Origin of the sequence: Pseudoalteromonas neustonica, from assembly GCF_001653135.1 — a bacterium.
GTDB classification, from domain to species: Bacteria; Pseudomonadota; Gammaproteobacteria; order Enterobacterales; family Alteromonadaceae; genus Pseudoalteromonas; species Pseudoalteromonas neustonica.
Genome location: NZ_BDDS01000023.1, coordinates 1 through 57,671 on the forward strand (window position 1 = coordinate 1; position 57,671 = coordinate 57,671).

Here is a 57,671-nt window from a genome sequence, read left to right on the forward strand (position 1 = left end):
TGTTTGGTATTTAGGCAAGGCAGAGCCTATGTCGTGTGGTTGTTCCCCATAAATAGGCGATAACGCAGTATAAATGCCAAACATGCGCTGCCCAAAGGGTTCTTCCTAGGGGCGATTGACTCTTTGTTGCCTACACGGATGTAGGTAAGGGACGTGAGCAGGACGCGGAAGCTTTGCTCGGTTTTTACTTATTCTCACATGGATGTGAGCCAGTAGAATAACGCAGGAGCAGTTATCGAGCCCGCTAGGTTAGTTACAAACCTCGCGCCGTGATTAAATCGCCCCTAGATTGAACGAATTTCAATCCACAAAGGTCAACACGCCCTAACTAAACGAGCCCGCTTAACGTTGCTAGCGCGACAATACTCGCTAAACCTAGCTGCCCTACTAAGCTAAACAATGAAAAACACCTTAATACAAACAATCCCCAAGGATGTTTAATATGTGGATATAATGCACACCGCTTTAAGCTCATCGCAAAGAAAAAACACACTAATGAAAACATCGTCAATGTTAGCGTTATTTCACTTTTACCTGACAAAGAATCATCAAAAAAGAAAAACAACTGAAATGGTAATAATAAAGTAACTATCGCATGTAGCCCGTGGACTTTCTTTATTCGCGTAAACTGACCATCTGGCGATAACTCTTTAATACCAAAATCACGTTCCAAGCATTTTACTAATTGTGTCGCTTTTATACTAACAGCAAGTCGATAACAACTTAACCCGTCAATATTTTGAGTCCTAAAATCATAACCTGATTTAAGTAATAGCACCATCAGAGGCTCATTTTTAGCAAACACAGCATAATGTAGTGCCGTATTACCTAAACTATCTTGCTGCTTTTTATCTTGTTGCTCCAAGAGCGTTTGAACCAAATTTACATACCCTTTCTCAACAGCCCACATAAAAGCCGTTTTTCCATTCTCATCAGCTAACGTCCCCGTTGCACCTTGTTCAATAAAGCGCATCGCCATTGTCTGTTTTGCAGTTTTAAAACTCAAATGAGCAAGTAAGGCCTGCTCTAATAGCATGACCGAATCAACATCCGGTGAAACTTGAGTCAGCAAAGTAAAATAGTCTTTACCACCTGCGACTTTTTTAGCCGCCAATTCACTTAGTTGCGAAACAGAATCAATTGAGTCAGGAATAAAACAGCTAAAACGCTCACGAAAATCAACTTCTTTCCATAAAGCTAACGCATCTTGCGCACTCACTTTGCTTGCTGATGATAAAGCGTGCTCAATAACCGTAAAATAGCGTTTAGAAAAAAGTTGAGAAATCAACGATATTGGCGTTTTAATTGCAGCTTGTCCGGCAACACTCGCATACTTTTCAAGACGCTGACAAAGCATAAGCACTAAGCTTTCTGGGGTATATTCATTATCATAATAATGATTTTTTGCAGCGTTAATATAATGCTGTGCTGAATCGTCATATTCACAAATATGCTGAAAATAACACTCTTCAAATGGCTCAAGTGGCGTTAACCAAGTTAAATAATAGATGGGAGGTAATACAGTGGTACAAACGCCATCGTCTTCTTCATTAGAGCGACAGGCTGGCCATGCTTCTAAAGCATCCAAAATGAATGCACCGTTTTGCTCAATAAGTCCTTTGACTAACAACGGGTATTCTTTAGGCCAAATAAGTACATTTTCCATTAAAAAAACATAACTCCAGTGTCTATCTTACTCAGGTATAAAGGTCAGTTCGCGAGTTTAACAACACCAAACTGACACTGCGCTTAATATAATAATTTATAGGCGCTTATTCTAGCACACCTTGATCGACACGCTAGCGCAAAGAGTGTGATTTTAAAAGAATAATAATGGTATTAATATAAAGCGACAAGTCACTTTCGTAACTTATCGCTTCTGGTTGGAGGCGGGATAAAAGTGCTTATTTACTACTCAGTTCGCGAGTAACTTGGTCAAGCCCTACTTCAGAAATACGTTGAATCACTTCTTTTTGTTTAGCACTCAATAAGGAAATACCTTCAGCAACGATATCATATACTTTCCAGCTACCATCTTTACCGTGGCGAAGTTTAAAGTGCAGGTCTATTGTTGGGGCTTGTGAATCTATAATTTGTGTTTTTACTGTTGTAAAATCCCCGGTGGTGACATCATTATTTTTTTCAAATTTGATCTCTTGCCCGGTATATTTCATCAGTGCACTGGCGTATGTCATTGTCAAATAGTGCTCAACCGCACTAATAAACCCTGTAGCTTGCGCCCGCTCTATGCCTTTAATATGCTTACCTAACAATTTGTATGAAACAAACTTCACATCTATATGCGGCATTAAATGCTTACTTACAATGGCTGACATCTCATGCTTTGACGCATTACCTTGGCTATTAACTTTACCTATATCACTAAATAACTGGTCCCCAATAGAGACTAATAATTGCTGTGGATCTTTTGCTGTTTGCGTCTGAGCCATCAAAGAAACGCTAAAAAGTAAAGTCAGTAAAAACACACCGCGGCTAAGTAATTTCATGTTGATTAGACCCTTAATAATTCTGATATGCTAATTTACTTGCTCACTAAGAGAATAAAAAGACACAATAGTGAACATAATTAATGCCAATCAGGCACCAATCAATTTAATTCTTTACTATCATAATGTTAGATAGAAACGACAACTACACATAAAACTAAACAAAAAGCCCTAGGGCTTAACAGCGTAAAGAGGTTTACTTTAAGCGTTTACTTTAGTTCTTCACGCAGTTCTTTAGTCGCTTTAACCATGTTATCAAGTGCTTGGCGGGTTTCTTCCCATCCACGTGTTTTTAAACCACAATCTGGATTCACCCACAAACGCTCAACAGGTATTTTACGCGCGGCTTTGTGGATTAACGCTTTGATCCATGCAGTATCTGGCACGTTTGGTGTGTGAATATCGTATACACCAGGGCCTATATCATTTGGGTAATCAAAGTTTTCAAATGCATCTAGTAGCTCCATGTTTGAGCGTGATGTTTCAATAGTGATCACATCGGCATCCATATCCGCAATAGCGGCAATAATACCGTTAAATTCCGCGTAACACATGTGCGTATGTATTTGTGTTTCGTCTTTCACACCACTGGCTGACACTCTAAATGCATACGCTGCCCACTCTAAATAGTCTTGCCATTGGGTGGCTTTGAGTGGCATACCTTCACGAAATGCAGGTTCATCAATTTGAATTATCTCAATGCCCGCATTTTGTAAATCCACCACTTCATCACGCAGCGCAAGTGCTATTTGATTTGCAATGCTTGGTTTATCTAAATCATCACGAATAAATGACCAAAACAAAATAGTGACAGGGCCTGTTAGCATGCCTTTCATTTTTTTACTGGTAAGCGACTGCGCGTATTGAGTCCACTGAACCGTCATTGCTTTTTCGCGTGAGACATCTCCCCAGATCACCGGCGGCTTCACACAGCGAGAGCCATAGCTTTGCACCCAACCAAACTGGGTAAAAGCAAAACCTTCAAGCAGTTCACCAAAATATTCAACCATGTCATTACGCTCAGCTTCACCATGTACTAATACATCTAAATCAAGCGCTTCTTGCTCTTCTACTGCGTAGCGGATTTCGGCTTCCATTTGATTTTGATAGTCAGTGGCAGATAATTCACCGGCTTTAAAATCACGACGCGCTTTACGGATAGCCTGTGTTTGTGGGAATGAACCTATCGTGGTTGTCGGTAATAATGGTAAGTTAAGTGCTCCATGTTGTTTTTCAATTCGCTGAGCAAATACATTCTCACGCTCCCCCTCTTTTACGGTTAACGCACTTACTCGTTGCTGCACTACTGCATTATTGACACGTGTTGATGTTAAACGTGCTTTTACAGGCGCTGAGTAAGTAACTAAATCACGGTTATCATTGATCTCAAGTGCTGCTTTTAACAATGACAGCTCTTGGCCTTTTTGTTTTGCGAAAGCAAGCCAGGAGCGTAACTCATCATCAAGCTTTTCTTCTTGCTCTAAATCAACTGGCGTGTGTAATAAAGAACATGACGGAGCAAGCCATAAATTATCGCCGCGCTTTGTTGCAATGTCTTTTATCGTGGAAAATACCGCATCGAGGTCTGCACGCCAAATATTACGGCCATTAACTACACCTAATGATAGAACTTGATCAGCGCTCAATAACGAATCAATCTGTGTAAAATCGACTTTAGCTGCAACACAATCAAAATGTACACCGTCAACTGGATAAGCAGCTATATCATCATAGTAAGCACTCACAGAGTCAAAATAACTAGCCAGTAACAACTTTACACCTTGACCTGCAAGTGCGTTAAAACTTGCTTTTAATGCATGGCGGTAATCATCAGACAACTCAAGAGCAAGAATAGGTTCATCTATTTGTACCCACTGAACACCTTGGCGCGCTAGCTTTACTAGGACTTGTTGATACACTGGCAACAGTTTTTCAAGTAGGCTTAATTTATCAAATTCTCTGCCCACACATTTTGCTAAATAAAGGTAAGTTACAGGGCCAACTAACACCACTTTTGCATTATGGCCTAATGCGTGTGCATGGGTTACTTGATCAAATAACTCAGTCCAACTTAATGCAAACTGCTGATCACTGCTAAGCTCTGGCACTATATAGTGATAATTCGTATTAAACCATTTCGTCATTTCACTGGCTGCACATGAACAACCGGTTGGCGCTTGACCACGGCCGATGCGAAATAATGTATCAAGATCAACGCTACCGTCTGTTTTTTGATGCCGCTTAGGTACAGCGCCGATAAGTAATGAGGTTGACAACACATGGTCATACCAAGCAAAGTCGCCAACTGGTAATAACTCAATGCCTGCATCGGCTTGTAGCGCCCAGTTTTTTGCGCGGATCGTTTTACCCTTCTCAAGTAACTCTGCTTGGCTGATTTTACCTGCCCAATATGATTCGACTGCAAATTTAAGCTCGCGTTTTGTGCCTATACGAGGAAAACCTAAGTTATGTAATTGTGCCATGTTAAAAACTCCATTCAGCTATTTAGATGGCTAAAAACTTACACCTCTCCCTTACATTACACAATTGATGCTTCCTCCTATTTAACTTGAGGTAATTTCATATAAATATTTTTATAAATCAGAATAAATATAATGACAACGCTGTCAAATTTGATGCTATAGTGAAGTTGTAAACGTTAAGTAAAACAAATGACATTCTTTAGCCATCTAGACGTTGAAGCATCTTCAATAAAGGCGTATTATGTCTGCAATCTGAGTTAACCTCACTTATACCATGAGAATTATTAAAGATGATTGATGTAAAACATTTAAAGACCATTGCGACCTTAAAAGAAACCGGCTCTTTGGTGAATACCGCCCGCGAACTATTTTTAACTCAATCAGCTTTATCTCATCAGATTAAAGATTTAGAAAACAAGCTTGATTGCCAGTTATTTGAACGTAAAACTCAGCCTGTGCGGTTTACACCCCAAGGTATGCTATTGCTTGAACTAGCGAGTGAAGTACTACCCCGCGTTGAAGCGACAAAATGCCGACTAAAGGAAAGCCTTAACCAGCCGATTTCGCAGTTAAGATTAAGTGTTGAATGCCATGCTTGTTTTCATTGGCTATTACCCACGATTAAAGAATTTAATAACTTTTGGCCTGATATTAAAGTAGATTATGAACGTGGCTTTAGCTACGACGCAATCCCTGATCTATTAAGCGACGAGTTGGATCTAGTGCTTACCTCTGATATCCGTGAACCCGATAAACTTGAATACGCACATTTATTTGACTTTAAACTTAAGCTGATTGTTGCCCCCGATCATGAGCTGGCAAAAAAAGCGTACGTTACTGCACTGGATTTGAAAAACGAAACCATTATTTCATACCCAATTCCACGCGAACGCCAAGATATATTTAAGCACTTTATTCAAAATGCACGTTTTGACGGCACCTTAAAAAACGTAGAGCAAGGCTTACTTATTTTTCAACTTGTCAGTGCGGGTATGGGCGTTGCGGCATTACCAGATTGGCTAGTAACGCCTTATGAGAGCCAAGGTTTAATCAAATCGATTCCCCTTGGCGCATTAGGGCTCACTCGCCCCATGTACCTTGCAATGAAAAAGAATATGCGGGATAACCCGGTTTATCGCCACTTTTTAAATACCTGTAAGTTAAATAACGGTCGATAAAATCAAGCGAACCCAGTAGCATACGTAAAACTCTTTTACTGATGCTACTGTGATGTTTGAACTTAAAAAAATCCTCGGCGCAATGCTCATGCCACTGCCCTTGTTCGGCCTAATATGTGCTTTGTGCTTTTTGATAGCTTTGCGTAACAACAAAGTCGCCGCATTTACTGGCTTACTCGTTACTTGCGCGCTAATGCTGATCAGCACACCGTTTATGGGCCAAAAAATAGTCGATCCTTCCACGCAACTTCAATATGTATTTAATTCTAAAAATCATTCAAAAATAGACAAGATAGTGGTACTTGGCTGCGATCTAATACCAAACCCAAACCTCAGTGCGAATAGCCAGCTGGGTAATTGTGCAAAAAGTCGTTTAGTAGAAGGCATAAGGCTTGCGTATCTTTATCCACACGCACAGCTTATTGTTTCAGGTGGGGGCTACGGCAAAGTCACCAATAGTCATTTAATGCAGCAAACAGCGATTAGCCTTGGAGTAAAAGCTAACCGTATAAAGCAAAACCCAGCAGCCATGGACACAGCCGACGAAGCTAAATTTTTAGCGCCTGCACTTGTGGATTTTAAAGTTGTGTTAGTCACATCATCGAGCCATATGCGCCGTGCAAAAGATTTATTTAACGCACAAGGGGTTGATGTAATACCCGCTGCGACTGACTTTTATGATTACTCTGCTTGGCCTGTCCATAAACAGTATGTCCCTAATGTAAATGTACTCTTAGCTGTAACACGTCAATGGCACGAAGTAATTGGCCGTGGTTGGATTGCAGTGCGCCGTTGGATTGATCCAGAGGCGCTGTAGTTTTCAATCAACAGAATTTGACTTATTTTCAAACTGGGTTATCTATATCAATAAAGGTAACGTCAAATCCATGTTGTTGTGCTAATAGCTCACCGAGCGCTTGGATCCCATAGCGTTCGGTCGCATGATGACCCGCGGCAAAAAAATCAATGTTTTGTTCTCGTGAACTGTGAATTGTTTGCTCTGATGCCTCACCCGTTAAATAAGCATCGAGTCCTTGGTTAGCAGCTAAGTCAATATAACCTTGCCCACCACCTGTACACCACCCTATGGTTTCAATTGGTTCATCACGCACTAAACTCACTAAGGGTTCTCGATTGAGTACCTCAGCTATTTTTTGCGCGAACTGTTCACCCGTCATAGGCGTTTTTAATCGCCCTTTTACTGCAACACTATTTGCTATCGGCTCTAAGCCGTCTGTCATTTCTAAATCGAGTAATTTAGCTAATTGTGCGTTATTGCCAATCTCAGGATGCACATCTAATGGCAAATGATATGCAAATAAATTAATATCATGATTCAGTAACGCACCAATACGGCGCTTTTTAATACCCGTGATAGGCTGTGCTTCGCCTTTCCAAAAATAGCCATGGTGCACTAAAATAGTATCTGCACCGAGGGCAATTGCAGCATCAATCAACGCTTGGCTGGCGGTTACACCTGTTACTATTTTTTGAATCCGTTCTCGCCCCTCAACTTGTAACCCATTTGGGCAAAAATCCTTAATTGAGTCAGGCTTTAAGATCGCATTTAATAACTGGTTAAATTCTCGACGTTGCATTTCATATTCCACATAAACGTTAGATTTTGTGCAAATTTTGGCGGTTATCTATTCAAAATGGAAGGGAAATCGCAAAAAATTGAAAAGTAGCCCAAAAATAGGTATAAATAGGTATTCTTAATCTGTGTTTACAACGTATAGGGTCTCTGATGAGCAAACTAGACAAAACAGAAGTGTTAAATGCCTTTGAAGCAGCATATGAAGCAGCCAATGGTAATAAACCTGAAATCACCACCAAACCTGGTTGGTACAGCATCGATGGCGGCAAAAATTTGCGCCTTGCAGAAGTTGCTGAATTAACTGAGCAGTTAACTTCAGGCGGTTCGTCTGAGAAAACAGTAAAAAAAGCGCCTGCTAAAAAAACCAAAACAAAAACGACTGTTCCAGCCGTTAAAAAAGCAGCATTTACTGTTACTACAGAAAATGAAGATGGCTACACAGCTGAAGAGTTTTGGATTGTGTACTTAGCGAGAAAAGAACATGACTGCCGCCTTCCACGCGGTGTTGTGTAATTTACAGCTAAGCAAACAAAAAAACCGCTCTTAAGCGGTTTTTTTGTGCTCACAATAAAGAGTCACTTTAACTATCAACCACGTACTCAAATAGCCACACACGACAATAAATACGGTGCCAATCAATACTGGCATAATTAAAAAGTCCCAACTTTGCCCGCTGCTTATAATTAAAATAGGATTGGCCCCTGCTGCTGGGTGAACTGTTTTAGTTAGCATCATCGCCGTTATTGCAAGACCCGTCGCTGTGGCAATACTAATAGGATCTGAGCCTATATAAGTGACAAACACGACCGCGATAAAAGCAGTGATCAAATGGCCTGCAATCACATTTTTAGCTTTTGCCAAAGGGCTATCTGGTATTCCAAAAACTAATACTGCCGTGGCGCCAAAAGGTGCCATAAGCCAGACCCCATAATTATTTACACTTTCTAAATACGCTAAAACCAACAATGTAAGCGCTGAAAACACCCCCGCAATGACAGCTTGATACGATCCATCATTCATAAATATAACTCCTAACCAAAAGTAGACCGACTTGTCTACACGCAAATGATAGACAAGTCGGTCTACTCATGTCAAGCTTACTTTTTTACAAGGAGCCATCATGGATAAGCGCACCCATATTATTAATACTGCACTGACAGCCTTCTATCAAAAAGGGATTCATGCGGTAGGTATTAATGAAATACTAAAAGAGTCTGGCGTTGCAAAAAAAACTCTTTATAACCACTTTGTCAGTAAAGATGAGTTGATTTGCGCCTGCCTTGAAGCCAGGGATAAACGCTTTAATCATTGGCTCAACGATCGGTTAAAAAACTGTGATACTCCTTTTGAAATCGCATCAGCGCTGTTTGGTTCACTCTCAATTTGGATAGATAATAAGGCCATAGAGCTTGGCGACTTTAATGGTTGTTTTTTTATTAATACTGCGGCTGAATTTCCACACAGCGACCACCCTATTGCAATACTTTGCAGTGCACACAAAAAAGCTGTTTTACAATTGCTGTTCGACAAGCTATCGCAAACAACACAATTTAAAAGCAAGTCAGAAAAAGCCAAGCAGTTAGCACAATTATTAATGACATTAAAAGAAGGTATGATCTGCCAAGCAAGAGTCATGCATTCTAGCAACCAACTATTGCAAGACCCATTATTACTACGACAACTTGTACAAAGCTATATACCCAAACCGCTTCAAGATGCAGACTTCAGCGTTTCATAGGGACTTAATATCAAGGCGTTACTTTGTTGTTAAAAAAATAAAGCGGCTATTTAGCCGCTTTTAATTAGTCTATAACGCTAATAATTACTTATCTTCAAAGTAAAGTTTATCGCGTTCTTTTTTACCAACTTCATTCATTGTTGCCGCATCAAATAAACGGCCGTTGATCATGGTGTAATCAACTTTATCTGTATCACGAATATTCGTCAGCGGATTACCGTCGATGATCATTAAATCGGCTAATTTACCTACTTCTAACGAACCAATATTTTGATCAAGGCCTATGTATTTGGCCGGATCAAGCGTCGCGGCGCGAATTGCTTGCAGTGGGGTCATTCCACCTTGGGCAAACATCCAAATCTCCCAATGTGCAGCCAACCCTTCACGTTGCCCATGCGCACCTAAATTAACTAGCACACCTAAATCTTGTAGCTCTTTTGCTACACGGGCATTATTAAAGTGATTGTAGTGATGATCGGGCGCTTTAACTCGACGCATTGAACGCGGTAACAATTGATTTTTAGGTACGAATTTACTTAAGCGTGGATGATTCCATACGTCCGTTTTATCGTACCAGTAGTTTTCACCCCAAATACCACCATACGCAACACCAAGAGTAGGCGTATAACCTACATCACTTTGTGACCAAAGCTGCTTAATATCGTCATAAATGTTTGCAACAGGAAGTGAGTGCTCAATACCTGTATGGCCATCAACCACCATGGTTAAGTTATGTTGTAATAACGATCCGCCTTCTGGCACAACCATCATTTCCAGCTCTCGACCAGCTTCTATCACTTGCTGGCGTTGCTCACGACGGGGTTGGTTATATGATTTAACACTAAACGCCCCCACTTTCTTTAAACGCTCTAAATGAAATTTAGCATCATCTAACGAATCAATATGCGACGTATACCCTGGCATATTGGCGCCATATAAAATAGTCCCGGTAGAGAAAATACGCGGGCCCACAATAGCCCCTGATTTTTGCATTTCACTTGCAGCAAAAATTTCAGTGGTATCATTAGAAGGATCATGAATGGTTGTTACACCTAATGATAAACCAGCTAGGTTCTTCCAGTTTTGCTCTGGAATAATTTCATTACTCGCTTGCGAGCCGTGAGCATGCGCATCAACAAGCCCTGGCATAATTGTTTTACCAGTTACATCAATGATTTTTGCACCTTTTGGAATGCTCACATCTGCTACACTGCCCAGTGCTTTAATATGCTTACCATCAGTTAGCAACACACCATTTTCGATAACTTGCTCACCTTTCATGGTGATAATACGCGCACCAGTTAAGGCTATCATGCCTTTCGGTTCAGCTATTTTGCGAGTAAAACTGATGTTATCGCCGCTTTCAACTTTAAAATCAGCGTCATCAGCTTTATTAATATCAAACAACCCAGCTAAGCTTGCGTGGTAAAGCTCAGGGCCGAGTGTCCAATATAGTTTATTGCTATTTGCACTCCAACTGATGCTTTCACCCGCACGTACTGAGAGCTGTTCAATCGGAAATTGACTATCTTTAGGGCCTATATTAATGGTTTTACCGCTTTCAACTAGCGGCGTAACAAATACTTTAAAACGCTCAGCAAACGCAAGGTATTTTCCATCAGGCGATACTCTAAATTCAGTTGCATGCTCAGATTCATACAGTTTACTGACTTTCTTAGAATCAAGTTCAACAACACTTAATGTTGGCTTTGGCCATGGACTCATAATGAATACACGGTCGTTTTGCGCACCAAATTGTGGTTGATAGCCACTTTTTGTAATTAGCTCAGCTTTGCCGCCTTTTGTGCTCACCGCGTAAATGCCTGTGTGTAACGACCAATCAGGGTTTAATATGCCGCCACCCGATGCTTTTCTATACACAACTGTTTTGCCATCTGGGCTAAATGTTGGCTCTACATATTTGCCCGGTTCAGTGGTTATGTCATCGCCACGCCCGCTGCGAGCAGATACAACACGAACAGCACCCTGCTCATTATCGTCCCATGTTACATAAACTATTTTTTTACCATCGCGAGAAAACTGCGCAAATAACTCAAAATGATCATCTTGTTTCGTTAAACGCTTTATTTTACCTGACGCTAAATCACGTTTATAAATATGCCCAAGCGCTTCAAAAATAGCGGTTTCGCCATCTGGAGATACCTGTACATTGCGCAGCATTTTTACATCAAATTCATCGGCATCAATATTTTGTGTAAAACGCACCGCTTTTTGAATTTTTTTACTTGTTTGTACTTCAAATGGTACCGTCTCAACATCGCCATCTTTCACATCAAGCTTATGGATTGTACCACCCGCCCAAAATACCAGCTCTTCATTATCTGGTGTCCAAGCAATTGTTGGATAAACGCCATGGATAGCCCATGTTTCTTGCATGTCACGCTCAAGTTTATCGTACAACTTTGTGTGCTGACCCGACGTTAAATCATATATGTAAAGGCTCGTTTGAAAATCATCTCGCTTAATATAGGCAAGTTTTTTACCATCAGGTGACGGTGTTGGACGAATCGCCCCACCCATACCACTTATAATTGTTTCGATCTCACCAGTTTGACGATCATAACGTTTAATTTTGTAGATACCCGCAACCGAGTCTTTTGAATAATGAAACGTTTTACCTGGAGTCGAATCATGCGAGAAATAAACGTAACGGCCATCAGGCGAAAACATCGGCTCACCTAAATCTTTTTGATCGTCAGCACGCTTAGTTAACTGTACACCTTTACCACCTGCTTTGTGATAAAGCCATACTTCACCCGCACCTAATGAACGACTTGCCGTAAAATGCTTACGTGCAACTAAATAGTCGCCATCAGGGCTCCAAGCAGGACTATTAAGAAGACGAAAAGTTTCGTTCGTTACTGCTGTTTGGTTTTCACCGTTTAAATCCATTAGCCAAATGTTATCGCCGCCACCTTGATCCGAGGTAAACGCAATATGTTTACCATCAGGGCTAAAGCGTGGCTGCATTTGCCATGCAATATCAGTTGTTAATTGAGTCGCCTTACCGCCCGACATCGCCATAGTATAAATATCACCGAGCAAATCAAACACAATGGTTTTACCATCTGGGCTCACATCAATATTCATCCATGTGCCTTGTGACACACTGATAGTCGCATCGACAAATTGCCCTTGTGGTGCATCAACTTGCCACTTTTTATCATCAGTACTTTCTTGTGCCTGTGTTTGACCATAAAGGGCCAATGACATTGCTACAGCCATTGTTGTATGGAGCATTGCTTTCATTGCTATCTCGCTTGTTCTTGTTGTTTATTAATATTGATTGCAACAAAAACGATAGCAACTTACCAGCGATATCTGATAAAGCGTCTTAATTTGGCGGTTAATGCCATTTAATTGGGTCAAATTGATAGTAGCCAACTAATAAGCTGTAAATTTCTGGATCGTAGTGTCGAAGTTCACTTGGCTTTTCTAAAAAGGTTTCAGTGATCACAGCAAAAAACTCCGCTTCATTTGTTGCACCATAACTATGGATAACATGAGGCATACTATAGGCAACGTGTGTTTTTAATTGATTAAAAGCACGGCTAAAAATGCGCCCCCACTCTTGATAGTCTGACTCTTTAGTGAGTAACGGAGTGCCGGTGGTTTTGCCTGTTTCTTGATCAAGCTGATGAGCAAACTCATGAAACACAAGGTTATGCCCATCGTTTGGTAATCTATTACCCTCAAGTACGTCGTGCCAACTAAGCACTAACGTGCCACCAGGCCAAGACTCTCCTTGACGAATAGTATTATGGTAGCTGACTAAGCCTGCGCTATCCCGGGATGTTTGTGGTGCATAATAAGCGCTGGGATAAAGCAAAATTTCTTTAACGTTTTGATAAAGTGGCCACGGTTTATTTAATACTAATAAACATGCATCAGCAGCAACAATTAATTTCATACCCTCATTGAGTTTTAAACCATCACAACCTATAAAACGTTTTTCATTCAAAAACCAAACAATATGGCGCTCTAGTTTCTCACGGTCAGCATCTGTCATCTTTTGATAAATAGGCATACAGCGTAACAACAGCGCTTTTTGTTTTTCATCTAAATGATAATCTTGATATTTTTTTTGCCACAAGCGATTTTGAATTACTGGCCAACGCCAATAAATAACCACAAACGCTACCAGTGCGAGTACTAACAATCCGTTTACCATTAAAGGGTCCTATTAACAGAGATAAACTATTAATATGTCCGCTTAGGGCAAAATTCAATCATTTCATAGCAGTTACATAAAAACCGCCCAAGAACTATAAGCGGTCTGTCGATTATTGCGCTAAACCCATAAACTTAACGATATAACGGTTGCCATGCACACGTGCGATAACCATAGCGCTCAAAATAGAAATTGTTGCAATTGCTATCATAATTGCTGTTACCAACATCAATACGATGACCACTTATATATTGATTATGCAATGATACTTGCTGGCCATTGTATAATAAAGTGAAGTGCACATGAGGGCCGGATGACTGTCCTCCTTCGCACAATGCCTGCCCCTTACTATTAGCATAACGGCCAAGCCATGCGCCTGGCTGAACATAATCGCCGCTGTTGTATTGCAAATTCGACATATGATAATAACTAGTTGAATAGCCACTTGAATGCGTCACACGGATATTACAAGAGGAAAAACGCGTAACGGTACCACCATGAGCCGCCTGCACATATGGTGTATTGCTACCCCAACCACCTGAGCCATTATTAAAATCAAGGGACGAGTATGGATACCCAGAACCGGTATTTGAATGTGCACCACCACTGTACCAATAACCAGATGGCCAAGGGAGGTTCATTGAAAAACTCGCTGCTGCTAACCGTGTATCATTATTTTGTACTGCGTGTATTGAAGGGGTTTGTAATTGCGCGTAACTATCTGGAAATAAACTATCAAAAGTAGTTAAAAATGCCGTGATTGCACTTTTCGAATTGCTTACTTCATCTTTATCCAACGTCAATTTTGAACGTTTTGCTAACACACTCACTAACGCTGCAGTGGCAGCAGTACTGCTACTTATGCTCGCGTTGCGAGTGATTTCAATACCTGTAGATTGCACATCTTGCCATTGTTTATACGCGTAGAAACGTTGAGCTAATTTAGTTACCACGTCTTCTATTTGTGCATCAAACCCTTGTTTATCTGATAAGTCTCTTAATGGCTTATTGATATCTGCATCTAGGTTAGAAAGTAAGCCACTTTGCTGCTCAATCAAGGCTAAAATAATTTTAGGATTAATGCTCGCATAACCAGCCCAATGCAATATGAGCTCTTTTTTTTCGTTAAGCGCTGGCGCATACAGGGTAAAGAAACTATCCCAATCTTCATTTAATAGGGTGTTATTAAATACAAATTGAGTATCGTCGACAGCTACCAAAGAGTTTAACTTTAGCGATTTAATTGATTGTTCTGAAAAGCTAAAATCTGCATGTCCGTGGCCTTTTGCTGATACTACAGACGAGATACCTAAAACACTCACTAATGCGATATTCATTATTTGATTTTTCATCTTTCATTTCCTTTTATATAGTAAAAAGATCCCAAAGAGGGAACAAAAGATATAGCACCAATGTTAATAAATGGTTAATTATATGTTTTTATGTTTGTATTAATAAAATTTATGTCCCTTATATAACCTCGTGTATAGGTTGTTTTTCACTCCAATAATTTGTACGAAAAATAAACTAAAATTAAATTATTGATAAAATGTAAAAACCAATGAGTTTTGAGCGTTAACTATTATTAACTTCGACACGGTTACGGCCGTGATTTTTTGCTTGATAAAGCGCCTGATCTGCCTGCGCAAGCAAGCGGTCATAATCATTAACAGTTAATGAATCTGCAACACCAAAACTCACTGTGACTGTTAAATCACTGGCAATATTTGAAAGGTCGTAGTTTGCAATTTTCATCCGTAGCTCTTCACAAACTAGAGCAGCTTGCTGTGCAGTTTTATTAGGGAAGAATAATGTAAACTCTTCACCTCCCCATCGAGCTATCTGGCTCGTATCAACCTCACTACATTCACTCAACAGATGAGCAACGACGCAAATTACACGATCACCAATAATATGTGACCAGCCATCATTTATGCGTTTAAAATGATCAATATCCATTATCGCAATAGCCAAAGGTAAAGATTGCTGCTTGAAATCCGAAAAATTATCTGCCAACCAAGTATCAAATGCGCGACGATTTGGTAAGTCCGTTAACTGATCATGTGTGGCCTGATGTGCAAACGCATCAGCTTGCTGCTGTAGATCTTTAGTTTGCTGTATTACTCGCAGGGTAAGTTCTTTTTCAATTTTTTTAAAGTGATATAGGCGGTATTTGTATAATGCAAAAGACAAAATAACCAGCGCTAAAAAAAGCATAACTTTAAAGCTTAACTTTTGCCAAAAATAGGACTGAATTACAAATGTAATACTCTTAGAATTATTTTGCCACTGCCCATTAGGGTAACCTGCACGGACAATAAAAGTATATTTGCCCGGTGCTAAATTGGTGTATTCGGTAATTGTTAACTGCTGGCGGTTTACCCATGTGTCATTGTAGCCGAGTAGTTTAGTCTGAAAGTTTAACCGCTGCGGCATAATAAAGCTCAAACCAGCATAATTAAACGATAACCTTGAAGCCCCTGGCGGTAGTATTATGTCCTTACCATCAAAAGCCAATGGTGTACTTTTACCATCAACATACAAGCTTTCTATGACTGTTGGTAATGATATTTGCGCTGCTTTTTTTAACCGTTCAGGCATAACAGTGCTTACACCATGTGCGGTTGCAAACCAAATACTGCCATCTTGGTGAAATGCAGCTGCCGGGTTTGATCCCCCATTAGCTTGGGCGCTGAGCATGCCATCACCTTCATCATATAGTTGATACTGAAGTCGTTTATTTTTACTTTTTTGGGGGTTATCAAGTAACTCGTTAACTTGTTGTTGTTTAACCTCAAGAATACCGCGATTACTCGATAACCAAAACGAATCCCCTTGCGCAACTAACTGGAAAAGTTTATCAACCGGTAGACCTTGTTCGCGTCCTAGAATAGCGATATCGCCAGTAACAATATTAAACCGTACTAACCCCCGATCAGTGGCCATCCACATTAAATCGTTCTGGGCATAAAACCCGAATGCATATTGAGCGTTAAATTGCTTAGGAAATGCTTGCTCTTTAAACTGACCTAATACGTTATTAAACATAGCAGCGCCCACACCCGTTCCGGCCCAAACATTCCCAAGCCCATCCAAAGCTAAAGCAATTATAAACTCACCGGGCAAACCTTGCTTAGTGGTATATTGCAGTGTTGTTCCATCGGGATCAATCCGGCTAAGCCCTGTCGCAGTCCCCACCCACAGGCGCTGTTGCTTATCAAATAATAAAGCCCTAACTTCGTTACTTGATAAGCCATTATCACGACTTTTAACCGGGTAAATCTTGCCATCAATTACCCGCATTAAGCCGCTGGTATAAGTGCCTATCCAAACATGTCCGTGTTGATCTTCAGCCAAACTTAAAATAGATAAAGGATCGCCCTTATTCGCAAGTGAAATTGATTCAACCTTATCACCCAGGATTCGGTTTAATCCTGTGCTACTGCCAATCCAAACACTGCCATCTGAGTGAGGCAGTACCGTTCTGACATAATCACCACTTAGCCCACGCTTTTTTGTCCATGCTGAAAATGGCGCTTCACGTAAACGGTGTACACCACCATTAGTCCCGATCCAAATACTGTTTTCACGATCTTGAAGTAACGATAAAATACGGTTGGCGGGCAAACCTGCGTCTGAATCAAGTCGTTCTAATCCCAGTTCACTGAGTCGGAATACACCTTTATTAATAGTCCCAAACCACAGAGCATTGTGGTTATCTTGCAATACACTTGAAATAGCAATGCCATCCAGCTGTTCATCAATACTAACAAACCGGTTACTCACATATCGCCATGCCCCCTTTTCTCCAGCGACGATTAATTGCCCTTCTTGAGACATAAATAATGTATATATTGGCCCTGTAGGTAAACCACTCTTAGGGGTAATTAATTTGGCTACTTTATTTTTTATTTGATATAAACCATCACTGGTTCCAGCCCAAATAGCGCCCTCGCCATCTTCAACCAATCGATAAGCACTTAAATTAATTAATACACTTTTATCTTCTTCATTCTCATCACGATAAGCCACCCCATCGCCCTCTAAGGCTAACCATATTTTGTTATCACTTGTTTTTAAGACATGATTAACCATTGCTGAGGCATTTTTCTGTGCAGACCAATGCCCTTTTCGTAGATGGCTAATGCCACCACGTGCGCCGCTAATGTAGAGGCTACCATCAGCTTGAGGAACTAAACTTCGAAGCCCTGAGTCTGGTAATCCTGTAATTTCTGAACGGGTGAATAGTTTAAACTCTCGGCCATTGAAGCGAGCAAGCCCTTCCCACGTTGCTATCCATATATAACCATCTTTTGTCTGTACAATACTGTTGATACTGTTGTGGGGTAATCCTGATCGTGTATTCCACGTTTCAGCAAAATAGTCATTAAGAGGCAAACGAGTTGCTTGCGCAGCTGCGCATTGGGGCGTTATCAACATCAATAAGAATAAACACACTCGTATCATTTTACTCAACGCCTTCGAATCCATGAATGACTACTTTGTTTGCAGCCGTAAAGTTATTGATAATGATTTGTAAACGCTTATGGATCATTATTTTTCTGTATAAGAATTATATTAACATACCACTTATTTTACTTTCATTAATTTAATTAATAACTTTATTTACTAATTCGTGTTTATAAACTGTGTAATCGCAACTTGCAGTTCATTAATAAACTTTGCAACGTGTAAACCATCCATTAGTGCATGGTGCACATCAATTGATAACGGCATTTTCCCCGTTAATTTATTTAACTTTCCAAATACCAATTTTGGAATACCTAAATTCGTCCCTTGCGTAAAAGCATGAGAAAAGCTCATAAAATCGAGCCATGGCAATACTGAGATATGAATTAAATCAGCTTGCCCTTCAGTCTGTGAAAAAGCATGTGAAAATAACGGCTGCAATTTTGCCGCTGTACTTACGTGTGTTGCATGGGTTTGAAAAGCAAAAAAACTATCTTGTTGTGTAAAATAACTAAATCTAAATGTGTCGTCTTGCGCCAGTTCGACTACGCTTGCACGCGCCGTGTTTAGTTGCCAAGGTGCATCATTAATAACTCGCTGCAACATAGGTTGATATCTATGACAAGCTTGTAGTGTTAAATAAATATAAGATTGAAAAAAAGAAATTTGCTGTGCTTTGCAGTAGTTATAAAGTGGCTGCATATCTAGTTGCACACAGACATTAAAATACGGTTGAGTAAAGTCTTTAAACAGTGAAAAGTGCTGTTGCCGCGGCCAAGTGGTTAAGTCGATAGGTGTCATTACAAATTACTATACAAGTCAGAGATAATTGTATCGTGAGGGATTTGTTTAATAAAGTAAAGGCGTGCAGAGCACGCCCAAAGCTCGATTTGTTATAAACCGTTTTTAATAATTTCTTGCGCTAATTCATCCGCAATTAAATGCGTTGATTTTTGCTCTTTTTCACTGCGCGCAAAAATTTCAGTCAAGGTATTAAAAATTCCCTCAACATGTTTATTTGACGCTTCTGCGCTGTAACCTTCAGGTGCTGTTTCATAATAAACATTGATAATACCACCAGCATTTATCACGTAATCTGGCGCGTATAAAATACCTTTTTTACGGATGATCTCACCATGGCGAGATTCAGCTAATTGATTATTTGCACAACCAGCAATAATTGTCGCTTTAATGCGTGCAATTGTCGCATCATTAACTGTTGCACCAAGTGCACACGGTGCGTATACATCCACATCAAGATCATATATCTCATCAATGCTCACTGCTGTTGCAGCAAAATCATTGACTACACGGTCAATGGCGACTTGGTTTATATCAGTTACAAACAATGTTGCACCGGCTTCATGTAAATATTTACATAAACTATAAGCCACAGCACCTAAACCTTGTACCGCCACTTTAATGCCCGTTAAATCTTGATGACCACGTTGATGCTGTAAAGCCGCTTTAATACCTAAAAATGTACCATACGCAGTGAACGGTGATGGGTTACCGCTTTTACCTTCTAGGCCTAATACATAGTTAGTTTCTTTATTCATAATAGCCACATCACCGCAGGTAATGTTTACATCTTCTGCAGAATAATAACTACCATTTAAGCGCTCTAATTGGCGACCAAAAGCACGAAATAATTGTTCTGATTTTATTTCTTTCGCGTTGCCAATAATTACAGACTTTCCACCACCAAACGGTAAGCGTGCTACTGCATTTTTGTAGGTCATACCTTTTGATAAGCGCAGTGCATCAACGACAGCGTCATCGTCACTTGCGTAATCCCACATTCTGCAACCACCTACAGCAGGGCCTAAATTAGTATTATGAACGGCAATAATTGCACGAAGGCCTGATTCTTTATCCGAACAAAAAACCACTTGCTCATGGTTATCAAAATCAACTTGATTAAACACAGCCACTTTATCTTACTCCGAAATTTGTAACCCGTGAGAGGGTATGCGCGCTGAAATTGTCGAGACTCTATCACTTCATATTAGTGCTTGCCACTATATGAGATGATAAACCCAATCTAGATATACCAATACAATAAAAACATTAAATACACCTCACAAATAGCATATTAAATTCAAAAATTAACAGTATATGGAATAATTAATTAACTTATTTAATGTTGAAGCATGAAACTGTTGACGTGAACGTCAACTTAAATATTATTGTAAAGTAAAAATTACAAGGTCAGATCTGGAATAATCGAGGGATTTTAAATAGTTGCGAGAAGTTCGAAAGCTTACATCCAACTGGTCAGATGTGAAGACGGTATTCAAAAGTATTTAAATACCGCCAAATATAACTCAAATATTACTGTAGTTTAGAGTTCAGCTCTTCTATTTTAGCTTTCCAAATTGCTGGACCTTGCGTATGCGCATTAGCGCCTTCACTGTCGACTGCCACTGTTACTGGCATATCTTCAACTTCAAACTCATAGATAGCTTCCATACCTAAATCTTCAAATGCCACAACACGGGCTTTTTTGATTGCTTTAGACACTAAGTAAGCAGCGCCACCTACAGCCATTAAATAAACCGATTTATTATTTTTAATAGACTCTACGGTAGCAGGGCCACGTTCCGCTTTACCAATCATGCCAATAATGCCAGTTTTCTCTAACATCATGTCAGTAAATTTATCCATGCGTGTTGCTGTTGTTGGGCCTGCTGGGCCTACCGCTTCATCGCGTACTGCATCAACAGGGCCAACGTAATAAATAAATTTATTATCAAAATCAACACCTGCAGGTAAACCTTCACCTGAATTGATCATATCCTGCAGGCGCTTATGCGCAGCATCACGGCCAGTCAAAATAGTACCTGATAGCAATACTGTTTCACCCATTTTCCACTCGCGCGTATCTTCTTTAGTCAACGTATTTAAATCAACACGGCGTGTGCCTTCACCTACTTCAAATGTTACTTCAGGCCAATCTTCAAGCTTCGGCGCTTTTAGGTTAGCTGGGCCTGAGCCATCAAGAGTAAAATGTACATGGCGAGTTGCAGCACAATTTGGGATCATAACCACAGGCTTAGAAGCTGCATGGGTTGGTGCTGTTTTAATTTTCACATCAACAACGGTTGTTAAACCACCCAAACCTTGTGCACCGATACCTAGTTTATTGGCACGTTCAAAAATATCTAAACGCATTTTCTCTTCGGTCGTTTCAGCACCACGCTCTATAAGTTCATGAATATCAACCGGATCCATTAACGATTCTTTTGCCAGTACGGCTGCTTTTTCGGCTGTACCGCCAATACCTATACCTAGCATGCCTGGTGGGCACCAACCCGCGCCCATGGTTGGTAAGGTTTTTTCAACCCATTCAGCCACATCATCAGATGGGTTTAACATCACCATTTTGGTTTTATTTTCAGAGCCGCCGCCTTTTGCTGCAACCATCACTTCAATATTACCGCCTGCCACTAGATCAATGTGCACAACTGATGGCGTATTATCTTTTGTGTTTTTACGGCTACCAGCAGGGTCTGCAACAATCGATGCGCGTAACGGGTTATCTGGATTCAAATAAGCACGACGCGTCCCTTCGTCAACCATTTGCTGTACAGTCAAATCTGTTTTATCCCATTTAACATCCATACCTACTTTTACAAAACACGTAATAATGCCGGTGTCTTGACACAGTGGACGCTTACCTTCTGCCGACATACGCGAATTAATAAGTATTTGTGCAATCGCATCTTTAGCCGCTTTACTTTGCTCTTTGTGATAAGCTTTTTCAAGCGCTTGAACAAAGTCAAGTGGATGATAAAACGAAATATATTGCAAAGCATCTTCAATGCTATCAATAAAATCTTGCTGACGAATAGTACTCATAGGGGTTCCTTAAATTACCGTTACGTGTAAACACGCAACCTTGGTCAAACCGGTGACGGTGGTTTGTATAGCGCATAGGCGACGTCACGAAACGCTGCCAAAAAATTATAACTTATGATACCCTCCCAGCCCGTTTCGAGCCAGTTTTACAGGGTAAAAAATAGATGATAAACCAACAAAAAACCTGCATTCAATTAGACATTTCGCTCAACTCCATAGAGCTTTTCACCTATTTTGCTCATTTACCCTACGCAATACTATTAGATTCGGCCAATAGCCATCATGTGAACAGTCGCTATGATATTATAGCTATCGCACCAAAAATACGCTTAGAGGTTAAAAATAACCTCACTTATATTGATGGCCAAGTAACGTCTCAAGACAGCTTTGCTATTATGCAGCAAGAGCTTAATAAATTAGATAGCAGCAAAATTCAACCCGCCTTACCTTTTAGCGGTGGTTGGCTTGGCTATTTTGGTTATGACTTTGGCCGAGTTATTGAACAAGTTCCTGAGCAAGCCATTAACGATATTCATATGCCACAGCTTAGCCTTGGACTCTACCCAGATGCGCTTATTTACGACAAACAACGCAACAGCTGGTTTTATGTCGCCCAGCCTGATACCGACAGGCTTGCTCTGTATTTAACGCCTTTAAATGATGTACCAACACAACAGCAAGCATTTAAAATAACCCGTGACTGGTTATCTAATATGAGCCGAGATCAATACGGCGCTAAATTTTCAAAAATTCAAGCTTATTTAAAAAGTGGCGATTGCTATCAAATAAATCTTGCTCAACGTTTCGAAGCGCAATACCAAGGATCACCATGGGAAGCTTACTGCCTATTAAGAGAAGCCAATAAAGCGCCGTTTTCAAGTTTTATCAATCACCCTGATGGCGCTATTTTATCTATTTCCCCAGAACGTTTTATTGCCATCACTGACGGGCACATAGAAACCAAACCAATCAAGGGCACGCTACCACGCTGCCTTGATGAAGTAACAGATGTTCAACAAGCAACGCGCTTACAAAAATCATCCAAAGACCGCGCTGAAAATGTCATGATAGTTGACTTGCTGCGCAACGATTTAGGCAAGGTCGCAAAGCCTGGCACAGTGCAGGTACCCTCTCTATTTGCTATTGAAAGTTTCCCCGCAGTGCATCACTTAGTCAGTACAGTCACTGCGCAATTAGCTGATGATAAAACAGCCGTTGATCAACTTCATGCGGCATTTCCCGGAGGTTCAATCACTGGGGCTCCCAAAATTCGAGCGATGGAAATTATTGAAGAACTAGAACCACATCGTCGCAGTATTTACTGTGGTTCAATTGGTTATTTAAGCGCCTGTGGCAATATGGATACCAGTATCACTATTCGTACTTTAGTATGTCATAAACAACATATTTATTGTTGGGCTGGCGGCGGAATTGTCGCTGATTCTCACGTTGATTTGGAATACCAAGAAACTTACGATAAAGTAAATAAAATTCTACCTTTATTGAAGTAACCTGTGTGAATAGTCAACAGCTTATGGCGCGTTTTCAGCTAAGCGCGCCTATTAATGAGCATGCGCAGCAAATTCAGAGTATACGCTCTAAACGTCCACAACGGGCTAGTGCAGTCATGTTGCCATTAATTGATATAGACAACAGCGCACATATATTATTATGCAAGCGCCCTACTTTTTTAAATCATCACCCGGGTGAAATTTGCTTACCTGGCGGTAAACATGAATTAACCGATACAAACTTACGCCATACCGCACTGCGGGAGCTAAATGAAGAGCTTAATATTGCCCCATCGAATGTGACTATCGTTGGTCAATTAGCAGATTACTCCACCCTCACAGGTTTCACGATTACGCCCTATGTAGGCCTGTTAGCACCCAATACATTTTGGCAAGCTGATAAAAATGAAGTCGCTGCAAGTTTTTTGCTGCAAGTTAGTGCACTCGCTAATGTAAATAATTGGCATCCTATAAATTTTGAGCGTTTTGGTAAGATAATCACTTTACAAGGATTTTCAACCCCTTATGGATTACTATGGGGCGCAACTGCAAGCATTATAAAAAACTTTACAAAACAGCTCGCCATACCAGTTTAAAACTCTGTTGCAAATGGTTACAAGGGTATAATTACGCGTTATTATGTGCGACCGTTCAAAGGCAGCAATCGTGCTGAGTAAAAAGTAGAGTAAAGTAATTATGATCAGTGCATTTGATATGTTTAGTATTGGCATCGGCCCGTCATCATCTCACACCGTCGGCCCAATGCGCGCATCGCGTTTATTTGTTAACGAACTACAAGAACAAAACTTATTAACCGATGTCACCAGCGTTAAAGTCGAGCTGTATGGCTCATTAGGACAAACAGGTATTGGTCATGGTTCAGGTAAAGCCGTTATTCTAGGTCTTGCGGGTTATGACCCAGAAACGATCGATGCCGATTTAGTCGATGATATTCTCACTAAAATCGAAAATGAACAAGTCATCCACTTAAATCAAGTACATCAAGCCAAATTCCCGAAACAAGGTGCAATCGTATTTCATCGTCGTAAAACCTTACCAAAGCATTCAAATGCAATGGAAATTATTGCATTTAAAGGAAGCGATAAACTCCACAGTAAAGTTTATTATTCAATCGGCGGTGGCTTTATTGTCACCGATGAAGAGTTTGATAACGAAAAACAAGCTGCACTTGATATTCGCGAAGAAAATCCTGCACCTTTTCCATTTGGCAGCGCTAAAGAATTACTCGAAATGTGTAAAGACTCCGGGTATAGCGTATCAAGCTTAATGATGAAAAATGAAAAAACACTTCGCACTGAAGATGCCATAAAAGATGAATTATTCAATATTTGGCAAGTAATGAAAGCGTGTATTGAACGCGGCATGCGTACTGAAGGTATATTACCGGGTGGTTTAAAAGTAAAGCGCCGCGCACCTAGTCTGTATTTAAAACTCAATATTGAAGTCAGTAATGATCCACTTCGCGCGATGGATTGGGTTGATTTATTTGCCTTAGCCGTCAATGAAGAAAACGCCGCAGGTGGTCGTGTAGTAACCGCTCCTACTAACGGGGCAGCGGGTATATTACCTGCGGTATTAATGTACTACCATACATTTATTAAAGAGGTGGATCGCGATATCGCGACTCGCTACTTGTTGACTGCTGCTGCTATTGGCATACTTTATAAAAAGAATGCATCAATTTCAGGTGCTGAAGTTGGCTGTCAGGGCGAAGTAGGCGTTGCCTGTTCAATGGCCGCAGGTGCACTTACTGAAATTGTTGGTGGTAATGTATTACAAGTTGAAAATGCGGCTGAAATTGGCATGGAACATAACTTAGGTTTAACCTGCGATCCTGTAGGTGGGCTTGTTCAAGTGCCATGTATTGAACGTAATGCAATGGGCGCAATTAAAGCGATTAATGCCTCCCGTTTAGCAATCCGCGGCAGTGGCGAACAAAAAGTATCATTGGATAAGGTTATTAAAACGATGCTTGATACTGGTAACGACATGAAAACAAAATACAAAGAAACTGCACGTGGTGGCTTAGCTGTCAATATTATCGAGTGTTAAGTTTTACGTATTAAAAAAGCCGCTTTTGCGGCTTTTTTAATACTTCATCACTTAACAGGTAAATCTATACCTTCAAACAATTTGTCTACATCATCTTGATTTCGTAATAAGCTCGCCCGTTCAACACGCTCTTTTGTTAAGTGAGGTGCAAAGCGCTCTATAAAATCATACATATAACTGCGTAAAAAACTGCCTTTTCTGAAGCCTATTTTAGTCGTACTGGCTTCAAATAAATGACTCGCATCAATACACACCAAATCAGTATCTGAGACTTGATCTATTGCCATTGATGCAACTACACCGACCCCTAGCCCAAGGCGCACATAAGTTTTAATCACATCGGCATCCGTTGCTGTAAAAACAATATGAGGGTCAAGCCCTTGCGCATTAAATGCTTTATCAAGCTCTGAACGCCCAGTAAAACCAAATACATACGTAATTAATGGGTACTTTGCAATATCAGCTACGGTAAGTGAATCTGCTTTTTTAGCTAGCGGGTGATCTTTTGCAACTACAATACTGCGATTCCAGTGGTAACACGGTAACATCACTAAATCTGAATATAAATGCAATGCTTCAGTTGCGATTGCAAAATCCGCATCCCCTCTAGCTGCAGCGTCAGAAATCTGCTGCGGCGTTCCTTGATGCATATGCAACGATACTGCAGGGTACTTCTTCATAAAGCCTTGAATAACACTAGGCAGCGCATAACGTGCTTGCGTATGCGTTGTAGCAATATTCAGCTTACCTTGATCTGGCAATGTGTGCTCATTTGCGACCGCTTTAATTCCTTCGACTTTAGAAAGAATCTCGCGTGAAATATTAATAATTTCAGTCCCAGCACTGGTCACATGAGTTAAATGTTTGCCACTTCGTCCAAAAATTTGCACGCCGAGTTCATCCTCCAACATACGAACTTGTTTAGAGATGCCTGGTTGTGAGGTAAATAAACTTTCAGCTGTTGCTGATACATTAAGCTTATGGTTTTGAACTTCGACGATGTATCTGAGTTGTTGTAATTTCATGGCTGCATTTTTAGTGTTGTTATACTGCTTATTTATAAATGTTACACCGCTTCAAGCCAAGCTTTATTTCTTCTTAAAGAAAATAAATACAGCCACAGGTACATTTATAAGACTAATGCATCAAGGCTAGCATAATCCTACGCCTTGAGGTAGCCATCATTTGACTGGTATTCAAATTGGAAAATATTATGAACGTGCAATTAATAGTAATAAATAACCACAATGCTAATTTTATTTTGTATAAGCTGCGCAAAACTACCCAGTTAGCATATATTTAATGTAAGATAAAAATTATTAGTTTGAGAAACCAGAGACCAAAACCATGATCGTTTCTATTATTATTATGTTAATTGTTGCGCTGATCGTCATTGCCCTTTGGGTTAGTGCTGTACAACAACATAAAGAGAAACAAGAGACTGAGCGTCGTAAAGACCTTACAAAACAAAAAAAGATCATCGAAGAGTCTGAAGATGTGCTTCTTAATAGCGCCAATATCCCCATGTCAGATCACATTTTATATGTTATTCAGCGTCGTATTTATGACGCGCTATCTTCAATGGTACAATTATCCCCCACTTCAAAAGAACTAAAAAACCGCCTAAAAGAATCAAAAGAACGTCTAGCAAACAAGCCTGAAGGGACAAACGGTGAGAACTTAGCGTTACCGGATAACGACAAGCAACTCATTGCATTGATCCAAGGTATAAAAAAATTAAGAGTGATACTACGTTCTGAACATGGAAAAGGGAAAGTAGATAGCCAAGTATTCGTTGCCGAAGACAAACGCCTAGAAAAACTCCAACTAAAAATAAATATAGAAAGTCAAATAAAGCGAGGTTTATCAGCACGTTCAGCTAATATGGTCGGCTCAGCTAGGCAATACTTTGAAAAAGCTTATGCGACTATTTCTGCAATTTCCTACACCGATGAGTATGTAACAACCAAACGGGCTGAGCTGGAAGGTTACCTGGAAACAATTAGTACTGAACTTAAAGCTTCAAATGCAACGGCATTAAAAAAGAAAAACGAAGAAGAACAAGACGACTTAGATATTTTATTTGCACCGAAGAAAAAGTGGTGATCACTTTTTCTTCGTTTTATCTTATTAGGACAAAAATGCAAATTTAATAACAAACATCGCTGTAAGTATCCATACACTGATACTAACTTCATCACGTTTACCACATAATACTTTAACAGCCGTATAAGAAATAAAACCAAGTGCAATCCCATGCGCGATTGAAAACGTTAAAGGTGTCATTAACAGCACTACACTGACCGGAATGGCATCTGTCATATCATCCCAATTTACAAACTTTAAATTTTGCAGCATTAAAACTGCAACATATAAAATTGCACCAGCGGTAGCATAAGCAGGGACCATTTTCGCAAGCGGTGCAAAAAACATCATCAATAAAAAACACAGCCCGACCACAACAGCGGTTAAACCAGTACGCCCTCCAACAGACACACCCGCCACCGATTCTATATATGACGTTGTCGTAGATGTGCCAAGTACTGAGCCTGCAATTGTTGCCGTACTATCAGCACTTAATGCTCGTCCTAAGCGAGGCATATTGCCTTTTTCATCGGCTAAACCTGCTTTTTGAGTTACAGCAACTAAAGTACCTGAGGTATCAAATAAATCAACAAACAAAAAAGCAAAAATAACACTGAGCATAGAAAGCTCAAACGCAGCAGCAAAATCCAATTGCATAAATGTAGGAGCAAGTGAAGGCGGCATAGAAATTACGCCTTGGTATTGCACTAAGCCTAAACTCAGAGAAATCAATGTCACTAATAAAATACTGATCAATACACCACTTTTGAAATCACGAAATAATAACGCCGCGATGACAAAAAAGCTTAAAATTGCAAGTAATGGACCCGCAGAAGTTATATCTCCAAGCTGAACTAACGTGGCTGGACTCGCAACAATAATTCCAGCATTCTTTAACGCAATAAGCGCTAAAAAAGCACCAATGCCTGTCGCTATAGCTTGTTTAAGAACAAGCGGAATCGCGTTAATTATCCACTCCCTCACTTTAAATAAACTTAAAAGCAAAAAAATGCAGCCCGATATAAACACGGCACCTAACGCAGCCTGCCAAGTATGGCCCATACCAAGCACCACACCATACGTAAAAAACGCATTCAATCCCATACCTGGCGCTAACGCTAATGGATAATTAGCCCAAAAGCCCATAATAAAGCAACCAATTGCAGCTGCGATACAAGTAGCAACAAAAGCCGCACCTTGATCCATACCGGCCTCAGCTAACATAGCCGGATTAACAAAAACAATATAAACCATGGTGATAAAGGTCGTTAAACCAGCAATACATTCACGGCGCACAGTCGAATTGTGCGCGCTAATTTTAAATAACGCATCAAGCATAATAATAATTCATTTTCACAGGGGAATAATTTCGTAATTTTATCACAGATTAAAAGAATAATAGGACAAATCACCCGGTCTTAGACTAAACTTACGTAGTGTATAAAAAAAATAACATGCGTGGCATTATGACTGATACATCTCCAATTGGCCTTGATCTTGAACAACAACTTGAAAACGTGTTGTCATTTATAACTCAACCAACAACAGTTGAGAATAAAGACCCCACACCTGAAACATCGGACAAAACAGTAACGAAAGCACTTTACTATTTAAAAAATGAACAAGTCCCTCTGGCCGCTAAATGGATGCGCCTAGCTGCGATGGCAGGCAATCACAAGGCACAGTTTTATCTGGGCTTATTTTTTATTAAAGGCCAAGGCGTACCCAGTAGCATTTTTCATGGTGCGGTATGGTTAACTTTAGCCAGCAGCCAAGGCTATGAACCTGCAACGATCACATTAGCAGACTTACGTAAACACATAACAACACGTCGCTTTAAAGATGCACAATGTTATGCAGCATCATTGTATGAACAAATTCATCAACAACAGTTTTCTCACCTAATCCCATCACAATCCTAGCCAAAGGAATTAAACGATTTTTTAATTTACTAAAAAATAAATATTTGAAATTTAAAAGATTTAAACTTTTCACTTCCGCATTTGATCTATTAAAAAAAATTAAAGGCAGTAATCGTATAAAAAATTGGCAAAAAACGCTTGCACACAAACACTGTATAAACTACTGTACACACATACTGTATAAACAACCAGTGAGTAGAACCTATGTTACAGCCAATTACTGTTAGAACCGTTAAAAGCTATCAACAAGATAACCTAAGCTCGTCAGTAAATTTAATTCAAATTGAGGATGAGATATCAGCTACTTTTGAACTACTAAAGGTTCTACATCATTATAATAATAAAAATGCATGGACATTATTAATAGCACCAGATCATGTACCAAGTAAAGCTCTGCTGGATTCATGCTCAATTGATACAAGTAAGCTCTTAGTAATAAGACAAAAGCATCTTGTGAATTTAGAATATGTTTTAAATTCTGCATTACATAATGGTAATTTTGCAGCGGTGATAACATGGACTGATATCGTAAAAGATAATCAAATTAGTAATCTCTCACTAAAATTAGACCAAGCTAGCGCAAAGCTATATTGCTTTACTAAGACACAAAACATGACAGAGATAGCATTAGCTCAATAAACTGCTAAAATGCCGTTTTTGAATAAACATATTTGAACTATGACTACACATACTGACAAAACTTGCTTGTGTGGGAGCCTTCAAAGCTACCAAGACTGCTGTGAAAAATTACACTTAGGAACAATACAAGCAACTAGCCCAGAACAGCTAATGCGCTCTCGCTTTGTTGCATATGCCCTAAAAAACGCAAAATATGTTTACCAAACTTATGCACAAGAAAAACAAGCCGAAAACCCTGTAATAGAAATTGCTGACTTTGCTAATAGTTGTCGCTTTATATCATTAAGCGTCATTAGTACTGACCATAACGAAGAAACAGGCTATGTTGAATTTTGCGCTAGTTATTTTTATCAAAATTTGTATTGTCAGTTACATGAAAAATCACAATTTATCAAAGAAAATAAGCTGTGGCGCTATTTAGATGGCGAAATTTTCCCTGTTACTGATATAAAAGTAAATCGTAATGATGAGTGCCCATGTGGTAGCAATAAAAAATATAAAAAGTGCCATAGCGTGTGATCTGACTCTATAAACTTAGCGCTAAATAACTAAATTGCATATAAATAAATCAACATTTAAATACAGAATGTATTCTAAACGAGGGCGTTCAAAAATCAGCTCAAGCACTGCTTGTATGTTAGCTTACCTTATTTTCATTTTAAGGAATGGGGTAACCATAAAAGCAGTTTTTCGAGTAAGTTATCTTGCATAATGGGTTTGGGCACATAATCATCCATCCCAGCTTCAATGCACTTTCTTTTATCACCTACCATGGCATTTGCTGTCATCGCGATTATTGGAACTTTTGCGTATATTTCTCCACACTTTAGTTCTCTAATTTGCCGCGTAGCCTCGTAACCATCCATTACTGGCATCTGACAATCCATAATCACTGCGGTATATTGTTCAAATCGCTGGGCGTTTTTTAGATAACTAATCACTTCTTCGCCATTTGCTGCTACATCTATTTGATGTAATCCTAGTTTGTTCAACATACTTATTGCAACAATCTGATTAACTTGATTATCTTCAGCAAGTAAAATTCGAATTGAAGGTTCCCATATTATATTTTCCACAGCGCCATTGCTGCGCAGTGTTTTTGTGAATTGTTGTGACAACTGGCTCGTTCTATCAGAGTAAGCTCCGCTGCCTACCGTGCTCACAAATACCGCAAATAAATCAGATGTTATTGCTGGCTTTTTAAAGCTACCTGAAAAACCCATTTTTTCAAAGTATGCATCATCGCCCTTATCATTTATTGTCGTCATAACAATCAATTGAATACTTTTGTGACTCTCATTAGCAAGCAACCCTTTTGCTAATTCAATACCATTCATACCCGGCATATCCATATCTAGAAAACCAATATCAAAAGTACGCTTATTTTTTTCATAGAAGGTATTTGCGACCGTGAATGCATCAGCTGAAGACATCGCCACCTTAACATTCGCCCCCCAATGTTTAAGCTGTGAGCTTAATACATTAAGGTGCGTGCAATTATCATCAACTACCAGTATATTTAATTTGCTGATATCCACATTAGGTATTATGGGCTGTGCCTTATCAGATTTTGAAAGTTGTACATAAAAACTAAAACAACTACCTTTTCCATCATCGCTTTCAACACTCACATCCCCATTCATAAGCACACATAATTTTTTAACGATCGCTAAGCCGAGCCCTGTACCACCAAATTTTCGCGTTGTTGATGCATCAACCTGTGAAAATGATTTGAATAACTTACTTTGCTGATCCTGCGTTATGCCTATGCCAGTATCTTTAATATTGCACCTGAGTTGCCAGTTTTCTATATCCACTTCACTTAGTATGACCTCAACTAATACCTCCCCTGAAGAAGTAAATTTAACTGCATTACTGACTAAGTTAGTTAATATTTGTCGTAACCGCCCTGGATCACCTTGAACACACGAAACATTTACCTGAGTCATATCTAAAATAAATTCAAGACCTTTATCATGTGCGGGCACCGCCGCAGACTGAGCAAACTCACCTAACATATCTCGAATATCAAACTCTAATATCTCTAGTTCAAGTTTTCCTGCATCAACCTTAGAAAAGTCTAAAATATCATTTATCAAAGTCAGTAAAGAATTCGCGCTACTGGAAGCAACCTTTACTTTATAATATTGATCTTCATTCAGCTTTGAGTGTTTCAATAAGTTTAACATGCCGAGTACACCATTCATCGGTGTTCGTATTTCATGGCTCATTGCTGCTAAAAACTCACTCTTTGTCACATTAGCCAACTCAGCCTGCCCTTTAGCTTCAACAAGTTCTTTTTCAGCTTCTACTTTTTCAGTAATGTCTTGCTGTATTCCAACAAATGCACTAAGTACACCTTCATTGCTAAATACGGGAGATATTTGTAAGTCATTCCAAAATGGTTTATTTTCTTTTGTATAATTTAAAATCTCTACACGATGAATTTTTTTAGCTTGCAGCGCCTCTTTGATTTCTTTAATCGTTTCAGCACAAGTGTCGACTCCTTGGAGAAATCGACAACTTTGTCCTAAAATTTCATCACCATAGCCCGTGATCCGAGAAAACGCACTGTTAATGAATACAAGCGGTGAGCCCTCTAAAGTTGCATCGGCTATGCAAATTCCCACATTGCATGATTCGATCGCATTCGCTAATAAATCATTTTGCTCTTTTGCAGCCTTTAATGCCTCTTGCCCAGTCTTTTGTTCTGTTATGTCAGTAAGTGAACCCGCCATACGAATAGCGTTGTTTTTATCGTTCTTTAACGCAATGCCTTTAAGCCTAAAGTGTCTTATTTCACGTGTTTTTGTGTACAATTTCAACTCAATGTCACATGGTTGATTATTCTCTAAATGCAAAGTAAAAACATCTAACACCCTGCTCTTATCTAATTCATGTATTTTTTGTTTAAAACTTTTTAGTTTATTTGGAAACCCTTCGATATCATGATGTTGATAGCCTAATAGTTCTCGAAAGCGGGGGGAGTAATAAACCGTTTTATTGGCTATATCCCAATCCCAAATTCCGTCTGTAGTGCCACTGATTGATAACTTATACCGCTCTTCACTTTCGGCTAAGACTTGCTGCGATCGCTCCAAGCGTTTAAATGGATTAAGTAAAAGTTGCTTACCAAATATCAATAAAATTGCAAAGGATAATATGAGGCTAACAATCACAGCTAAAAAAATATCTCGCGTAAAGCCTGATACTTTTTCTTCTAAAACGCTTGTGCTGATTAAATATTCTAATTGAATCCCGGTGTCACCTATGTATTGCTTATTAATGCTCAAATATTCTTTATTAGCATCTAAGTTCGAGTATAAAACCAATGGTCCCTGCAAGGTTAAACCATAAGCATTACTCTCAATTGCTGAAGATAAAAGCTCCTCTAAGCTTGTGCTAAACTCGACCAATAAGACCCCTTCAGTAAAGTCACTGTATTTAACTGACACTGCAATTTTAAAGAAATTTTCGTTGTTGCGCGTTGACAATATAATCGCTTGATCTGCTTTTTCATCAAGTATTTTTTGAACCCAGCTATTTTCGTCCTCAGTTTCCGTTATATCTATCGCGGGAAAGTTTTCATAAATAGGCACTCTTAATATATTAATAAGCTTTATTGATTCTGTATTGCCCAATATTTTGTAGTCATTCAAAAAATCAGCCACGGATGCTTGAGATAGATCTGTCCCCATTACACTGTTTGATAAAATCGGATGGCGAGATAAATCCTGTAGTATTTGCTGGCGGGTATCTAAAAACTGCCGTAGATAACTAACTGCTAACTCTGACTCAACTTGATTGGCTTTGCTATACAGCTTATTGACTGAATCTTCAGCTCTGCTTCCAACTAAGTAAGTACTAACTAAAATAGACAGTAATAAACTAGTAATTAAAAAAGCATAAAATGATTTATTTGATGACATAGTCATTATTTTTTTTATAGCCACCAGCATACTTTATAGTTCACGCTGTGGGGTAATGATGTGTATTTGTCCGGTGTTATTAAATTGCGCCATACAGATATCTTCTGCACCGAGTGCTTCGTGCGCATCAGGATTGTCCTCGCTCCATATTGAATAAGGCCTCTGATAAACTTTCATTAATCCTGTAATGGGTTTATCTAACTCTTCCAGCTTCTTTCTGACTCTATCTCTTACGGTATTTACCTGTGCAACCAAATCAACATCATTCATCGCTGCTATCAATATTTTGCCTATATCGTAGCCATGTACAAAGCCTGCGGGCGCTAATAAATGCTTTTTTTGTTTAAATTCATCAGGGAATAACTTTGCAGCTATGTCTAACACCTGCTGTGTATGTAGGTCCAAATCGGGTCGATTTAAATCAAAGCAACTTTGTAAAAAATATAACGGTAACCCATTATTTAATTCACCACTGACTGAGTTAAAAAAATCACCGCCTGTGATACCCCAGTGGCTTACTATCGGCTTTTGTTTTTCTTTTGGTAGATTTGCCATTGCCTTAACGAAATACTTTCCTTCAACAGCATTGCCAACGAACAGCACACAGTCGCTTTTTGATTGCTCAATTTCTTTTAGTAAAATGCTGGCCTGAGATAATTTTACATTCCAATTAAACCAATAAACGTTATTAGGTATCGCACTGCCCAAGGCATTCGTCATGGTTTTATGATTAGATATCCCCCATGGTGTATTTTCTAAAAGTAAATCAACTGAGTTACACTTTAATATTTGCGTTGCGTACTCTACCATTTTCATGCCAGCTTTAGTGTCATCTAGTGATAATCTAAATACCCAATTTTTAACGTCTGGATAGCGAGTAATTGGCCCTCCCGCAGCCCACGGTACAAGTAGCAACAACCCATTTTCATTAATAAAATCTCTATATTTTATATATGGTGGGGAATGTAAGCCTCCAAGAATAGCAAGACCTTTAGGGTCGTTTAAAAAACGTTTCATCGTCAAAAAGCTACGGTTACTATTCCCACGATTATCTTTTTCTAAAAAATTAATTTGATAGCCGTTAACTGTATTGCCAACTTCATTAAGTGCTGTCATAAAACCCATCTGCATAGCAACTGCGGATGGGTTGTGGGTGGAATAGTCTGAATCATGATAGATATTAAACACGCCAAGTTTTTCAATATGATCTTGCGCAAAAGCACTACAATTAAAAACAAAAAACAACCAAAAAACAAGCCTCATAAGTGACCTTTAATTTCCATTTATCGAGAATAAAATTGATACTTTAGGTTAATATAACCAAACCCTGCATTAACAATATACCAAAGTATCAAAATCGCCAGTCCTTGCTACAACCTAAGCTGGAGCTAGTCAAGTGATTCAGTAATGCTAAATAAAGACTATCAATGCTAATATGTGTATTTGTATAGCCTGATAATCAGTGAACTATGAAAGACTGTAACCAATGCGGTAAATGTTGTATGAAATACGGCGGTGGGGATTTGTGTGCGACAAAAGAAGAAATCGATCTTTGGGAAATATTTAATCCTGATATTTTTGAGTTCGTCAAAGGTGACGAAATATGGTTTGATCCTAAATCAGGCGAAAAATTATCAAAATGCCCTTTCCTTGAGGTTGAACCAAAAAAAAATGCAACTGCACCTAACAAGTACACCTGCAGCATTTATTTAGATAGGCCTGAAGATTGCCGCCATTACCCTAGCCTCATTGCTGAAATGGTAAGAGATGAATGTGAAATGATTGAAATTGTCGATTTAGAAAACTATAAAAAAGCGCAAAAAAAACTAGACCTATTAATGCAAGATAGCCGCCCTGCTGGCTACTCGTAAGTGAATGATGTTAATTCATTGTACCAATAATGGCATGCCCTTGTAATAAACTATAACATCAGGAGCTGCCTGCACAGTCATTAAACCTTGGTATAAAAAATCGATTCGACCTAAAACTTAACTAAAACTCACTGAAGGTAAACTTTCAAAGCCGGGTTTTGCAAAGAAATACCCTTGCATTAATTCCACCCCAGCATTACTTAGCCATTGATACTCCTCAATCGTTTCGATCCCCTCCGCCAAAACTAAAATATTCAATTCAGTTAACATATTTAAGCAATGCCTAACAACAATTTGCCGCTTGTGGTCTTTATCTATACCCCTGATCAACCCCATGTCTAACTTAACAATATCAGTTTGAAAATCTGCTAATAAATTAATACCCGAATACCCAGCACCAAAATCATCGGTTGCTGTTTTAAACCCAAGTGATTGATAGTATTCAACCACACGTTTTACATGATTAGTATCTTCAATTTTTTCAACTTCCGTAAATTCGAACATGATGTTCTGAGTAGGGAAATTATGTTTTTTAGCGGCTTCAAGGGTCGTTCTTATACAACGCTCAGGTTTGTAAATTGCATTTGGTAAAAAATTGATGCTCAACATGCCATCAAGTTTAAGTTTAGCGGCAAGTGCGATTGCTTTCACTCTACAAAGCTGATCAAATAAATAACGGTTATCGTCATTAACTTTAGAAATAATAGAATAAGCTGACTCATTATTTAAACCACGAGCAAGCGCTTCATAACCAAAAATTCGCTTAGTTTTACAGTTAACAATAGGCTGAAAAGCCATTGTAAAATCAAAGTCTAAATCGTTAATATCACTACAATTATTGCAACATTCCCTATTGCAATCTATTGATTCACTCATCTATAAGCCCTATTATATCTGTCTTGCTTGGATACCTAGAAGATTAGCTGTCATAATGAGTCTATGCAATGAATTGTATATAAATTAACTAAATATACCCAAGTCACCTCAAGATGTGAGCTTCAGTTGGAATTAAAAGGGATCGCCATTATTGCGAAGTAACGCCTTGATATTAAGCCCCTGTAAAACGCTGAATCCTGCATCTTGAGGTCACTTGGGTATATACGTAAACGTCATGCTATTAAAGTCCACTGCATTGTTTGTTTAGTCAATAACTCTCAAAGTCCATATAAAACAACCTCATTTCATATGGTTATTACTATTAAATTATCTCATTAATATCTAATGTTAACTATACTTAAAAAAACATAACTACTGAGCGAAAACATGACTAAACAAAAAATTACTCGCCGGCACTTTCTTAACACGCTGACCGTTGGTGCAGCAACAACCGCACTTGCTTTTAAAGCCCCTTATGTTTTTGCTAAAAAGCCTATAACTCTGCGCGTAATGGGCACACATGTCACCTTGCAAGAAGAGTTACGCCTAAAAGCCATGCAGGAACTGGGGATAAATCTTGAATTTACACCAAAAGGCAGTGCTGCGGTTTTACAAAAAGCTGCCGCGGATCCATCTTCTTTCGATTTATATGAGCAGTGGTCAGACTCTATCAATATTTTATGGCAAGCTGGGGCAATACAGCCTTTAGAGATTGATAGATTAAAGTACTGGAATGAAATTAATTCTTTGACTAAAACAGGGAAATTAACCCCTGACGCAAACATAGGCGCAGGTGATGCACCTAATAAAATTCTCTTTGTCCAAAGTGATGGCAGCCTAGGCACAACGCCCACATCAAAAATCAGTTTTATGCCTTATGTGCATAATGTAGATTCTTTTGGCTATAACACTAACTTTATAGCCCAAGGAGTCCCCTATCAAACTGAATCATGGGGGTGGTTATTAGACGATAAAAATAAAGGGCGTGTTGCACTTGTTAATGCACCAACTATAGGTATTTTTGATGCCGCGCTAGCCGCACAAGCACAAGGCTTAATGACCTTCAAAAATATAGGCAATATGACAATAGCCGAAATAGATACCCTGTTTAAAATACTTATCAGCAAAAAACAGTCCGGACATTTCGCAGGGTTTTGGACCTCAGTACCACAATCTGTTGATTATATGGTAGATAAACGAGTGCACCTTCAAAGCATGTTTTCGCCCGGTGTAAGTGCTTGTAGAAGCAAAGGGCTACCAATTGTGTATGCATCTCCTAAAGAGGGGTATAGGGCATGGCACGGCGTTATGTGCCTATCAGCAAATACAACGGGGCATGTTAAAGATGCCGCTTACGATTATATGAATTGGTGGCTTTCAGGCTGGCCTGGTGCGTTTATAGCTAGGCAAGGTTATTACATCTCTAACCCTGAACGAAGTAAAGAGTTAATGAGTAAGCCTGAATGGGATTACTGGTACCAAGGAAAAGAAGCTACATCAGACTTATTAGGCACTGATGGTAAAGTCTCAGTTAAACAAGGTCAATTGCGTGATGGCGGCAGTTACGAAAAACGTTTCTCGAATATTGCAGTATGGAATACCGTTATGGATAACTATGACTATAGCCTTGATAAATGGTATGAACTACTTAATGCATAAGGGATATTCATGCTATCAAAATTGACTAACTCTATCGCGGCTAAAGTACTTTCAGTTTTAGCTTTATTTATTATAATTCAGTTAGTTGTATATATTGTTATCACAAAACGTATCGCAATTGTCGATAAGTCTGTTGACGAAATATTTAATCTTACCAACCTTTCAATCAACGTTTTTGAGATCAACAAAGACATTTTAGAAATACAACGCGATACATCCGTTTTTGGTAGTTCTGGTAACCAAGTTATCTTCGATAAAATCGAAAAAAATTACGCCATCATTAAACAACGACTTGCAAGTACACAGCTACAAGTCGAAAATGAAAAAATCACCTCTTTGCTATCATCAATGCAGGCATTAGTCGTACACTTTGGAAAAAGTTTAGATGTTGTTAATCTGCGCTACAATGAAAAAGCAACGTTGATCGATCAAGACCTACCAGCGATTTATGAATTAGCAATCAATACACTAACTCAAGTTATGGCTGAAAGTACAACAACACAAAGTAAATTACTCGTCGCTAATTTAACCAACGCATGGCATACGCTTAATAGAAATGCGTTTCTTTTTTTGAATAACAGGGAATATCAGAAACGCCAAGAAGTGGTAAAAAATCTCAAAAATATTGATCTCTTATTAGTGCAATTAAAGACAACCACATTGCAAAACCAGCAGGTATTAACGCAGATCAGCGAGCTTAAAGTACAATTTAGTAAAACCTTCACTAAAAGTATTCAAGCAAACCGTAACTATCTCACATTAGTAAATGTTGTAATTGCTGGAGACACAATGGAGTTTAGCGCTTTAGCTGCGCAATTAAGGGAAGAGTCAATAAATCTATTAAGGGAGATTAAAAATACCAGCGAATCAAGTATCACTCAAGCTGAGAGTATAATTAAAGGATCATTGTTTTTGTCTATTGTACTGTTTCTTATTTTTGCTCTATTTTTTCACTTACACATCATAAGAGCAATAAAAGGACTAACAAACGATTTTAAAAGCTTACTTCAGGGCGACTTATCGATCAATATATCAGAAACACACCGTAATGATGAAATTGGCGTATTAGCTGAAGCGGCCAACCAATTTAGGGTATTAAACGAAAACTTGCTGTTAGCAAAAAAAGAAGCCGAAGAAACATCACGCATAAAGTCTGAGTTTTTAGCAAACATGAGTCATGAAATACGCACCCCAATGAATGGCATATTGGGCATGGTACGGTTACTTGAAAACACAGAATTAATGCCTGAACAACAAAAAATGCTTAATTTAGTCAACTCCTCCAGTAAAAGTTTACTCGTTATTTTAAATGACATACTTGATCTGAGTAAAATTGATTCTGGTAATATCAAGCTAGAAAAAAGCACTTTTCAATTAAGTTCAATATTAAATGAACTAGAGCAAATGTTTAACCCGCTTGTACATTCAAAGCAAATTAAGCTGCTTATACCAAAATCTATTGATAACTCCTTCGACTTTCTTAATGGCGATGAAACGCGCTTAAAACAAGTTTTAATCAATTTACTTAGTAATGCCGTTAAATTTACTGAATCTGGATATGTTAGCTTAGCAATTGAACTAAAAAGCAAAAGCACATCAAGTGTTAACCTCATTTTTAGCATTTCTGATACCGGTATAGGTATTGCGCCTGACAATATCAGTTCATTATTTGATGCTTTTTCACAAGCTGACTCTTCCATAACCCGTCGCTTTGGTGGAACCGGGCTTGGCCTGACAATCTCAAACAAGCTCCTGAGCTTGATGGGCAGCACTTTAGAGGTCAATAGTGAAATCAATAAAGGGTCTACTTTTTATTTTAATATTACGTGTGACCTCGCATCAAAAGCAGAGCCTTTTAAGAAAAGTGACACTAATATTAAGCTAAATTTTGATCCAGATAATATTACGATTCTGATTGTTGAAGATAGTCCTATAAATCAAATTGTACTAAAGGGCTTGCTGGCTGAGTTAAACATTAAAAATATAGAAACCGCTGAGAATGGTGAAATAGCACTCAACAACTGTAAAACTAACCACTACGATATAGTCTTGATGGATATGCAAATGCCCGTAATGGATGGCATCACAGCTACACATCTTATTCGCTTACTTGCTGCATACACACACACACCTATAATAGCTATCACAGCCAATGTTATGGAAGAAGATCGTCAACGTTGCTTTGATGCAGGCATGAACGACTTCTTAAGTAAGCCTATTATATTCAAAAATTTAGTGAGTATATTAAACAAGTATCACAGGGCCTGTTGACCTTTGTGGATTGAAACTTATTCAATCTAGGGGCGGTTTAATCGCGGCACGAGGTTTGTAACCGAATGGGCTCGATAACTGCTCCTGCGTTATTCTACTGGCTCACATCCATGTGAGAATAAGTAAAAACGAGGCAAAGCTTGTGTGTCCTGATCACGCCCCTTGCCTACATTCATGTAGGTATCCTCGAGGCAGAACTAAAAGGGCAGCCCATGTTTGGCATTTATACTGCGTTATCGCCTATTTATGGGGAACAGATCACACACTAGGCGCTGCCTTGCTTAAATACCAAATAGACTGCTGTAAAATCAATCACAAAAGGTCAACACGCCCTAATAATGAATTAAAAGGTGAATTTAATATCCTTTATTTCTCTTACTTGATAGGCGCTAATAAAACTTGAGTCTGCAAGTTCTTTTGATATTGTGCCTTCTCTGTATCTATTTACGACAACATCTACCTCACAGTTTTTGTAACTGTTTTGCGCATTCGCATCTAAAATGTCTTTTTCACTTAAATTAAAGTCAAAGCTGGCAACATTTGCAATTGTGGTACTTGCAGATCCTGTAAACGTGCCGCCATTTGAATCATCACACCCGTAGTTTAAAACAAGCTCTGTTTTACTGGCCGGATCTAAACCATCTAATTGAACAGTTACACGTTGATTGTACTTAATTGATATACCATTACTCGGTGCTAGGATGATAAAATTAAGTGGTAACTCAACCTCAGACTCCGCATTTTTCTCATCTTTTCTAACCAAATCGATACTAAATTTTGTATTCCCTTGCGTTATATCAAACTTCCCTTCGTAATCAATATCTAATAAGTCGGTGTCTTCTGTAAGCGTAATGCGTTTACCTGCGGCTTCAGCATATAACTTATCACCATTTGACAAGCGGATATTAGACCCAAATGAGTTACCTGTATTTAGCTCCGCGTTTATTTTAGTGCGCTCACCATCAGAGCTAATTCGATACTCAGCCTGAATTGCCTTTGTTTTTAAAAGATCAGATTCAGTTTCGCTTGTACAACCACTTACTAACAACCCTAAAAAAATTAAACTTACATTAAATTTCATCATTATAAATATACCAACAGTTAACAATTTTGCAGAGTTTACATTTAAACTTACCTTTAACAAGAACAAAAAAGTAAAAAAGTGTAATAATTATGTTTAAGATCAATTTTCATAATTAAACCAATAAAAAAGGATTAAAGAAACCCGTGAGCTTTATCGTTTTTATTAATTTTATGAACAAAAATCACCACTTATTTAAGCGGTGACTTGCCATTTTAAATTATTAAGAATATTAAAAGTCAAACCTATAACCTATTAAAATTTTATCTTCAGCTTCATAGACCTTTTCAGCTTCATCTCCCCATATACTATATTCAATATAAAAACTCCCCGCTTTATGATTATATATCACATCAAAGATGGCTTGATTTGTATCGACTGTTAAACCACTAACAGAGTCCATTGCTACATCGGCATACGTTGCTTGAAGCTGAAAATCCCCTAATTTATAACCCGAATATACTTCTATCACTTTTTCGTTAACAATTTCACCCGTTGCTTTTAAACCAGCGTAAAAACGAACATCACTGGAGTCCTGATAGCGGGCAGCTAGGCTCAACGACCCACGGTTGTAAGCAACTTGAACTGCATCTACTTTATTATCTCCTACCATACCTGTTAGGTCATAACGCGATGCTGAAACAGTGAAATCGCCTATAATATATTTAGCTGCTAAATTGTAACCAACGATACTTTCATCTTTATCACCTGCAAGGTTTGCCTTTACGTCACCATTATTAGTAACCACCATGAGTGCTGCTTGAAAGCCATTCATATCAGGTGTCATGTACGTAACAGCACGATCAGGGCGCAAATATTCGATATAATGCCCATTTCCAGCGGCATCTACGGCCCACAAACCATAGCGATGAGTATGACAAATAACGCCTGTTGATTCGTTTGTGCATCCTGCTGATTCGTCAATATCTGCAAAAACATCAATGGCATTATCTGTAAAATTCCAATGCGGTGAATATTGCTTACCTATTAAAATAGAACCAAACTTACCTTCTAAACCCACGTTAGCAAGACGAGCCCGTGTATCATTTCCAGCAAATGAACCATCATCTGTAAACAGCCTAAATTCAAAGTTGTACGTAGCCTTTATACCATCCATAATTTCAGCGCTACCAAACGCACCTAAACGAGAATAATTGTCTTTATATTCTACATTGCCTTTATTAGTGTCTTGTATTTGTACACGAATACTACCGTACCAATTAAATAGGTCACTATTTGCCTTTGCTACTGCGGGTGTTACAAGTGTTGCTACTAATAGAAGTTGTGTTACTAATTTCATAATATTTCCCCAGTGTTAGAATTATTTTCCAAACAAGACTTAGTCAAGCTGGTTTCAACCATTCATTTTTATTATTAATTACGTTGATTATAATAAGAACAACAAGACAAATAGTGAAATCAATAAATTTAATAAATTAATAAGTAATCCTTATTAATAAAACCAGAAATATAATATATTAGATTCAATTAAATAATTTACATTTAAATAAAAATAATTAGTTTTATTTTATTTTCCCCTCTACATGGTTAATTCGAAGATCAAAGTCAATAATGGTTGAAATAGCAGCGTATGTTTGGAATTTATACTGCGTTATCGCCTATTTATGGGGAGCAACCGCACACCATAGGCGCTGCCTTGGGTAAATACTGCAAATAAGAATACTCACAGCCCCTAATGCAACACATCCGGCAAACATACGAATGTGTCCCACACGGCGAATTAAATTAGTGCTGTAAATAGCGACCACTAACAACCCAACAAAATAAAGCGACAGCACCATACCAATTGTGTCTAAATCAACACCATCAAGCCCTATTCGAACAGGCAATAGCACATTGATCAAACCATTCCCTAATAACAAGATAAAGCAGCTAGTAAACAAAGCGAGAAAGATATAAACGTGGTTCGCATGCATTATCCTTTTAAAAAATTTGCTGATTGAGCAAGTAAGACGGGGGAGTACTGTACTTTGACGTTCTGTAGGTATTAGGCCTGTAGGGGCAGGCCTAATTATGCGTTTTAAGGAACAGCTGCGTAGGCAACAATTTCACATAACATTTCTTCACGCGCTAAACCTGCCACAATCATTGCGGCGCGGTTTGGGTATGGCGCTTGGAAATACTCAGCATAAACCGCATTAAACGCTGGCAGTTGTGAACGGTCAGTAACATAAATAAGTACTTGCGTTACATCATTCATCGTCAACTCTGCGGCTTCAATTGTATGCTTAAAGTTCTCCATTGTTTGGCGGGCTTGTGCTGTAATACCGCCATCGACAACGTTGCCTTGTGAATCAATCGGGATTTGCGCCGTCGATAATGTGCCATTTGCAATAATAGCCCACTCTAACGGCGCCTTTGATGCAAATAAATTAGTTTTAACAGGTGTTTTCATTTTAATTTCTGCTCTGGTTATTTAAGTAAGTAATTAACATTACAGTTGGTTGTGGTTGGTTATTTGCCCATGCTGTTGGGACAACATAGGACTTTGTAATTATTTAATTCATAAAAGAGGCCGTTATATTTGCCTCTTTTATTTGAGTTTATAAGCCTTGTTCATCCGCCATTTTTTTAGCAATTTGTGGCGCTGTCCAAAGTGACGGTAATAGTACAAACGACACTGGCACTGCCGTGACCACAATAAAAGACTGCAATGCAGAAATACCGCCTGAGCCAATTGAAATTAATAAGGCTGCCATTACCCCCATCATAATTCCCCAAAATACGCGAATTGAGGTTTGCGGGTGATCTGTGCCTGTCATAACCATTGACACCGAATACGTCATCGAATCGCCCGTTGTGGCAACAAAGATAGTGGTGAGTATTAAAAATAATACCGAGATAACAAAGCCCATGGGTAGCTGCTCTGTGATTGCTAATAAGGCGGCAGGTAGATTAAAACCAGTAAACGGCACAGAAATAACACCAGGGTTAGTCAGCTCAAAAAACAAACCTGAACCACCCACTATAGTAAACCAAAAACACGTGATCACAGGGGCTACAACAGAAATCAATAAGATCATTTCACGAATCGTTCGGCCACGAGAGATCCGTGCAACAAACATCGCCATTAAAGGGCCATACCCTAAAAACCAACCCCAAAAGAACACTGTCCACCAGTCTAACCAGCCTTTATCAGCACGAAAGGTCGCCATAGGGATAAATTCATTTAGATACAGACCAAAAGAATGCAAGTAACTATCAACAATAAAAGCGGTTGGTCCCATCACAAGAATAAACACCATTAGCGCCACAGCTAGAATCACATTAAAACGGCTCAATAATTGAATACCTTTAGTAACACCACTGACTGCCGATAAAGTGTAAATACCGATTAAGCTAAATAAAATAGCAACTTGCGTTGTATAAGTGTTAGGTATTCCAAATAACTTTTCTAAACCAAAGCTCACCTGTAGACCAAGAAAGCCAATCGGCCCAACAGTGCCCGCAACAACCGCTAACACACAGCACGAATCAACAATAGCGCCAAAAGGACCTGTCATTACGCGATCACCAAACACCGGGTATAATAAAGTGCGTGGCTTTAGCGGTAAGCCTTTCTCATAATGTAAATGCATATAAACTATACCAGTCAAACTCCCTAGAATTGCCCACGCTAAAAACCCCCAATGCATAAAGCTTTGCGCTAACGCATTATAAGCAGCTTCTTTGGTGCCTGTTTCACCGCCAAAATGTGGTGGCGGCGAAGTAAAATGTGCCATGGGTTCGGCGGCAGCCCAAAATACACCGCCACCAGCCAAAAGTGTGCACATAATGATGCAAATCCATTTAAAAGTAGAAATTTCAGGCGCTTTTAATCCCCCTAAAACAACTGATCCCGTTCGACCTACGGCTAAGAAAATACCAATCACAAAAGTTAAAAGTAAAAGTACTTGCCAAAAAGCACCAAAGGTCTGAGTAGAAAAAGTAAAAGCCGCGTTGATCCAACCCGACATAAGCTGAATATCGTAAAGTGCTAACGCTGCAAACAGCACCAACACCCCGCCGCTAATTAAAAACACGGGCATATCGACACCCGCCAAAAACTTAATTTTGGTTTTATCTTCCTCACTCTGTTCTATTGCTGTTTTAGAGGTATTCATTATCGTCTCCTGATGGATCTCTTTTAGTTATAATTTATCAAGATGTTACGTTGATACTATGCCATTGCTCCTTACACCAAATCCGTTTTATACCTTTTGTGCCTGTAGTCCTTGGTCAAGGAGATTCAACCAATTCAAGCCCATTATTTTTGCTACTTCTTCATCATGAAAGCCACGCGCCAGTAAACCTTGAGTGATATTAGGAAAGTCGCGACTATCTTTAAACCAAGACAAAGGTTTTGGCCAATCAGCATCTGATTTAGACCCTTCCCCATAATCCATTTCTTTTGACCAACGACCGTTGCGCATCCACTGCAAAATCGAGATCGGTTGTTCTTGGCATAAATCGGTGCCAATTCCAATATGATCAATCCCCATTAGATCAGCGGTATTAGCCACCATGTCGCAAAACTCATCGAGAGTGCAATCTGGGCCATTTTTTAAATGAAACGGATACAAACTAAAGCCCAGTAACCCACCAGACTCTCCCAATGCTTTTAATACCTCGTCTGATTTATTACGCTTTGCAGCATGAAAACTACTGGGGTTTGCATGCGAAATAACAATTGGTCGCTGCGATATTTCAATCGCATCAAGCGTACTACGCTCGCCGCTGTGGCTCATATCAACAATCATCCCTACGCGGTTCATCTCTTTAATAACCTGCCGGCCAAAGCGCGTAACACCACTATCAACGGCTTCGTAACAACCACAAGCTAATAAACTTTGATTGTTGTAAGTTAACTGCATAATCATCAAGTTTAGCTCACGCATGATCTCAATCATTGCAATATCGTCTTCAATCGCAGAGCAGTTTTGTGCACCAAACATAATGCCTACTTTGCCTAGCTTTTTTGCTAAGTAGATATCAGCCGTGCTTTTAACCGGCATAATTAAATCGTGGTGCAGCTCAAAAAGGCGGTTCCACTGCCCTATTCGAAGCAATGTTTCGCGAATTTGCTCGTGGTAAACAATGGTCACGTGGACCATTGTTACACCGCCACTTTTTAACTGTTCAAAGATAGCCCTATTCCAATTAGAATATTGCAAGCCATCAATAACTATTAGGTTGTCATGCATAGCACTTTCCTTGGTTATGAACGGATATAAGTGGTTTTAACCACAGTGTAAAATTCTTTAGCGTACGTGCCTTGCTCGCGTGCCCCAAAGCTAGATTCTTTACGGCCACCAAAGGGCACATGGTAATCAGTACCCGCAGTGGGTAAATTGATCATTACACATCCTGTTTGTGCGCGACGCTTAAAATCGGTCGCATATTTAAGAGACTGAGTACAAATTCCACCGGTTAAGCCGTAGTTTGTATCGTTTAAGGTCGCAAGCGCTTCTTCATAGTCTTTAACCTTGATCACACAAGCAATAGGCGCAAATGCTTCTTCACGGTTGATGGTCATATCATTTGTAGTATTAATAAATAATGCCGGTTTTAGGTAGTAACCTTCGGTATCCTCTGTCACAACTTCACCGCCAATAGCCAAGGTAGCACCTTCATTTTTAGCAATGTCTAAATAGCGAAGGTTCTGCTCCATTTGGCGGGCATCGGCTACCGCGCCAATATGCACGCCCTCTTTAAGTGGGTGGCCAACAACCAACTGTTCCATTCTTTTGATAACAGCCGCTACAAAGCGGTCATGGATCCCTTCAGTTACAATTAATCGTGAAGACGCGGTGCACTTTTGCCCTGTACCAAAGAAAGCGCCGCCAACTGCACATTCCACAGCATTGTCTAAATCTGCATCATCCAATATTACTAATGCATTTTTACTGCCCATTTCGAGCTGACACTTGACTAAGTTGACTGCGGTTGCCGCTGCTACTTTTCGGCCAGTTTCCAAAGAGCCTGTAAATGTTAAAGCATTAATTTTTTTGGAATGAATAAGTAAATCACCCACCTCAGCACCTGGGCCCATTACTAAATTAAATGTACCTGATGGTAAACCTTGGCGAGAAATAATCTCAGTTAGCGCCCAGGCACTTGCAGGCACTTGATTTGCAGGTTTAAATATAATCGCATTACCAAATGCTAATGCAGGCGCAATTTTCCATGCTCCGGTTGCCGTTGGAAAGTTCCATGGTGTAATAATACCCACAACGCCCACGGGTTCACGGTGCGTTTGAATTTCAACACCAGGGCGAACCGAGTCAGCAGTTTCGCCCATTTGACGCAACACTTCTGCTGCATAATAATGAAAAAACTGCCCTGAACGATAGGTTTCACCAACACCTTCAGCCAATGTTTTACCTTCTTCTCGTGCTAGTAACTTACCTAATTCATCTTTACGAGCGATTAACTCATCACCAATTGCCATTAATACGCGGTAGCGTTCTTCAAGACCGCTTTCTTGCCATTTAGGCTGAGCAGCGACTGCAGCATCAAGGGCAGCCTCGGTTTGGGCTTTATCGGCTTGGGCATAATGTCCAATCGTGTCGCTTAAATCTGCTGGGCTAACATTAGCAATAGAGCTTGCACCTTCAACCCATTGACCTGCGATGTAATTACAAAAAACTGAAACTGATGACATAAATACCTCCATTAATTAATTGGATTCAGTATAAGAAGCATGCTTTAATAACTAAAATTAATAATTAATATCTTTTGATAAGGAAAACTTATCGTGTTACCTGAATTTAAGATTGCTCAACTTCGTCACTTCGTCTGGGTTGCTGAATTAAAAGGGTTTCATTATGCTGCGCAAAAGGCGTGTCGTACGCAGCCTGCTATCTCCTTATCAATACGCGACCTTGAAAATAAATTAGGCGCCGACGTTTTTGAAAAGCGTAGCACTAAAAGTACGATGACGGAGTTAACCCCTTTTGGTAAACATTTTTTACCTAAAGCAAAGGAGCTAATTGCTCATCACGACAGCATTTCGCAAGACATGATGTTAATGCGAAACAATAAATCAGGGCATTTACGGCTCGCCTCTGTACCTTCTATTGCATGTCGGCTCTTGCCTAATTTATTGTCTAAATTTGTTGCTGATTCACCGGATCTTCATATCAGTTTTTACGATGACAACTCAGAAGCAGTACTAAGAAAAATTGAAAAGCAACAAGTGGATATTGGTATTGCCAGCCTCCCTCATGGTCACGAACATAATAATATTTTATTTACTCCAATTTGGCAGGACGAGATTGGCGTGGTATGCCACAACGAAAACCCACTTGCGAATAATAGCGAGCTGCACTGGCAGGATTTACATGATCAACGCTTAATTAGTAATGGCACATCGCGCTTGTTAGAAGAAACCGAAGCAGCTCCTTTACTTGACGGTTCACAATTTTATATTTCCAATATGCTCTCGTTAATCGCCATGATCGAAGCAGGTATTGGTATTACAACATTGCCACGCTTTGCGTTTCCAGAGCACAATAAAACACTGTGTTTTATTCCCTTAAAAACACCTCATGTGATACGTCAAATTGGTATCGTGCAACTTAAAAATTCATCACTTTCACCAGCAGCTCAAGCATTCGCTGATTTCATTTTAAAACAGGGGGCGGCGCAACAATAAAGCAGGCCTATCAAATTCCATTTTATAGGCTATATGCTAGGGCGTGTTGACCTTTGTGGATTGAAATTTGTTCAATCTAGGGGCGATTTAATCGCGGCGCGAGGTTTGTAACCTAGCGGGCTAAGTAAAAATCGAGCAAAGCTTCCGCGTCCTGCTCACGCCCCTTACCTACATCCGTGTAGGTAACAAAGAGTCAATCGCCCCTAGGAAGAACCCTTTGGGCAGCGCATGTTTGGCATTTATACTGCGTTATCGCCTATTTATGGGGAACAACCACACTACACAGGCTATACCTTGCCTAAATATCAAACATACGGCTGCAAAATCAATCACGAAAGATCAACACGCCCTAATGTGTTTTAGCAAGACTTGAATTCAAGCAATAAGTTTTACTTATCAACAGATAGACTTTTTTGACTTGTAACAATGTAAATTTTGGTTCAAAAATGAAGAACCATTTATATAAAAACCAGTTTTGAACACACATTGCCTAAACATTTTAATAAATAAAAACGAAGGTGGTTAACAGCCATAACTGAGTTGCTATTATAAAAAGATTTTAGGTATTAAAACTGTATAAAAGAGATCATTAACATGACTAAACATGCAGATATCCGCGCCTCACTTTGGGGTGATAACGCACTACCACTTCGCCCCCCAAGCCAAGTAATGAACCTTGAACGATTGGGTTCTTTGCACCAAAGCCGGTTAAGTTTTATGCGTACTTTAGTACGTAGAATTTTTCGTGAACGGTGGAAGATTGAATTGGCCACTTTTGAGCTTAACAACGACGGGTTTGGTACTGTTGTTTATGAAGTGAACGCGCCTGATGGGCTGTTTAGTTTTGTATTATTCTCAGACTTATTATTACCTGAAGAGCGCAACGACCGCGTAATTGCAACGAAGTGGGATTTAACCATGGCGTTAGTTGAAGGCCGTGTTAATCCTGAGTACATTGCAAAGTTAAAAGAAAATGTACCAAAACAAGAGGCTGGACGCGTAGACTCCCGTGTATTTGTATTATCACGTGCAAACCGCAGCGCTCGCAATTTTGATTACGTAGTAAATCAATTGGCTACAGGACAACAACCCGATGTAAGTAAAATTGCCGAAGTGGGTTATCTCTACCGTACTACAGCCGTATACGGTAGTGGTAAGCTAGGTATGGCTGATTGGGAAAAAGTACAACAAAAACATCGCGATTTTGCACGTCCATTTGCCAGTGAAATGTTTGTTTGCTTTATGCTACGTAACTTTAGTTTGCTACAAGTGGAGCATATTGCACGTCACCGTAACGAACAAACATTCACACCAATGCGCGCCGATATTAAACGTTACTTTGGCATAGGTAACTCAACTGGCCTTGGCATGGCACCCTACTTAGTTAATCATCCTGTGTTAATTAACCAATGGATTGAAATGCGCGAATTAGCACTCGCCCGTATTCGCTCACTCGGTGCTATTACATCACAAATCAAAACAACACTGCTTGAACTACTAAAACGTTGCGCGCAACATACACATGAAACAATCACCGAAGATAAGCAGCAAACTCAACACAACATCATACTCGCCCAAGAAATGAATAAGCTAACTGAGCAGGTAGTCACTAATTTTACTAGCTGGAATGAATTAATTGCCTTTAGTGAGCAGCACTGCTCACTGCAAAGCCAAGAGATCTTTGTCTCAGTTATGCTCGAACTTTACCCTGAACTGGTTGATGATCTAGAAGATTTTCACTGCGCTGATGAAAACCTTGATTTAGATCCACTGATGCCACTACACCAATTAAAAGCGGTAATTGAACGCCGTTATGACTGGGCGTTGGCGATTGACTTTGACGCAGAAGGCGCGCGCGAAACCTACTGGTATCGATCAGAAGAAAAAATGGAGCCGCGCCTAGGCAGTATTGCTGACGTAGAAGGTAAAAAGAAAGCCATGGCATTAGCCGTCGGTTACGCTGTACGAAAATGCTATAACATCTTGGTTGACTACATTACAGCAAACCCAAGTCAGATAACCGCCCGCTTCATGGTTGCTCACCCAAAATTACGCGGAATTGTTAGACGCATTCAAGGTATGGACCGTTGTGTGTATGGTGATATCCAGGCAAATTTACTTGATAAAAACGTACTGCCAATGCATTTACTGCGCTGCAAACTCGCTTTTTTTGGTGTAAGTAAGTTTGACCCTCGTTCACGATTATGGGTTAGAAACACTATGTTTCAAGGTGCACCATTACTTGAAGACATCGGTAAACCATTTAGTGATGATTGGTTTATGCCATTGATCCCAAAGCAATGAGGAAAATACTGTGAATATTTCAATGAATGAATTTAAAGCCTCCTTACGCAGGTGCTTTGAAGCAAGCGGCTACTTTGTTGGCAATTACGAAGACGCTGCAAACATGGTGCTATGGCTAGAAAAACATGGTTTAAATGGTTTAACTGAACTTAAACATGCGCTCCCCTACATTTGTAATGATTTTGACAAACCATTAAGCAATGTAATTTACGAAGATAGTACCTCAGCCATCATCGATGCTCATCACCGCAGTGCACTCAATTGCATTGCCGCCGCCGTTGATCTTGCTCATGCAAAAGCACTTGAGGTAGGAATTGCAACAGTCACAGTACATAACTGCCATAACCGGATGTTTGTTCTCAAAGCACTAACAGACCGAGGTCGTAGAGGGATCAGCGCAGCCGCTTATTGGAAAAATGGCAGCGATACCGTCACCGAGCACACCGCAGCTATTTGCTCAGGCAAACGCTACCCAAGTTATAGTCAAGCAGTTACTAATCTCATAACCAATGGTGAAGATAAGCAAGCACTCACCATTATATGCAGCTCACGTGTTGACCTAACCTCGTCGTTGCAAAGCAGTGATAGCTTGATTATTACACCTAAGCAAATTGAAAAAAACAAAGAAAAATCAGTCGATTTTGGTATTGAGATAGATGAAAGTACATGGCAAAAAATAAATAAACTAGGGGCTGGTGTTTTAGTAGAAAATACCGAACGCTCAAGGTTAGATGCCGGCGGGCGCTAATTTAATAATACAAACCTCTCAGCCTAATTTCAGGTTAAGAGGTTTGCTTACCTGTGGAGTAAAAATATAAAAACTCACCCAACTACCCCCCCCACACCTACTTAGGCCTTTTTTAAATCTAAATACTGCTTTTCTTTTAAATATAAATACAAAGGAAAGCCAAATGACACGCCAATAGATAACGTTCCAAGAATTGCCAACCAGCGGTATTTAACTTTGTTTCTTTTACCATCTACAGCGATAAATATTAATAATACCAAAGCAGCAACTAACACATCTAACCAAGCAAAAATGCTAATTGGGTTAATGACTGCAGCATAAAATAAAGCCGTAAAATCTAACCCATTATTTACCAACCAAGGAATAAATGCACCAAAAGGAATAGCAATGCCAAGCACCGTTAAAAATAAATATAATTTAGACAAAACTTGCTCCTACCTATGGAGTGTAATAATTACTATTGACTTAGACTACGCAGAGCCATTTTTTGTCGCTATAAAAAGTAGCATGAGATTTGGGCTTACGAACCCGAAAGCCCGAAGTACCAACTCCTTAAAAAACAAGGAGTATCATATACCCAAGCCGCCTCAAGATACAGACTTCAGCGTTTCACAGGTGTTTAATATCAAGGCGTTACTTTGCAACAATGGTCATCCCTTTTAAAAAGTAACAACGCTGAGAGTAAGCGCCTGTGAAACGCCCAACGGGTTGGTTTAAAAGCGATTTATACAGCGTTATTGATTTTAACAAGGGAACAACCATTATTTGCAATCAATGCCTTGCCTAAATCGCTTTTAACTCCAACTGAAACTGCATCTTGAGGTGGCTTGGGTATATTACTGAGTGACGACTAATCACCACCTCCCCCGCCGCCATCTGTACCGCCATCTCCGCCTCCAAAACTCCCCGAAGAATTTAACGCTGAATTTGATGATTCGGCTAAAAGTGTGGCGAATGAAAAATCAGATACTCCGTTAAATAAAGTATCAGATACATCACTACGCATAGCAATATAATCGCAAGACTCGCCAGCACTATCATAAATATTTTTAAATTCTGCTGGGGAACAATACATTGCATATGCATAGCAGTTATCGATCACATCCGTACTACTGTGATTACCAATTCTCTTTCGTTTGATAACACTATCTACCTGCGCTTGAGTATAATATTTTTTATATCCGTATTGTGCCTTCAAGACTAAAGGCAGGCTTCTAGCGTATTTTTTGATTTTACGTCTTTTGAAAAAACCTTGAAACATAGTCAACCTTCCTTGAGTTATTTAACGAGCCTACAGAGTTACTCATTTAAAATTTATTTTTATTGATGTATCAACCATAACTGATCACCAATTTTGACTCAATCTCTTAATGAAGCCATTAATTGGAAATCACTGTAATAAATTAATAATCAGATGTGACGTTGAGTTAATGCTTTTATTTACTCTAACAAGACGGTACTCCGCCATTTTGAATATTTGCCAAAGTAATCAAAATTCCCCTCGCTTATGTAATAGTATTTGACTCACATTGAGTTAAGGCACAACTATTTTATGCTATTTCTACACGGTTTCTTCCGTATGCTTTGGCTAAATATAATGCTTTATCCGCACGCTCAATAAAAGCCGGTGTAGTATTACCCTCCTCGAACAATGCAATGCCAAAACTGGCTGATATAGCTCGCTGTTTTTTATCACTTTTCTTACTTTTAACGCAGAGCTTTGCAATTGATTTACGAAGTCTTTCCGCAAAGTTTAATGCATTTGAAATACCTGAAAAATCACCTAAAATGCAAAATTCCTCACCGCCATAGCGATATCCTTTAAACGAATCACCGCATGCATTAAGTACTTTATTAGCAACGACTTTGAGTACATCGTCACCTTTTTGATGTCCAAAATCATCATTAAATTTTTTAAAGTGATCAATATCTATAAATATCAATGCATGGTTCATTCCTAATGGCGCTTCCTCATTACAAAAATGAGCGATATCAAGGTCAAATCGACCTCGGTTATACAACCCCGTTAACGAGTCAGTATTAGCAGCCTCTTGAGTACTTAAAAGTGTTTGTTTTAAATTTGATATCTCTGCGTAGGCACTTTCTAACTTTTTCTGAAATGAATACGCATTTTGTTGCATAAGCACTGATTCTTCCGTGAGTTGATCGACAATACCAAGCACTTCATCATATGACTCAACACTATTATTCTTAATGCCCTGCAGTCCCGAATTACACTGGTATAGAAATGCCGAAAACCCTTGAGAAGTTGCAAGTGTTTTATCAATGTCTTCTTTTACATCTTCAATAGTGTCTTGAAAGCTCGTAGAGATCTCATAAAACAAAGCGAGATCTTTATCTGATAAAAACTCATCAAATAATGCGCGAGCTTTATCTGCTGGGCAGGTTTTGTAGCTTTTTAATATATTATCAAGGCGTAAGTTAAACTCTAAGTTACGGCCTAATACATAACAATACCAAATCGCATAATTGACTGGGGTAAACGGTATTTTAAAGCTCGACATCATAGGAATAACTTTTTTCAAATGCTTGGCGGACTGCGAAAGTGAAGTATTAGTATCCATGGGCTTTGTTACTCATTGATTAGATATGCCAAATTGCTTTAGCTTACTTTTATTATTTTATGTAACACTTACCGGACCAATATAGATAATTGCATTAAATAAATCAATCTAAAATAAACCACCCTAACAGATTAACTTATGTAAATTTTTTTTTGCAATCAAATAATAAGCGTAAATATCATCCAATGGTGAGGTAACATTAGATGGGAGAGTCAACATGCTCTTTTTATATCGTTACTCTATTTTTTATAAACAATAAAAAAAGCGGAGGAGCTATAACTAGCTCCTCCGCATCCTTAGGTAATATGCACGCTATTCGCACGCAAAAAATGTACTTACCTTATGCTGTAGATACGTTTTCAGCACCTGCATTTTTAAGCGCGTCCTCAATATCACTCTTGTTCTCACTGGTATATTTAACACCTAATAGAACTGATCCCTTGGCAATGGCATCTTCATAATATTTGATTTCATGCTCAGGTATAAAAGCACCAATGACAGCACCTACTGTACCACCGGCAGCGGCACCAGCACCGCCAGCGGCAAGAGCCGCCACTACAGGACCAGTAACGATCAATCCAGTTCCGCCACTAGCCACAACACCAACAGCAGTCAAACCACCAACAATTGCCGCTAATACGCCGCCTGATGCAGCTCCAATTATGCCGCCTTCAGCAGCTTTTGTGCCTTCATCAACAGCAAAATCATCTTTTGTGTAAGAATCGTTGGCAACAATGCTAATTTCTGAATTTAAAACACCTAGCGCCTCTAATCTATAGATTGCTAATGTTGCTTTTGAAGCATTCTCAAATAAACCCGTTATAACATTACTCATAATAACTCCTTTTTAAGTTTAAACATTGTGTATGAATTTATTAGAAGCAAATGTTGAACCAGAAATTAAAAAACATAACTAACATTATAAAATCAACAACTTAAAAAATATAAACTAATATATCAGTATGTAAAACTGCACACAAAAATCAATTAATTGCAACTTTTACGAATAACAGTGTAAATAATTCTCAGAGCTTTGTTTTTAGGTGTTAGTAGTAAATAGCTTTACGAAACTCATAATTGAAATAAACAGACAATAAACTAGACAGCCAGCACAATTTACCTGCCCACAATGTCAATTTAAAGAACGTCTGCGACAGAGAAAAGATGCGCTACTACTTTCCTGACCCCGTTGTACAACGCTCTATTAATTTAAACATGGCCATACTCGATTGCTATCACAAGGAACTTAAGCCTTTAGAGCATTATATTGAACAAATGGCTAAACAGCACAACCCTGTTCACCTTAATATTTTGCAAACAATTAATGGTATAGGCCGCATTCTTGCAATCACCATTATTTACGAAATTGGTGACATCAATCGCTTTTCAAGCGTACAAAAGTTCGCTTCATATAGTCGGTTGGTCAAATGCAAAGCAGAGTCTGCCGGCAAAACCTACGGCACCCAAGGTAATAAAATTGGCAATGCACATCTCAAATGGGCTTTCTCGGAAGCTGCCGTATTACTGCTGCGTCACAATCACAACGCCAATAAATACCTTGAAAAACTACAAAAACGAATGAGCAAAGCCAAAGCACTGTCAGCGCTTGCGCGTAAGCTTGGTCGCTGTGTTTATTATATGCTTAAAAAAGAGACGGTATTCGATGAAACAAAATTATTAAAGGGTTAGTCACGGTACTGAGTGAGCTGAACATCTAACTGGATATAAGGCTGAGCATCAATCAATTGGGTGAGTTAATAACCAACAAGGTTTAACCTGATTATATACCTACAGACCTAAGCCACTTGTCTTGATTAGACGCTCAGTATGCGTGCATTAATACAATAAACAAAGTCGCTTACACCTGGACTTGAGCCTGAAACTAACTGGATCATAATGATGAAACCAGCCGCCTTGAATAGTGCCATGATTAGGTTAACCGATGAATGTCTCGGCTCTGGCATCCTGCTTCGCTCTACCTTCTAAATCCATTTAGTCGTAGTGCCCCTACGAATCCACAAGGATATGGAAAAAAGTAGGCTGCGATGAGATCGCAATAAGAGAGCCTCTATATGTGTTTGCCGTAAGCAACTTGCTTAACAGCCGCATCGACAGACGAAGTAAACGAATTTGTTTATTGATTTTGAATTGACCGTCAATTTATAAAAACGGTCAAAAAGAACACTATTGCCTATTGACAGAGTTAAGGCTCATATGTGTTATAGCAACAATCGCCAAACCAAACCGAGTGAACAGATAAATACTCCTGACAATGAAAGCCACTGTTGGACTCTTGGATTCCCTATCGTTGGGATGCTTTCTGATTTTAAAATATTAGTTAATGGCGAGAAGAATAATTTCGGCATTAAGCCTGCGCTTAACAGCATAAGAAATACGCCAATAGTCATTACTAGATCCCTAGCTATGAATTCGA

45 protein-coding genes and 1 pseudogene are annotated in these 57,671 nt (G+C 39.2%); 18 read left to right on the forward strand and 28 right to left on the reverse strand.

Going from position 1 to position 57,671, the window contains the following annotated elements; all coding sequences use genetic code 11:
- Nucleotides 1-328: 328 nt before the first annotated feature.
- From A7967_RS19485 to metE, 3 genes are all read right to left on the reverse strand, one after another.
- Nucleotides 329-1,666: an ankyrin repeat domain-containing protein gene (locus A7967_RS19485; RefSeq protein WP_064435997.1), complete on the reverse strand. Its 1,338-nt coding sequence runs from the start codon at nt 1,664-1,666 to the stop codon at nt 329-331.
- Between the two features lie 238 nt (nt 1,667-1,904).
- Complete coding sequence (locus tag A7967_RS19490) at nt 1,905-2,507, reverse strand: MlaC/ttg2D family ABC transporter substrate-binding protein (RefSeq protein WP_064435998.1); 603 nt, start codon at nt 2,505-2,507, stop codon at nt 1,905-1,907.
- 209 nt (nt 2,508-2,716) lie between these two features.
- A complete protein-coding gene (gene metE, locus A7967_RS19495; RefSeq protein ID WP_064435999.1) occupies nt 2,717-4,990 on the reverse strand; it encodes a 5-methyltetrahydropteroyltriglutamate--homocysteine S-methyltransferase in 2,274 nt (757 codons plus the stop codon).
- Nucleotides 4,991-5,280: 290 nt separating this feature from the next.
- Here metE and A7967_RS19500 point away from each other — a divergent pair, with 290 nt between their 5' ends.
- The gene (locus A7967_RS19500) at nt 5,281-6,168 is read left to right on the forward strand and encodes a LysR family transcriptional regulator (protein WP_054205483.1); all 888 of its coding nucleotides are present in this window, start codon (nt 5,281-5,283) and stop codon (nt 6,166-6,168) included.
- A 52-nt stretch (nt 6,169-6,220) separates the two neighbouring features.
- Complete coding sequence (locus A7967_RS19505) at nt 6,221-6,985, forward strand: YdcF family protein (RefSeq protein ID WP_064436000.1); 765 nt, start codon at nt 6,221-6,223, stop codon at nt 6,983-6,985.
- A 28-nt stretch (nt 6,986-7,013) separates the two neighbouring features.
- Here the strand turns inward: A7967_RS19505 and A7967_RS19510 are convergent, their stop codons facing one another.
- Entirely contained in the window at nt 7,014-7,766 is a 753-nt protein-coding gene (locus A7967_RS19510; protein ID WP_054205485.1) for a Nif3-like dinuclear metal center hexameric protein, read from the reverse strand.
- Nucleotides 7,767-7,915: 149 nt separating this feature from the next.
- Between A7967_RS19510 and A7967_RS19515 the strand changes: the two genes are divergently transcribed.
- Nucleotides 7,916-8,278 (forward strand): hypothetical protein, encoded by a 363-nt coding sequence (locus A7967_RS19515; protein ID WP_064436001.1) that lies wholly within the window; start codon nt 7,916-7,918, stop codon nt 8,276-8,278.
- 30 nt (nt 8,279-8,308) lie between these two features.
- On the opposite strand, the gene A7967_RS19520 is transcribed toward A7967_RS19515, so the two are convergent.
- Entirely contained in the window at nt 8,309-8,785 is a 477-nt protein-coding gene (locus A7967_RS19520) for an HPP family protein (protein WP_064436002.1), read from the reverse strand.
- A 100-nt stretch (nt 8,786-8,885) separates the two neighbouring features.
- On the opposite strand from A7967_RS19520, the gene A7967_RS19525 reads away from it, so the two are divergent.
- The gene (locus tag A7967_RS19525) at nt 8,886-9,503 is read left to right on the forward strand and encodes a TetR/AcrR family transcriptional regulator (RefSeq protein WP_054205488.1); all 618 of its coding nucleotides are present in this window, start codon (nt 8,886-8,888) and stop codon (nt 9,501-9,503) included.
- An 84-nt stretch (nt 9,504-9,587) separates the two neighbouring features.
- Here A7967_RS19525 and A7967_RS19530 read toward each other — a convergent pair whose 3' ends face one another.
- From A7967_RS19530 to A7967_RS19560, 7 genes are all read right to left on the reverse strand, one after another.
- Nucleotides 9,588-12,773, reverse strand: coding sequence for an amidohydrolase family protein (locus A7967_RS19530; RefSeq protein ID WP_064436003.1), 3,186 nt, complete (start codon nt 12,771-12,773; stop codon nt 9,588-9,590).
- Nucleotides 12,774-12,870: 97 nt separating this feature from the next.
- A complete protein-coding gene (locus A7967_RS19535) occupies nt 12,871-13,695 on the reverse strand; it encodes a M90 family metallopeptidase (protein ID WP_054205490.1) in 825 nt (274 codons plus the stop codon).
- 134 nt (nt 13,696-13,829) lie between these two features.
- Nucleotides 13,830-15,047: a M23 family metallopeptidase gene (locus tag A7967_RS19540; RefSeq protein ID WP_064436004.1), complete on the reverse strand. Its 1,218-nt coding sequence runs from the start codon at nt 15,045-15,047 to the stop codon at nt 13,830-13,832.
- A gap of 223 nt (nt 15,048-15,270) precedes the next feature.
- Complete coding sequence (locus A7967_RS19545; RefSeq protein WP_082916350.1) at nt 15,271-18,162, reverse strand: ligand-binding sensor domain-containing diguanylate cyclase; 2,892 nt, start codon at nt 18,160-18,162, stop codon at nt 15,271-15,273.
- Nucleotides 18,163-18,324: 162 nt separating this feature from the next.
- The gene (locus tag A7967_RS19550; protein ID WP_054454151.1) at nt 18,325-18,966 is read right to left on the reverse strand and encodes a CatA-like O-acetyltransferase; all 642 of its coding nucleotides are present in this window, start codon (nt 18,964-18,966) and stop codon (nt 18,325-18,327) included.
- Nucleotides 18,967-19,058: 92 nt separating this feature from the next.
- Complete coding sequence (locus A7967_RS19555; protein ID WP_054205494.1) at nt 19,059-20,099, reverse strand: Leu/Phe/Val dehydrogenase; 1,041 nt, start codon at nt 20,097-20,099, stop codon at nt 19,059-19,061.
- Between the two features lie 400 nt (nt 20,100-20,499).
- Complete coding sequence (locus A7967_RS19560) at nt 20,500-22,026, reverse strand: fumarate hydratase (RefSeq protein WP_054205495.1); 1,527 nt, start codon at nt 22,024-22,026, stop codon at nt 20,500-20,502.
- A gap of 164 nt (nt 22,027-22,190) precedes the next feature.
- Between A7967_RS19560 and pabB the strand changes: the two genes are divergently transcribed.
- From pabB to A7967_RS19575, 3 genes are all read left to right on the forward strand, one after another.
- Nucleotides 22,191-23,537: an aminodeoxychorismate synthase component I gene (gene pabB, locus A7967_RS19565; RefSeq protein ID WP_064436005.1), complete on the forward strand. Its 1,347-nt coding sequence runs from the start codon at nt 22,191-22,193 to the stop codon at nt 23,535-23,537.
- Nucleotides 23,538-23,542: 5 nt separating this feature from the next.
- The gene (locus A7967_RS19570; protein WP_054205497.1) at nt 23,543-24,133 is read left to right on the forward strand and encodes an NUDIX hydrolase; all 591 of its coding nucleotides are present in this window, start codon (nt 23,543-23,545) and stop codon (nt 24,131-24,133) included.
- 100 nt (nt 24,134-24,233) lie between these two features.
- Nucleotides 24,234-25,610: an L-serine ammonia-lyase gene (locus A7967_RS19575; RefSeq protein ID WP_054205498.1), complete on the forward strand. Its 1,377-nt coding sequence runs from the start codon at nt 24,234-24,236 to the stop codon at nt 25,608-25,610.
- 47 nt (nt 25,611-25,657) lie between these two features.
- Here A7967_RS19575 and cysB read toward each other — a convergent pair whose 3' ends face one another.
- Nucleotides 25,658-26,635: an HTH-type transcriptional regulator CysB gene (gene cysB, locus A7967_RS19580; protein ID WP_054205499.1), complete on the reverse strand. Its 978-nt coding sequence runs from the start codon at nt 26,633-26,635 to the stop codon at nt 25,658-25,660.
- A 322-nt stretch (nt 26,636-26,957) separates the two neighbouring features.
- Here cysB and A7967_RS19585 point away from each other — a divergent pair, with 322 nt between their 5' ends.
- On the forward strand, nt 26,958-27,716 hold the full coding sequence (locus A7967_RS19585) for a hypothetical protein (RefSeq protein WP_054205500.1): 759 nt from the start codon (nt 26,958-26,960) through the stop codon (nt 27,714-27,716).
- Nucleotides 27,717-27,740: 24 nt separating this feature from the next.
- On the opposite strand, the gene A7967_RS19590 is transcribed toward A7967_RS19585, so the two are convergent.
- Nucleotides 27,741-29,033 carry an NCS2 family permease gene (locus A7967_RS19590; RefSeq protein ID WP_054205501.1) on the reverse strand — a complete coding sequence of 431 codons (1,293 nt, stop codon included), beginning with the start codon at nt 29,031-29,033 and terminating at the stop codon, nt 27,741-27,743.
- A gap of 128 nt (nt 29,034-29,161) precedes the next feature.
- Between A7967_RS19590 and A7967_RS19595 the strand changes: the two genes are divergently transcribed.
- The 3 genes from A7967_RS19595 (at nt 29,162) to A7967_RS19605 (ending at nt 30,775) form a co-directional block, all read left to right on the forward strand.
- Nucleotides 29,162-29,617 carry a tetratricopeptide repeat protein gene (locus tag A7967_RS19595; protein WP_054205530.1) on the forward strand — a complete coding sequence of 152 codons (456 nt, stop codon included), beginning with the start codon at nt 29,162-29,164 and terminating at the stop codon, nt 29,615-29,617.
- Nucleotides 29,618-29,821: 204 nt separating this feature from the next.
- Nucleotides 29,822-30,256: a SulA-like leucine-rich domain-containing protein gene (locus tag A7967_RS19600; protein WP_054205502.1), complete on the forward strand. Its 435-nt coding sequence runs from the start codon at nt 29,822-29,824 to the stop codon at nt 30,254-30,256.
- 39 nt (nt 30,257-30,295) lie between these two features.
- On the forward strand, nt 30,296-30,775 hold the full coding sequence (locus A7967_RS19605; protein WP_054205503.1) for a YchJ family protein: 480 nt from the start codon (nt 30,296-30,298) through the stop codon (nt 30,773-30,775).
- A 134-nt stretch (nt 30,776-30,909) separates the two neighbouring features.
- Here A7967_RS19605 and A7967_RS19610 read toward each other — a convergent pair whose 3' ends face one another.
- Together A7967_RS19610 and A7967_RS19615 are read right to left on the reverse strand one after the other, a co-directional pair.
- The gene (locus A7967_RS19610; protein ID WP_244507112.1) at nt 30,910-34,185 is read right to left on the reverse strand and encodes a PAS domain-containing hybrid sensor histidine kinase/response regulator; all 3,276 of its coding nucleotides are present in this window, start codon (nt 34,183-34,185) and stop codon (nt 30,910-30,912) included.
- Nucleotides 34,186-34,218: 33 nt separating this feature from the next.
- On the reverse strand, nt 34,219-35,448 hold the full coding sequence (locus A7967_RS19615) for an ABC transporter substrate-binding protein (protein WP_064436006.1): 1,230 nt from the start codon (nt 35,446-35,448) through the stop codon (nt 34,219-34,221).
- Nucleotides 35,449-35,654: 206 nt separating this feature from the next.
- On the opposite strand from A7967_RS19615, the gene A7967_RS19620 reads away from it, so the two are divergent.
- Nucleotides 35,655-36,056, forward strand: coding sequence for a YkgJ family cysteine cluster protein (locus A7967_RS19620; protein WP_064436007.1), 402 nt, complete (start codon nt 35,655-35,657; stop codon nt 36,054-36,056).
- Between the two features lie 117 nt (nt 36,057-36,173).
- Here the strand turns inward: A7967_RS19620 and A7967_RS19625 are convergent, their stop codons facing one another.
- Nucleotides 36,174-36,932 carry an EAL domain-containing protein gene (locus A7967_RS19625; RefSeq protein ID WP_064436008.1) on the reverse strand — a complete coding sequence of 253 codons (759 nt, stop codon included), beginning with the start codon at nt 36,930-36,932 and terminating at the stop codon, nt 36,174-36,176.
- A 387-nt stretch (nt 36,933-37,319) separates the two neighbouring features.
- On the opposite strand from A7967_RS19625, the gene A7967_RS19630 reads away from it, so the two are divergent.
- The gene (locus A7967_RS19630; protein ID WP_054205507.1) at nt 37,320-38,591 is read left to right on the forward strand and encodes an ABC transporter substrate-binding protein; all 1,272 of its coding nucleotides are present in this window, start codon (nt 37,320-37,322) and stop codon (nt 38,589-38,591) included.
- Nucleotides 38,592-38,600: 9 nt separating this feature from the next.
- On the forward strand, nt 38,601-40,862 hold the full coding sequence (locus A7967_RS19635) for a response regulator (protein WP_064436009.1): 2,262 nt from the start codon (nt 38,601-38,603) through the stop codon (nt 40,860-40,862).
- Between the two features lie 343 nt (nt 40,863-41,205).
- Here the strand turns inward: A7967_RS19635 and A7967_RS19640 are convergent, their stop codons facing one another.
- The 7 genes from A7967_RS19640 to A7967_RS19670 form a co-directional block, all read right to left on the reverse strand.
- A complete protein-coding gene (locus A7967_RS19640; protein WP_064436010.1) occupies nt 41,206-41,946 on the reverse strand; it encodes a hypothetical protein in 741 nt (246 codons plus the stop codon).
- 229 nt (nt 41,947-42,175) lie between these two features.
- Nucleotides 42,176-43,243 carry a porin gene (locus tag A7967_RS19645; protein WP_064436011.1) on the reverse strand — a complete coding sequence of 356 codons (1,068 nt, stop codon included), beginning with the start codon at nt 43,241-43,243 and terminating at the stop codon, nt 42,176-42,178.
- Between the two features lie 319 nt (nt 43,244-43,562).
- Complete coding sequence (locus A7967_RS23055) at nt 43,563-43,880, reverse strand: MFS transporter (RefSeq protein WP_054454136.1); 318 nt, start codon at nt 43,878-43,880, stop codon at nt 43,563-43,565.
- A 104-nt stretch (nt 43,881-43,984) separates the two neighbouring features.
- Nucleotides 43,985-44,359 (reverse strand): RidA family protein, encoded by a 375-nt coding sequence (locus A7967_RS19655; RefSeq protein ID WP_054205515.1) that lies wholly within the window; start codon nt 44,357-44,359, stop codon nt 43,985-43,987.
- A gap of 148 nt (nt 44,360-44,507) precedes the next feature.
- Nucleotides 44,508-46,067, reverse strand: coding sequence for a BCCT family transporter (locus A7967_RS19660; RefSeq protein ID WP_054205516.1), 1,560 nt, complete (start codon nt 46,065-46,067; stop codon nt 44,508-44,510).
- Between the two features lie 87 nt (nt 46,068-46,154).
- Nucleotides 46,155-47,147 (reverse strand): dipeptidase, encoded by a 993-nt coding sequence (locus A7967_RS19665; protein WP_064436012.1) that lies wholly within the window; start codon nt 47,145-47,147, stop codon nt 46,155-46,157.
- Between the two features lie 14 nt (nt 47,148-47,161).
- Nucleotides 47,162-48,607, reverse strand: a complete 1,446-nt coding sequence (locus tag A7967_RS19670) for an aldehyde dehydrogenase family protein (protein WP_054454132.1) — start codon at nt 48,605-48,607, stop codon at nt 47,162-47,164.
- Nucleotides 48,608-48,700: 93 nt separating this feature from the next.
- Between A7967_RS19670 and A7967_RS19675 the strand changes: the two genes are divergently transcribed.
- The 3 genes from A7967_RS19675 to A7967_RS19685 all read left to right on the forward strand — a co-directional run bounded on the left by A7967_RS19675 (nt 48,701) and on the right by A7967_RS19685 (nt 52,652).
- The gene (locus tag A7967_RS19675) at nt 48,701-49,600 is read left to right on the forward strand and encodes a LysR family transcriptional regulator (protein WP_064436013.1); all 900 of its coding nucleotides are present in this window, start codon (nt 48,701-48,703) and stop codon (nt 49,598-49,600) included.
- A gap of 594 nt (nt 49,601-50,194) precedes the next feature.
- A complete protein-coding gene (locus A7967_RS19680; protein WP_064436014.1) occupies nt 50,195-51,904 on the forward strand; it encodes a hypothetical protein in 1,710 nt (569 codons plus the stop codon).
- 10 nt (nt 51,905-51,914) lie between these two features.
- A complete protein-coding gene (locus A7967_RS19685; protein ID WP_054205521.1) occupies nt 51,915-52,652 on the forward strand; it encodes a DUF3726 domain-containing protein in 738 nt (245 codons plus the stop codon).
- 101 nt (nt 52,653-52,753) lie between these two features.
- On the opposite strand, the gene A7967_RS19690 is transcribed toward A7967_RS19685, so the two are convergent.
- The 4 genes from A7967_RS19690 to A7967_RS19710 form a co-directional block, all read right to left on the reverse strand.
- Entirely contained in the window at nt 52,754-53,077 is a 324-nt protein-coding gene (locus A7967_RS19690; protein ID WP_054205522.1) for a DUF2834 domain-containing protein, read from the reverse strand.
- Between the two features lie 425 nt (nt 53,078-53,502).
- Nucleotides 53,503-53,913, reverse strand: coding sequence for a DUF6559 family protein (locus A7967_RS19700; RefSeq protein WP_054454125.1), 411 nt, complete (start codon nt 53,911-53,913; stop codon nt 53,503-53,505).
- A gap of 289 nt (nt 53,914-54,202) precedes the next feature.
- Nucleotides 54,203-55,237, reverse strand: coding sequence for a GGDEF domain-containing protein (locus tag A7967_RS19705; RefSeq protein WP_054454124.1), 1,035 nt, complete (start codon nt 55,235-55,237; stop codon nt 54,203-54,205).
- 340 nt (nt 55,238-55,577) lie between these two features.
- A complete protein-coding gene (locus A7967_RS19710) occupies nt 55,578-56,072 on the reverse strand; it encodes a hypothetical protein (protein ID WP_064436015.1) in 495 nt (164 codons plus the stop codon).
- 266 nt (nt 56,073-56,338) lie between these two features.
- On the opposite strand from A7967_RS19710, the pseudogene A7967_RS19715 reads away from it, so the two are divergent.
- Nucleotides 56,339-56,926: pseudogene (locus A7967_RS19715) on the forward strand (transposase); the annotation flags it as partial.
- Nucleotides 56,927-57,671 lie beyond the last annotated feature (745 nt).

What these genes read in the sequence shown, in the direction of transcription:
- A7967_RS19500 (WP_054205483.1), top strand. Translation starts at nt 5,281, where the DNA reads ATGATTGATGTAAAACATTTAAAGACCATTGCGACCTTAAAAGAAACC.
- A7967_RS19545 (WP_082916350.1), bottom strand. Translation starts at nt 18,162, where the DNA reads ATGATACGAGTGTGTTTATTCTTATTGATGTTGATAACGCCCCAATGC.
- A7967_RS19705 (WP_054454124.1), bottom strand. Translation starts at nt 55,237, where the DNA reads ATGGATACTAATACTTCACTTTCGCAGTCCGCCAAGCATTTGAAAAAA.
- A7967_RS19615 (WP_064436006.1), bottom strand. Translation starts at nt 35,448, where the DNA reads ATGAGGCTTGTTTTTTGGTTGTTTTTTGTTTTTAATTGTAGTGCTTTT.
- A7967_RS19645 (WP_064436011.1), bottom strand. Translation starts at nt 43,243, where the DNA reads ATGAAATTAGTAACACAACTTCTATTAGTAGCAACACTTGTAACACCC.
- A7967_RS19560 (WP_054205495.1), bottom strand. Translation starts at nt 22,026, where the DNA reads ATGAGTACTATTCGTCAGCAAGATTTTATTGATAGCATTGAAGATGCT.
- metE (WP_064435999.1), bottom strand. Translation starts at nt 4,990, where the DNA reads ATGGCACAATTACATAACTTAGGTTTTCCTCGTATAGGCACAAAACGC.
- A7967_RS19550 (WP_054454151.1), bottom strand. Translation starts at nt 18,966, where the DNA reads ATGACACCTATCGACTTAACCACTTGGCCGCGGCAACAGCACTTTTCA.
- A7967_RS19655 (WP_054205515.1), bottom strand. Translation starts at nt 44,359, where the DNA reads ATGAAAACACCTGTTAAAACTAATTTATTTGCATCAAAGGCGCCGTTA.
- A7967_RS19700 (WP_054454125.1), bottom strand. Translation starts at nt 53,913, where the DNA reads ATGTTTCAAGGTTTTTTCAAAAGACGTAAAATCAAAAAATACGCTAGA.
- A7967_RS19625 (WP_064436008.1), bottom strand. Translation starts at nt 36,932, where the DNA reads ATGAGTGAATCAATAGATTGCAATAGGGAATGTTGCAATAATTGTAGT.
- A7967_RS19585 (WP_054205500.1), top strand. Translation starts at nt 26,958, where the DNA reads ATGATCGTTTCTATTATTATTATGTTAATTGTTGCGCTGATCGTCATT.
- A7967_RS19510 (WP_054205485.1), bottom strand. Translation starts at nt 7,766, where the DNA reads ATGCAACGTCGAGAATTTAACCAGTTATTAAATGCGATCTTAAAGCCT.
- A7967_RS19610 (WP_244507112.1), bottom strand. Translation starts at nt 34,185, where the DNA reads ATGTCATCAAATAAATCATTTTATGCTTTTTTAATTACTAGTTTATTA.
- A7967_RS19525 (WP_054205488.1), top strand. Translation starts at nt 8,886, where the DNA reads ATGGATAAGCGCACCCATATTATTAATACTGCACTGACAGCCTTCTAT.
- A7967_RS19605 (WP_054205503.1), top strand. Translation starts at nt 30,296, where the DNA reads ATGACTACACATACTGACAAAACTTGCTTGTGTGGGAGCCTTCAAAGC.
- A7967_RS19515 (WP_064436001.1), top strand. Translation starts at nt 7,916, where the DNA reads ATGAGCAAACTAGACAAAACAGAAGTGTTAAATGCCTTTGAAGCAGCA.
- A7967_RS19710 (WP_064436015.1), bottom strand. Translation starts at nt 56,072, where the DNA reads ATGAGTAATGTTATAACGGGTTTATTTGAGAATGCTTCAAAAGCAACA.
- A7967_RS19575 (WP_054205498.1), top strand. Translation starts at nt 24,234, where the DNA reads ATGATCAGTGCATTTGATATGTTTAGTATTGGCATCGGCCCGTCATCA.
- A7967_RS19595 (WP_054205530.1), top strand. Translation starts at nt 29,162, where the DNA reads ATGACTGATACATCTCCAATTGGCCTTGATCTTGAACAACAACTTGAA.
- A7967_RS19540 (WP_064436004.1), bottom strand. Translation starts at nt 15,047, where the DNA reads ATGAAAAATCAAATAATGAATATCGCATTAGTGAGTGTTTTAGGTATC.
- A7967_RS19670 (WP_054454132.1), bottom strand. Translation starts at nt 48,607, where the DNA reads ATGTCATCAGTTTCAGTTTTTTGTAATTACATCGCAGGTCAATGGGTT.
- A7967_RS19680 (WP_064436014.1), top strand. Translation starts at nt 50,195, where the DNA reads ATGACTAAACATGCAGATATCCGCGCCTCACTTTGGGGTGATAACGCA.
- A7967_RS19520 (WP_064436002.1), bottom strand. Translation starts at nt 8,785, where the DNA reads ATGAATGATGGATCGTATCAAGCTGTCATTGCGGGGGTGTTTTCAGCG.
- A7967_RS19490 (WP_064435998.1), bottom strand. Translation starts at nt 2,507, where the DNA reads ATGAAATTACTTAGCCGCGGTGTGTTTTTACTGACTTTACTTTTTAGC.
- A7967_RS19620 (WP_064436007.1), top strand. Translation starts at nt 35,655, where the DNA reads ATGAAAGACTGTAACCAATGCGGTAAATGTTGTATGAAATACGGCGGT.
- A7967_RS23055 (WP_054454136.1), bottom strand. Translation starts at nt 43,880, where the DNA reads ATGCATGCGAACCACGTTTATATCTTTCTCGCTTTGTTTACTAGCTGC.
- A7967_RS19505 (WP_064436000.1), top strand. Translation starts at nt 6,221, where the DNA reads ATGTTTGAACTTAAAAAAATCCTCGGCGCAATGCTCATGCCACTGCCC.
- A7967_RS19640 (WP_064436010.1), bottom strand. Translation starts at nt 41,946, where the DNA reads ATGATGAAATTTAATGTAAGTTTAATTTTTTTAGGGTTGTTAGTAAGT.
- A7967_RS19635 (WP_064436009.1), top strand. Translation starts at nt 38,601, where the DNA reads ATGCTATCAAAATTGACTAACTCTATCGCGGCTAAAGTACTTTCAGTT.
- A7967_RS19590 (WP_054205501.1), bottom strand. Translation starts at nt 29,033, where the DNA reads ATGCTTGATGCGTTATTTAAAATTAGCGCGCACAATTCGACTGTGCGC.
- A7967_RS19530 (WP_064436003.1), bottom strand. Translation starts at nt 12,773, where the DNA reads ATGAAAGCAATGCTCCATACAACAATGGCTGTAGCAATGTCATTGGCC.
- pabB (WP_064436005.1), top strand. Translation starts at nt 22,191, where the DNA reads ATGATAAACCAACAAAAAACCTGCATTCAATTAGACATTTCGCTCAAC.
- A7967_RS19665 (WP_064436012.1), bottom strand. Translation starts at nt 47,147, where the DNA reads ATGCATGACAACCTAATAGTTATTGATGGCTTGCAATATTCTAATTGG.
- A7967_RS19660 (WP_054205516.1), bottom strand. Translation starts at nt 46,067, where the DNA reads ATGAATACCTCTAAAACAGCAATAGAACAGAGTGAGGAAGATAAAACC.
- A7967_RS19630 (WP_054205507.1), top strand. Translation starts at nt 37,320, where the DNA reads ATGACTAAACAAAAAATTACTCGCCGGCACTTTCTTAACACGCTGACC.
- A7967_RS19600 (WP_054205502.1), top strand. Translation starts at nt 29,822, where the DNA reads ATGTTACAGCCAATTACTGTTAGAACCGTTAAAAGCTATCAACAAGAT.
- cysB (WP_054205499.1), bottom strand. Translation starts at nt 26,635, where the DNA reads ATGAAATTACAACAACTCAGATACATCGTCGAAGTTCAAAACCATAAG.
- A7967_RS19485 (WP_064435997.1), bottom strand. Translation starts at nt 1,666, where the DNA reads ATGGAAAATGTACTTATTTGGCCTAAAGAATACCCGTTGTTAGTCAAA.
- A7967_RS19535 (WP_054205490.1), bottom strand. Translation starts at nt 13,695, where the DNA reads ATGGTAAACGGATTGTTAGTACTCGCACTGGTAGCGTTTGTGGTTATT.